This is a genomic window from Exiguobacterium sp. FSL W8-0210 (assembly GCF_038006045.1).
GTDB lineage: Bacteria > Bacillota > Bacilli > Exiguobacteriales > Exiguobacteriaceae > Exiguobacterium_A.
In genome coordinates, this window is sequence record NZ_JBBOUK010000001.1 from 2,600,487 (window position 1) to 2,657,168 (window position 56,682).

58 protein-coding genes and 1 riboswitch (2 of these 59 running past the window's edge) are annotated in these 56,682 nt (G+C 48.8%); of the genes, 13 read left to right on the forward strand and 45 right to left on the reverse strand.

Annotated elements, in window-relative coordinates; translation table 11 throughout:
- From MKY22_RS13520 to MKY22_RS13540, 6 genes are all read right to left on the reverse strand, one after another.
- Positions 1–275, reverse strand: the 5' portion of a protein-coding gene (locus MKY22_RS13520; RefSeq protein WP_341089211.1) for a universal stress protein. It extends 814 nt beyond the left edge of the window; 275 of the gene's 1,089 nt are visible here — the first part of the coding sequence; it begins with the start codon at positions 273–275; its stop codon lies beyond the left edge, outside the window.
- On the reverse strand, positions 272–793 hold the full coding sequence (kdpC, locus tag MKY22_RS13525; RefSeq protein WP_341089213.1) for a K(+)-transporting ATPase subunit C: 522 nt from the start codon (positions 791–793) through the stop codon (positions 272–274). Before kdpC ends, MKY22_RS13520 begins: the two co-directional genes overlap by 4 nt.
- A 14-nt stretch (positions 794–807) precedes the next feature.
- Positions 808–2,874 carry a potassium-transporting ATPase subunit KdpB gene (kdpB, locus tag MKY22_RS13530; RefSeq protein WP_445298382.1) on the reverse strand — a complete coding sequence of 689 codons (2,067 nt, stop codon included), beginning with the start codon at positions 2,872–2,874 and terminating at the stop codon, positions 808–810.
- A gap of 20 nt (positions 2,875–2,894) precedes the next feature.
- Complete coding sequence (gene kdpA, locus MKY22_RS13535; RefSeq protein WP_341089217.1) at positions 2,895–4,535, reverse strand: potassium-transporting ATPase subunit KdpA; 1,641 nt, start codon at positions 4,533–4,535, stop codon at positions 2,895–2,897.
- A 23-nt stretch (positions 4,536–4,558) separates the two neighbouring features.
- On the reverse strand, positions 4,559–4,639 hold the full coding sequence (locus MKY22_RS17380) for a potassium-transporting ATPase subunit F (protein ID WP_071908832.1): 81 nt from the start codon (positions 4,637–4,639) through the stop codon (positions 4,559–4,561).
- A gap of 221 nt (positions 4,640–4,860) precedes the next feature.
- Positions 4,861–5,014, reverse strand: a riboswitch (cyclic di-AMP (ydaO/yuaA leader).
- 240 nt (positions 5,015–5,254) lie between these two features.
- On the reverse strand, positions 5,255–5,416 hold the full coding sequence (locus tag MKY22_RS13540; protein ID WP_341089219.1) for a hypothetical protein: 162 nt from the start codon (positions 5,414–5,416) through the stop codon (positions 5,255–5,257).
- Positions 5,417–5,514: 98 nt separating this feature from the next.
- Here MKY22_RS13540 and MKY22_RS13545 point away from each other — a divergent pair, with 98 nt between their 5' ends.
- Positions 5,515–5,994, forward strand: coding sequence for a glutathione peroxidase (locus tag MKY22_RS13545; RefSeq protein ID WP_341089221.1), 480 nt, complete (start codon positions 5,515–5,517; stop codon positions 5,992–5,994).
- A 46-nt stretch (positions 5,995–6,040) separates the two neighbouring features.
- Here the strand turns inward: MKY22_RS13545 and MKY22_RS13550 are convergent, their stop codons facing one another.
- Together MKY22_RS13550 and MKY22_RS13555 are read right to left on the reverse strand one after the other, a co-directional pair.
- Positions 6,041–6,610 carry a hypothetical protein gene (locus MKY22_RS13550; RefSeq protein ID WP_290784492.1) on the reverse strand — a complete coding sequence of 190 codons (570 nt, stop codon included), beginning with the start codon at positions 6,608–6,610 and terminating at the stop codon, positions 6,041–6,043.
- A 63-nt stretch (positions 6,611–6,673) separates the two neighbouring features.
- Entirely contained in the window at positions 6,674–7,747 is a 1,074-nt protein-coding gene (locus tag MKY22_RS13555) for a glycerate kinase (RefSeq protein WP_341089224.1), read from the reverse strand.
- A 133-nt stretch (positions 7,748–7,880) separates the two neighbouring features.
- Here MKY22_RS13555 and MKY22_RS13560 point away from each other — a divergent pair, with 133 nt between their 5' ends.
- Positions 7,881–8,570 carry a hypothetical protein gene (locus tag MKY22_RS13560; protein WP_341089226.1) on the forward strand — a complete coding sequence of 230 codons (690 nt, stop codon included), beginning with the start codon at positions 7,881–7,883 and terminating at the stop codon, positions 8,568–8,570.
- Positions 8,567–9,187, forward strand: a complete 621-nt coding sequence (locus MKY22_RS13565; RefSeq protein ID WP_312085556.1) for a hypothetical protein — start codon at positions 8,567–8,569, stop codon at positions 9,185–9,187. Before MKY22_RS13560 ends, MKY22_RS13565 begins: the two co-directional genes overlap by 4 nt.
- Positions 9,188–9,262: 75 nt before the next feature.
- Here the strand turns inward: MKY22_RS13565 and MKY22_RS13570 are convergent.
- Together MKY22_RS13570 and MKY22_RS13575 are read right to left on the reverse strand one after the other, a co-directional pair.
- A protein-coding gene (locus MKY22_RS13570; protein ID WP_341086024.1) for an IS3 family transposase occupies positions 9,263–10,824 on the reverse strand; the annotation gives its coding sequence in 2 pieces (ribosomal slippage) (positions 9,263–10,194 and positions 10,194–10,824; 1,563 coding nt in all).
- Between the two features lie 109 nt (positions 10,825–10,933).
- Positions 10,934–11,845 carry a Gfo/Idh/MocA family protein gene (locus MKY22_RS13575; protein WP_341089234.1) on the reverse strand — a complete coding sequence of 304 codons (912 nt, stop codon included), beginning with the start codon at positions 11,843–11,845 and terminating at the stop codon, positions 10,934–10,936.
- Positions 11,846–12,017: 172 nt separating this feature from the next.
- On the opposite strand from MKY22_RS13575, the gene MKY22_RS13580 reads away from it, so the two are divergent.
- Both MKY22_RS13580 and MKY22_RS13585 read left to right on the forward strand, forming a co-directional pair.
- On the forward strand, positions 12,018–13,271 hold the full coding sequence (locus MKY22_RS13580; protein ID WP_290756660.1) for an SH3 domain-containing protein: 1,254 nt from the start codon (positions 12,018–12,020) through the stop codon (positions 13,269–13,271).
- 145 nt (positions 13,272–13,416) lie between these two features.
- Positions 13,417–14,022 (forward strand): AmiS/UreI family transporter, encoded by a 606-nt coding sequence (locus MKY22_RS13585; protein ID WP_290756657.1) that lies wholly within the window; start codon positions 13,417–13,419, stop codon positions 14,020–14,022.
- Positions 14,023–14,298: 276 nt separating this feature from the next.
- On the opposite strand, the gene MKY22_RS13590 is transcribed toward MKY22_RS13585, so the two are convergent.
- Genes MKY22_RS13590 through MKY22_RS13650 form a run of 13 tightly spaced genes read right to left on the reverse strand, consistent with a single transcriptional unit; the run spans position 14,299 to position 28,733 of the window.
- Positions 14,299–15,189 (reverse strand): LCP family glycopolymer transferase, encoded by an 891-nt coding sequence (locus tag MKY22_RS13590; protein ID WP_341089240.1) that lies wholly within the window; start codon positions 15,187–15,189, stop codon positions 14,299–14,301.
- A 29-nt stretch (positions 15,190–15,218) separates the two neighbouring features.
- Positions 15,219–15,989, reverse strand: a complete 771-nt coding sequence (locus tag MKY22_RS13595; RefSeq protein WP_341089242.1) for a hypothetical protein — start codon at positions 15,987–15,989, stop codon at positions 15,219–15,221.
- Positions 15,986–17,137, reverse strand: coding sequence for an aminotransferase class I/II-fold pyridoxal phosphate-dependent enzyme (locus MKY22_RS13600; RefSeq protein ID WP_312085502.1), 1,152 nt, complete (start codon positions 17,135–17,137; stop codon positions 15,986–15,988). The genes MKY22_RS13595 and MKY22_RS13600 overlap by 4 nt, the downstream gene beginning before the upstream one ends.
- On the reverse strand, positions 17,134–18,204 hold the full coding sequence (locus tag MKY22_RS13605) for a lipid II:glycine glycyltransferase FemX (RefSeq protein WP_312450616.1): 1,071 nt from the start codon (positions 18,202–18,204) through the stop codon (positions 17,134–17,136). The genes MKY22_RS13600 and MKY22_RS13605 overlap by 4 nt, the downstream gene beginning before the upstream one ends.
- Positions 18,185–18,805, reverse strand: a complete 621-nt coding sequence (locus tag MKY22_RS13610) for a sugar transferase (protein ID WP_290752713.1) — start codon at positions 18,803–18,805, stop codon at positions 18,185–18,187. Before MKY22_RS13610 ends, MKY22_RS13605 begins: the two co-directional genes overlap by 20 nt.
- 15 nt (positions 18,806–18,820) lie before the next feature.
- On the reverse strand, positions 18,821–19,930 hold the full coding sequence (locus MKY22_RS13615) for a glycosyltransferase family 4 protein (RefSeq protein WP_312450613.1): 1,110 nt from the start codon (positions 19,928–19,930) through the stop codon (positions 18,821–18,823).
- A complete protein-coding gene (locus MKY22_RS13620; protein ID WP_035410385.1) occupies positions 19,918–21,261 on the reverse strand; it encodes a nucleotide sugar dehydrogenase in 1,344 nt (447 codons plus the stop codon). Before MKY22_RS13620 ends, MKY22_RS13615 begins: the two co-directional genes overlap by 13 nt.
- 12 nt (positions 21,262–21,273) lie before the next feature.
- The gene (locus tag MKY22_RS13625; RefSeq protein ID WP_341089257.1) at positions 21,274–22,623 is read right to left on the reverse strand and encodes a phenylacetate--CoA ligase family protein; all 1,350 of its coding nucleotides are present in this window, start codon (positions 22,621–22,623) and stop codon (positions 21,274–21,276) included.
- The gene (locus MKY22_RS13630; protein WP_341089259.1) at positions 22,613–23,647 is read right to left on the reverse strand and encodes an NAD-dependent epimerase; all 1,035 of its coding nucleotides are present in this window, start codon (positions 23,645–23,647) and stop codon (positions 22,613–22,615) included. Before MKY22_RS13630 ends, MKY22_RS13625 begins: the two co-directional genes overlap by 11 nt.
- Positions 23,637–24,923 carry a hypothetical protein gene (locus MKY22_RS13635; RefSeq protein WP_312066932.1) on the reverse strand — a complete coding sequence of 429 codons (1,287 nt, stop codon included), beginning with the start codon at positions 24,921–24,923 and terminating at the stop codon, positions 23,637–23,639. The genes MKY22_RS13630 and MKY22_RS13635 overlap by 11 nt, the downstream gene beginning before the upstream one ends.
- A 12-nt stretch (positions 24,924–24,935) precedes the next feature.
- Positions 24,936–26,195, reverse strand: coding sequence for an oligosaccharide flippase family protein (locus tag MKY22_RS13640; protein WP_341089263.1), 1,260 nt, complete (start codon positions 26,193–26,195; stop codon positions 24,936–24,938).
- A gap of 15 nt (positions 26,196–26,210) precedes the next feature.
- The gene (locus MKY22_RS13645) at positions 26,211–28,076 is read right to left on the reverse strand and encodes a polysaccharide biosynthesis protein (RefSeq protein WP_341089266.1); all 1,866 of its coding nucleotides are present in this window, start codon (positions 28,074–28,076) and stop codon (positions 26,211–26,213) included.
- 21 nt (positions 28,077–28,097) lie between these two features.
- Positions 28,098–28,733 carry a YveK family protein gene (locus tag MKY22_RS13650; RefSeq protein WP_231496901.1) on the reverse strand — a complete coding sequence of 212 codons (636 nt, stop codon included), beginning with the start codon at positions 28,731–28,733 and terminating at the stop codon, positions 28,098–28,100.
- 338 nt (positions 28,734–29,071) lie between these two features.
- Here MKY22_RS13650 and MKY22_RS13655 point away from each other — a divergent pair, with 338 nt between their 5' ends.
- Both MKY22_RS13655 and MKY22_RS13660 read left to right on the forward strand, forming a co-directional pair.
- Positions 29,072–30,340: an O-antigen ligase family protein gene (locus tag MKY22_RS13655; protein WP_341089271.1), complete on the forward strand. Its 1,269-nt coding sequence runs from the start codon at positions 29,072–29,074 to the stop codon at positions 30,338–30,340.
- A 29-nt stretch (positions 30,341–30,369) separates the two neighbouring features.
- Positions 30,370–31,128: a homing endonuclease associated repeat-containing protein gene (locus MKY22_RS13660; RefSeq protein ID WP_290774633.1), complete on the forward strand. Its 759-nt coding sequence runs from the start codon at positions 30,370–30,372 to the stop codon at positions 31,126–31,128.
- A gap of 65 nt (positions 31,129–31,193) precedes the next feature.
- Here the strand turns inward: MKY22_RS13660 and MKY22_RS13665 are convergent, their stop codons facing one another.
- Together MKY22_RS13665 and MKY22_RS13670 are read right to left on the reverse strand one after the other, a co-directional pair.
- Complete coding sequence (locus tag MKY22_RS13665; RefSeq protein ID WP_290752742.1) at positions 31,194–32,189, reverse strand: ATP-grasp domain-containing protein; 996 nt, start codon at positions 32,187–32,189, stop codon at positions 31,194–31,196.
- A 16-nt stretch (positions 32,190–32,205) separates the two neighbouring features.
- Positions 32,206–32,730, reverse strand: a complete 525-nt coding sequence (locus tag MKY22_RS13670) for a VanZ family protein (RefSeq protein WP_056063286.1) — start codon at positions 32,728–32,730, stop codon at positions 32,206–32,208.
- A gap of 207 nt (positions 32,731–32,937) precedes the next feature.
- Here MKY22_RS13670 and MKY22_RS13675 point away from each other — a divergent pair, with 207 nt between their 5' ends.
- On the forward strand, positions 32,938–33,357 hold the full coding sequence (locus MKY22_RS13675; RefSeq protein WP_035410414.1) for a helix-turn-helix domain-containing protein: 420 nt from the start codon (positions 32,938–32,940) through the stop codon (positions 33,355–33,357).
- A 36-nt stretch (positions 33,358–33,393) separates the two neighbouring features.
- Here the strand turns inward: MKY22_RS13675 and MKY22_RS13680 are convergent, their stop codons facing one another.
- The 4 genes from MKY22_RS13680 to MKY22_RS13695 all read right to left on the reverse strand — a co-directional run bounded on the left by MKY22_RS13680 (position 33,394) and on the right by MKY22_RS13695 (position 36,008).
- Complete coding sequence (locus tag MKY22_RS13680; RefSeq protein ID WP_341089285.1) at positions 33,394–33,705, reverse strand: hypothetical protein; 312 nt, start codon at positions 33,703–33,705, stop codon at positions 33,394–33,396.
- A gap of 141 nt (positions 33,706–33,846) precedes the next feature.
- Complete coding sequence (locus MKY22_RS13685) at positions 33,847–34,584, reverse strand: hypothetical protein (RefSeq protein WP_312193226.1); 738 nt, start codon at positions 34,582–34,584, stop codon at positions 33,847–33,849.
- Positions 34,577–35,782 (reverse strand): hypothetical protein, encoded by a 1,206-nt coding sequence (locus MKY22_RS13690; RefSeq protein WP_341089289.1) that lies wholly within the window; start codon positions 35,780–35,782, stop codon positions 34,577–34,579. Before MKY22_RS13690 ends, MKY22_RS13685 begins: the two co-directional genes overlap by 8 nt.
- 79 nt (positions 35,783–35,861) lie before the next feature.
- Positions 35,862–36,008: a hypothetical protein gene (locus MKY22_RS13695; RefSeq protein ID WP_313122264.1), complete on the reverse strand. Its 147-nt coding sequence runs from the start codon at positions 36,006–36,008 to the stop codon at positions 35,862–35,864.
- Between the two features lie 147 nt (positions 36,009–36,155).
- Between MKY22_RS13695 and MKY22_RS13700 the strand changes: the two genes are divergently transcribed.
- Positions 36,156–37,031, forward strand: coding sequence for a helix-turn-helix domain-containing protein (locus tag MKY22_RS13700; RefSeq protein WP_341089294.1), 876 nt, complete (start codon positions 36,156–36,158; stop codon positions 37,029–37,031).
- A 23-nt stretch (positions 37,032–37,054) separates the two neighbouring features.
- Here MKY22_RS13700 and MKY22_RS13705 read toward each other — a convergent pair whose 3' ends face one another.
- Positions 37,055–37,375 carry a hypothetical protein gene (locus tag MKY22_RS13705; RefSeq protein WP_056063305.1) on the reverse strand — a complete coding sequence of 107 codons (321 nt, stop codon included), beginning with the start codon at positions 37,373–37,375 and terminating at the stop codon, positions 37,055–37,057.
- 293 nt (positions 37,376–37,668) lie between these two features.
- Positions 37,669–37,842: a hypothetical protein gene (locus MKY22_RS13710; RefSeq protein WP_200934380.1), complete on the reverse strand. Its 174-nt coding sequence runs from the start codon at positions 37,840–37,842 to the stop codon at positions 37,669–37,671.
- Positions 37,843–37,920: 78 nt separating this feature from the next.
- On the opposite strand from MKY22_RS13710, the gene MKY22_RS13715 reads away from it, so the two are divergent.
- A complete protein-coding gene (locus MKY22_RS13715) occupies positions 37,921–38,502 on the forward strand; it encodes an LOG family protein (protein ID WP_341089301.1) in 582 nt (193 codons plus the stop codon).
- Positions 38,503–38,654: 152 nt separating this feature from the next.
- Here the strand turns inward: MKY22_RS13715 and MKY22_RS13720 are convergent, their stop codons facing one another.
- The 3 genes from MKY22_RS13720 to MKY22_RS13730 all read right to left on the reverse strand — a co-directional run bounded on the left by MKY22_RS13720 (position 38,655) and on the right by MKY22_RS13730 (position 40,878).
- A complete protein-coding gene (locus MKY22_RS13720; protein WP_035410435.1) occupies positions 38,655–39,608 on the reverse strand; it encodes an ABC transporter ATP-binding protein in 954 nt (317 codons plus the stop codon).
- A gap of 15 nt (positions 39,609–39,623) precedes the next feature.
- A complete protein-coding gene (locus tag MKY22_RS13725) occupies positions 39,624–40,421 on the reverse strand; it encodes an ABC transporter permease (protein WP_290784557.1) in 798 nt (265 codons plus the stop codon).
- A 334-nt stretch (positions 40,422–40,755) separates the two neighbouring features.
- Positions 40,756–40,878, reverse strand: coding sequence for a hypothetical protein (locus tag MKY22_RS13730; protein WP_255359374.1), 123 nt, complete (start codon positions 40,876–40,878; stop codon positions 40,756–40,758).
- A gap of 371 nt (positions 40,879–41,249) precedes the next feature.
- Between MKY22_RS13730 and MKY22_RS13735 the strand changes: the two genes are divergently transcribed.
- Complete coding sequence (locus tag MKY22_RS13735) at positions 41,250–43,346, forward strand: bifunctional metallophosphatase/5'-nucleotidase (protein ID WP_341089305.1); 2,097 nt, start codon at positions 41,250–41,252, stop codon at positions 43,344–43,346.
- Positions 43,347–43,408: 62 nt separating this feature from the next.
- Here the strand turns inward: MKY22_RS13735 and MKY22_RS13740 are convergent, their stop codons facing one another.
- Positions 43,409–44,842, reverse strand: coding sequence for an ankyrin repeat domain-containing protein (locus MKY22_RS13740; protein WP_341089307.1), 1,434 nt, complete (start codon positions 44,840–44,842; stop codon positions 43,409–43,411).
- Positions 44,843–45,225: 383 nt separating this feature from the next.
- Here MKY22_RS13740 and MKY22_RS13745 point away from each other — a divergent pair, with 383 nt between their 5' ends.
- Positions 45,226–45,420 carry a hypothetical protein gene (locus MKY22_RS13745; protein WP_341089309.1) on the forward strand — a complete coding sequence of 65 codons (195 nt, stop codon included), beginning with the start codon at positions 45,226–45,228 and terminating at the stop codon, positions 45,418–45,420.
- Positions 45,421–45,473: 53 nt separating this feature from the next.
- On the opposite strand, the gene MKY22_RS13750 is transcribed toward MKY22_RS13745, so the two are convergent.
- The 3 genes from MKY22_RS13750 to MKY22_RS13760 all read right to left on the reverse strand — a co-directional run bounded on the left by MKY22_RS13750 (position 45,474) and on the right by MKY22_RS13760 (position 48,922).
- Positions 45,474–45,986: a VanZ family protein gene (locus MKY22_RS13750; protein WP_214730032.1), complete on the reverse strand. Its 513-nt coding sequence runs from the start codon at positions 45,984–45,986 to the stop codon at positions 45,474–45,476.
- Positions 45,987–46,141: 155 nt separating this feature from the next.
- Complete coding sequence (locus tag MKY22_RS13755) at positions 46,142–47,161, reverse strand: fatty acid desaturase (protein ID WP_214730031.1); 1,020 nt, start codon at positions 47,159–47,161, stop codon at positions 46,142–46,144.
- Between the two features lie 234 nt (positions 47,162–47,395).
- The gene (locus MKY22_RS13760; protein WP_341089311.1) at positions 47,396–48,922 is read right to left on the reverse strand and encodes an FAD-dependent oxidoreductase; all 1,527 of its coding nucleotides are present in this window, start codon (positions 48,920–48,922) and stop codon (positions 47,396–47,398) included.
- A 202-nt stretch (positions 48,923–49,124) separates the two neighbouring features.
- Here MKY22_RS13760 and MKY22_RS13765 point away from each other — a divergent pair, with 202 nt between their 5' ends.
- On the forward strand, positions 49,125–49,571 hold the full coding sequence (locus tag MKY22_RS13765) for a hypothetical protein (protein ID WP_214730029.1): 447 nt from the start codon (positions 49,125–49,127) through the stop codon (positions 49,569–49,571).
- Positions 49,572–49,613: 42 nt separating this feature from the next.
- Here the strand turns inward: MKY22_RS13765 and uhpT are convergent, their stop codons facing one another.
- The 7 genes from uhpT to MKY22_RS13800 form a co-directional block, all read right to left on the reverse strand.
- On the reverse strand, positions 49,614–51,023 hold the full coding sequence (gene uhpT, locus MKY22_RS13770) for a hexose-6-phosphate:phosphate antiporter (protein ID WP_023469436.1): 1,410 nt from the start codon (positions 51,021–51,023) through the stop codon (positions 49,614–49,616).
- Between the two features lie 35 nt (positions 51,024–51,058).
- A complete protein-coding gene (locus tag MKY22_RS13775) occupies positions 51,059–52,048 on the reverse strand; it encodes an ABC transporter substrate-binding protein (protein ID WP_341089315.1) in 990 nt (329 codons plus the stop codon).
- Complete coding sequence (locus MKY22_RS13780) at positions 52,045–52,821, reverse strand: DUF3919 family protein (protein WP_341089317.1); 777 nt, start codon at positions 52,819–52,821, stop codon at positions 52,045–52,047. Before MKY22_RS13780 ends, MKY22_RS13775 begins: the two co-directional genes overlap by 4 nt.
- Positions 52,822–52,916: 95 nt before the next feature.
- Positions 52,917–54,302, reverse strand: a complete 1,386-nt coding sequence (locus tag MKY22_RS13785) for a HAMP domain-containing sensor histidine kinase (RefSeq protein WP_341089319.1) — start codon at positions 54,300–54,302, stop codon at positions 52,917–52,919.
- Positions 54,299–54,970, reverse strand: coding sequence for a response regulator transcription factor (locus MKY22_RS13790; protein ID WP_312193202.1), 672 nt, complete (start codon positions 54,968–54,970; stop codon positions 54,299–54,301). Before MKY22_RS13790 ends, MKY22_RS13785 begins: the two co-directional genes overlap by 4 nt.
- Positions 54,971–55,092: 122 nt before the next feature.
- Positions 55,093–55,998: a hypothetical protein gene (locus MKY22_RS13795; RefSeq protein ID WP_312193200.1), complete on the reverse strand. Its 906-nt coding sequence runs from the start codon at positions 55,996–55,998 to the stop codon at positions 55,093–55,095.
- Positions 55,999–56,018: 20 nt separating this feature from the next.
- Positions 56,019–56,682, reverse strand: partial view of a hypothetical protein gene (locus tag MKY22_RS13800; RefSeq protein ID WP_312193198.1) — the 3' portion only. 560 nt of this gene lie beyond the right edge of the window; the window shows 664 of its 1,224 coding nt (coding positions 561–1,224); the start codon falls outside the window, past its right edge — the gene reads right to left on this strand; it ends in the stop codon at positions 56,019–56,021.

Below are 56,682 nucleotides of genomic sequence, written 5' to 3' on the forward strand. Positions count from 1 at the left end.
AGTTCATCGATCAGTACGATATCCGGGCGACGGGCAATGATCGCGTCCACGTTCACCTCAGGGAATGTCTTGTCCTTATAGACGACTTCAAGTAGCGGAACTTGTTCGAGTTGCCCGACCATCTCCGCCGTCTCTTTTCGACCGTGTGTCTCAATTAGACCGATGACGACATCCTTACCTTCAAGCGTCAACGTTCGTGCATCGGCAAGCATCTTATACGTCTTTCCGACACCAGGAGCTGAGCCGATATACAGCTTCAGCTTTCCTCGTGTCATGACTTACTCCGATCAAGGGCTAAGTTCAAGCGCAGGACGTTGACGTAATCATGTGTTCCTGCTTCCTTCGTGATCAACTTCCGCACTTCTTCACGCGACAGGTCGCGCGCGATTGCGATACGCTTCGCCTGAACCAAAGCATAGTCGACTGAGATGTGCGGATCGAAGCCAGAACCGGATGTCACGAGGGCATCGTCCGGAAGCGAAGCGCCGTCCACTTGGTTCTGTTTCTGTAATTCCGTCATCTTCGTGCCAAGCTCCGGGTTCGATGCTGCTAGGTTATCCCCAGCAGACGCTCCCGCTAATTGATCGACCGCTGATGGACGTCCATGAAAATACTGTTTCGACGTGAACGGCTGGGCAATCAATTCCGATCCGATGAATTTTCCGTTTTCTTGTACTAAAGAACCTTCAGCTTTATCCGGTACGAGTAGTTGACCGAACAGGGTCAATAAAGCGGGAAAGACGATCCCGCATAACGCCGTGACGAAGACCGTCACACGAATGGCTTGTTTCATGATTCGTTTTCTCCTTAGAGGATGCTCGCAAGCAAGACATCGATGATTTTAATCCCAATGAATGGAACGACGACACCGCCAAGACCATAGATCAGTAAGTTACGACTGAGTAATTGATCCGCCGTCATCGGTTTGTAGGTAACTCCTCGCATCGCAAGCGGAATCAACATCGGAATGATGATCGCATTGAAGATCAAGGCAGACAAGATCGCGCTCGTCGGGGAATCAAGACGCATGATATTGAGTACTTCCATCTGCGGGATTGCGACCATGAACATTGCCGGGATGATCGCAAAATATTTCGCGATATCGTTTGCGATCGAGAACGTCGTCAAGGCACCCCGTGTCATCAAGAGCTGTTTCCCGATTTCGACGACTTCGATGATTTTCGTCGGGTTCGAATCAAGATCGATCATGTTCGCCGCTTCTTTTGCGGCTTGCGTTCCGCTGTTCATCGCGAGTCCGACATCGGCTTGAGCGAGTGCTGGTGCATCATTCGTTCCGTCTCCTGTCATGGCGACGAGGTGACCGGCTGCTTGTTCCTGCTGGATGACACGAATCTTGTCTTCCGGTTTACATTCCGCGACGAAATCATCGACGCCTGCTTCGCGGGCGATCGTTGCTGCCGTCAATGGGTTGTCTCCCGTACACATGACCGTCTTGATACCCATCTCACGCAACCGATCGAATCGTTCGCGCATGCCCGGTTTCACCGTATCTTTCAAATAGATGACGCCAAGGATCGTTGCGTCGATCGCAACGACGAGTGGTGTGCCACCAAGACGAGAGACCGCATCTACTTTTTCTTGCAAATCATTTGGAATGGTGCCGCCTTGTTCCTTGACCCATTCTTGAATCGCTTGCCCCGCCCCTTTACGCACACGGCGTCCATCTCTTAAGTCGAGTCCGGACATCCGTGTCTCTGCTCGAAACGGTACGATTTCCGCGCCATCTAACCAATGTTGTTCAACCGTCATCGCACGAAGTTCCGCGAGCTCTAAGACCGATCGTCCTTCAGGTGTCTCATCAGCGAGTGAGGCGAGGATCGCCCCCTCGAACGCCTGCTCGGCAGTACGTCCGCCGACTGGCGTGATCTCTGACGCCATCCGGTTTCCGAACGTGATCGTTCCCGTTTTATCTAAGATGATCGTTTGGATATCCCCTGCTGCTTCGACCGCCTTCCCGCTCATCGCGATGACGTTGAAGCGGGTAACGCGGTCCATCCCGGCGATGCCGATCGCGGACAGCAAACCACCGATCGTCGTCGGAATCAAACAGACGAGCAAAGCGATCAAGATTGGACCAGAAAGATTGAATCCAAGATAGTTCGTAAAGACGGGTAACGTCATGACGACGAGTAAGAAAATCAATGTCAAGCTCGTCAACAGTGTTGATAAAGCGAGCTCGTTCGGTGTCTTTTGACGGCTTGCGCCTTCGACAAGCGCAATCATCTGATCGAGGAACGATTCCCCTGGATTACTCGTGATCCGGACTTCGATTTCGTCACTAACGACGAGTGTGCCGCCGATGACCGAGGAGAAATCACCCCCCGCTTCCTTGATGACGGGTGCCGATTCCCCTGTGATCGCCGATTCATCAATCGAAGCAAGACCTTTGATGATCTCACCGTCACCTGGTACATATTCACCGGCCCGGACGAAGACGATGTCGCCTTTCCGGAGTGTCGCGGACGAGACGCTCTCAATCAATTGTCCGACACGTTTACGAGCCATGACGTCCGCTTTCGATGCTTTTAGCGAGTCTGCTTGTGCTTTCCCTCGTCCTTCGGCGATCGATTCCGCGAAGTTCGCGAACAAGACCGTCAAGAAGAGAATGATACTGACCTTCAAGTTAAAGCCTCGCATCTCGTCAATGAAAATCGTGTAACCGATCGCGAGCAAGCAGCCGATCCAGACGACGAACATGATCGGTTGTTTGACCATGTTGACGGGATTAAATTTTTTAAAGGCATCGATTGTCGCTTGACGCGCGATCGAGCCATTGATTGCTGATTTGGATTGGTGTTCCGGCTCCCCGTTCGGTTGGTGTTCCTCGGGCGTCGGATGCATGATTCGTTCCATCATATGCTTTTATCTCCTGTTCACATCGTCAGCCAATCCGCGACTGGTCCAAGTACGAGCACTGGCAAGAATGTCAATGCACCGACAAGTACGACCGTACCGAGGAAGACTGTTCCGAAGAGTGGTGTGTCTGTCTTAAACGAAAATTCATCTTGCGGGACGGATGGCTTCGCTTTAAGCGAACCAACGATTGCAAGCATCAAGATCAATGGGATGTAGCGTCCGAAGAACAACGCGAATGACGTCGAGACGTTCCAGTAGACGTTTGCGTCGCCGAGTCCTTCAAAACCTGATCCGTTGTTCGCCGTCGCGGACGTGAACTCATACAAGACTTGCGACAGTCCGTGATAGCCTGGGTTCGAGATGCCAGCGACGCCTGGTGCAGCGTACATCGAGATCGCCGTTCCGACGAGAATCAGGAATGGCGGCACGAGTAGCGCGATCGCGATCATCTTCACTTCGAACGTCTCGATTTTCTTCCCGAGGAACGTCGGTGTCCGACCAATCAAGAGACCTGTCAGGAAGACGGCGACGAAGGCATAAAGCAAGACGTTCAAGAATCCTGCACCTGCTCCACCGTAAACGACGTTAAGCATCATATTGCCGAGCTGGATCAATCCAGCGAGCGGATGCAGTGAGTCGTGCATCGCGTTGACCGCACCGGTTTCAGCTGCCGTCGTGATTGAACTGTAGAGCGCCGTTCCGATTTGACCGAACCGTAGTTCCTGACCGTGTGCCGTTGGATTCGCAAACAAGCTCCCTGCCATCCCGACCGTCATCATGATGAAGAGAAGCGTCATGACACCAAGGAACAGTCGTCCTTGTTTCGCGGAACCGATGATTTTTCCGTAAGCGATTGGAAGTGACATCGGAATCAGCAACATCAAGAACATCTGGATGAAGTTGACGAACTGGTTCGGGTTCTCGAATGGGTGCGCTCCGTTGGCACCAAAGAAACCACCACCGTTGTTACCAAGCAGTTTAATGACTTCGAATGCAGCGACCGGTCCGCGGTAGATCAACTGTTTCGCTCCTTCGAGCGTCGTGACGCTGACCGCACTACCAAATGTCTGCGGTACGCCGAGTAAAATCATCAACATCCCGAACAAGAGTGAAATCGGAATCAGGATCCGGAAGATGAAACGAACGAAGTCGGCGTAGAAGTTACCGAGTGGTTTGTTCGCAAGACCACGAATGACAGCGATACAGACCGTGAACGCCATCGTCGGAGCGACGAATAACATCGTTCCGAGGACGAACGTTTGCGAGAGATACGAGAGTGCCTCACCCGAATAGTGCTGCTGATCGGTATTCGTCATGAAGCTGATCGTCGTATGCAGCGCCGTCGACCAGTCGAGATTCACAGCACCGTTCGGATTCAAGGGTAGACTGCCTTGGAAGCGAAGTAACAAATATCCACCGATGAAAAATAGCAAATTGACGAGCAAGAGGCTCTTCGAATAGCCGACCCACGATTGATCGTGTTTCTTTTCATCGACGCCGAGTAACGACAGGAGTCGTCGTTCGACCTTACCGATTTTATCGACCCGACGTTCTGCGACAGGTGCGAAGTATATCCCGATGTAGCGACCAAGCAAGACCGCCGCGCAAAGTGCGATGACGAGTAGGATCCAAAATTGGATCATGAATTGAGTCCACATGTTTTTCTTTTCTCCCTATGCGATTAGAATTTTTCTGGATACATCAGACAATAACCGAGATACAAGAAGACGAGGCAGCCCGTCGCCAGTAAAAACCACGTCATTTACGGTCACCTGCTCTCCACTGGACACGCTCGATCAGATGAATCATCCCGAACGTCGTACCGAAGAAGAAGGCAAGCAATACGATACTCCACAGTTCTCCCATTATGAAAATACCCCCATATTATTCAATATTTTTACAATTAAACACGACAAAAAGACGATGTGAGGCAATAAACGGCCCCAGCATCGCCTTTATACTTTGGCATACTGAAAAAGAGTCGTTCCCTCCTAAAAACGCCTGCGAGGTTAGCTGTCGGATTCGGGCATACCTAGGAATTCGCCCTACCTTTCCCGTTCGGAAAGGATTCACCCCGTGTCACGTGTTGTGACGGTTGGGTCCCCCGCTTCAATCATGAATTCGGCGTACTTTGAGATCGAAGCATTAACATGTTAGTGTTCGTTGATGAGATGGATATTACTCCGATTTTTTCGGGTTGTAAATAGAAAAGTTGAAAAAAAATAGTCTGATTTTTTAATGACTTACTTTCAAAAAATAGCGTTTTTCCGCCCTATGCTATAGAAGAAAAAAAACCGCAGAAATCGATTCCTTCATTTAAAATGGAGGAGCTCCATTTTAGCGAGAATCGTTCCGCGGTTTCATGAACGAACAATGATTATGATTGCTGATTCATTTTGGCATGTACCGTCAAAGGAGCTAGCATCGTCACCCATAGGGCAACCACTCCAGAAACAAGAATCACAATATCGCGTTCGAATCCAAGCGTCAGTAATGTAATACAACTTCCGACGAGGACGAGACAAAGCGTCGCTGACACCCGATTGTGATGTTTCTGTCATCTCGCAAGTAGCGATAGAAGACGACGGGAAAACGGATTTGTTACACTGGAGAAGTACTTAAAAAGGGGGAATCGATATGTTACAAGATCATTCATTTCAACGCGTCGACGGAACGTCGGCATCTTTAAGTGACTACCCAGCTCAAGCATGGATGATCGTCAATACAGCCAGCAAATGAGGCTTGACGCCACAGTTCGAAGGACTCGAGCAATTGCATCAAGACTATCGTTCGCAAGGATTGACCGTACTTGGTTTCCCATGTAATCAGTTCGCGAATCAAGATCCGGGAACGGACGAGGAGATTCAGTCGTTCTGCCAAATCAACTACGGCGTGACATTCCCCGTCTTCTCAAAAATCGATGTCAACGGTGAGCAAGCACACCCGTTATTCGAAGAACTGAAAGCACAAGCACCAACGACGGACGGTACAACAGACATCGAATGGAACTTCACGAAATTCCTCGTGACCCGTGATGGTGAAGTGACGCGGTTCTCACCAAAAACGAATCCAACTGATTTGACGGCAGCGATCGAACGATTGCTCGTTCAAGTCTAAAAAATAAGCTTCCCTCCTTCTCTCTTGAAGGAACGGAAGCTTATTTTCATGTTGTCCCCGGCTCGAGATGACGGCTAATCATCTCTTCCGCCAATCGTTTGACGTCATCGATATCGCGCATTTCCGTGAACGGATGCCCCCAGACGATCAGCTCTTCGATTTCCTCGATCGGTTGCGTCGTGTATCGTGTACCATCGGCGACGAACTCTTGCGCAATCGTCGATTCAAAGGCAGCATACTTTAGGAGCCACGGTTTCTCACTCAAGATTTTGTGGGCATGCTTCACCTGCTTGAACGTCACATCGCCGACGAGGACGACGGGATCGAATCGTTCATGGAGCGGATGCGTATATTGAACAGAGATCAGCAATCCATGTTGGTTCGTTTTTTCCTGTTGTCGGACATACGTCCGCGTTAAGAAATGTGGAACGAGTGACTCCGCACTCTCTTTCGTCTGATGGATGCTCAAACCATGTTCCGTTTGGACGACATCCGGTAGGACCGGTTCGTATCCACGATTCGCTAATTGTTGATCGAGCTCTTTAAATAACAGCAAAGTATGTTCGACAAGCGCTCGAACTTGGCGAAACGATAATTGGATCGATTGATTGATCATAGGATGACCTACTTTCTCTAAAAGTATGGCAATATACAGTTATTTACCCAAACTTTTCCGACTTCATCCCTGTTTCAGCGAAAGTTCCTCGAGCCACTTACGTGTTTGCTCCTGTAGGCGCGTTTTCGTCTGTTCCGGATCGAGGGTGATCTTCTGATCGACATGAATCGATCGACAATCAAGTGCCTGCGGGATGTTTTCTTCGACGATTCCTGCAAGGATCAGACAAGGGACGCCAGCTGTTCTCGCCATCCGCGTGACCTCACTTGGCAATTTACCGATTTGGCTTTGACGGTCGATCCGTCCTTCCCCTGTCCAGACATAATCCGCTTGTTGCATCCGCTTTGCTACACGAAGGTGTTGCAGGATCGTCGATGCGCCCGGAACGATCCGTCCACCAAGCGCATACACGGCTCCACCGAGTCCGCCGGCTGCCCCTGCTCCTTTGACGCCCTCTAATCCAAGTAACTTTCCGATTTGTTCGAGTTGTTGATCGAGTTTTGTGATGTCATCCGGAAGTAGTCCTTTTTGTGGACCAAACAGATAAGCCGGACCATCTAGACCATGATAAGGAGCTGTCACATCTACGAGGGCTTCTAGCTGAACCGGATACGTTGAACAATGAATGGTCTGCGTCTCAAGTAACGGATTCGTATGGAACAAAATCGGCTTACCCGAGGCATCTTGAATACGACAACCGACTTCCGCGAGTAAACCAAGTCCCCCATCCGTCGTACCTGTCCCCCCTAACGCCAGTCGGATACGTGTTATTCCTTGATCGCGTAACTGTTCCATCAAACGCCCGACACCACGCGTATTCACTCGAACAGGATCATCTCCGCTTTGACGCATGGGCAGTCCACAAATACGCGCGACTTCGATGACGGCGTCTGAATCTTTTACGGCATACTGTACTTCACACGGACGACCAGCCAGATCAATCGTCACGGCCGTCTTTTCCTTATATCCAAGCGCGAGGTAGACTTCAAGCGTTCCTTCCCCACCGTCCGCGACAGGCGAAGAATCAATGATCGCTGTCGGATCATACGCTCGAATCCCGGAGGCGACAGCTTCTGCTGCCTCCTTCGAAGAAATACTCCCTTTGAACGCATCCATTAAAATCAAGTGACGTGCCATCTGTAAGTTCCCCCTTCAAAAATCTCATATCAAGTTTTGATTGCGTTTCCAATTAATGTTACGATGATACTAATTTCAAATTACCATTACCTTATCTGACATTTCATTTTACATACACAGGAGGTCTTATTTCATGGAACGCTGTTCGTTATGTGGAACACCACTTCGTCAATTCGATACGACTTGTTCGCATTGCCAACATCCTGTTATCAAAAAAGAACAACCAGCTGAACCACCTGTTCCGTCTTCTTCACGGACTTGGCTCATCAGCACCTGTCTTTTGCTCTTTCTCGTCGGAGGAGCCGGTTTCCTGTGGTATTCGCTACAAGATCCCGTTTCCCCTGAAGCCGGTCAGACGCCTAGTGTCGAAGCACTCGCGCTTTCGGAATGGTCCGATGACCAAACAGCGTACAATCAAACGTATTCGAAAGACCGTCCTCCAACGTCCTATGATGTCCTTCGTTTCGTCCGCCAATACACTCGGACGATTCCAGAGCTTGCGACGTATTCAAAGAAATACGATTCCATCGAAACGTTTTCCGCCATCCAGTTTACGACCTTGAAGGTGTTCGAATCCGAGTTCGACCATCTCGAGCAGTTGACGAATGCCGTTGATGCTCCTGTCGCTCCAAGTGTTCTTGCCGTGACATTCCAAAAATTCACGTCAAAAGGTACCACATATCACTTGCGTACACAGGAAACGTACCAAATCACGACAGCAACGGGTTCAAAGCCTGTGACCTACCGTGTCCATTATCGTTTGAAAGTGCATACGGATCATCTGCAAATCATTGATGTCAATCGAACGGAGGTGACCTCATGAAACGAGTGCTCCTCTGTCTGCCCCTTTGTCTCCTGATAGCGTGTTCGCCCGAAACATCCAAGATTCAAGATCAACTCGAACAGCAAACTTACACCCGCGCCGTCGAACAATCGAAACAAGACATTGACGAACCGGCTGCTCGGCTGATGGTTCAGCTTGAGCGACAGCTTGCCGGTTATCAACTGCGTGATGTCTTAAAAACGGCGGAGGCGATCGAACGTCTTCAACTCGCAACGGATCATCCTGTCCGAAAACGAGCAGAAGCCATTGCCCTCAGTGCAAGAGAGACGTTGCAACAAGTCAAACAGTTTGAAGGAACATACGAAGTCGAACGAAGCACACTTGAAGATGAGCCGTTCGACGGAACCGGACGCATCCATGTCTCTTTTGACGAGCAAGATACATTCATCGTGACGCTTCGCTTTGATCAGTTCGGTCTCCCGGACGCGCTCCGAAACGATGAAGAGATCGTCCGTTTCGAACCCGATTTCTCCGCTCGTGTCAGTTTATCCGGAGGACAAGTCAGCTACCGTTTCGTTCGTTCGACGCTCCGCGTGACGTTCGAAGGACCAGGCGGTAAGCGAATCTATCAACTCAAACAACTGTCAGATAAATAACCAGTAAAACGCCGCTTTACTTGAGACGATTGAACTGCTCCCTGTCAAGTAGACAGGACAAATAATAAAAATCCTTTAAACGGCTTGCGCTCTGTATTCTAATGGAGCCAAGCCGTTTAATCGTTGTTGATATCGTTCTTCATTGTAGAAGTAAATATATTTCTGGATTGCGAGTCGGAGTTCGTCGAACTCCGCAAACTTATGTAGATAATAACTTTCGCACTTCAACGCTCCCCAAAAGGACTCCATCGGTCCGTTATCAATACATCTTCCAACCCGAGACATACTTTGTGTAATGCCTGCCACGCGTGTCATATGACGAAACGCATGAGAAGTATATTGAAATCCTCGATCACTATGAAGCAAGGGACGACTTCCGGATGCGCCCTGTAGGGCGTGTTCAAGAGTATCGAACACAAGCTGATTATTATTGGAATGCCCAAGAACGAAGGCACGGATGGATCCATCATATAGGTCCAGAATGGCGCTCAAATACGCCTTCTGAGAGGCGCCATACTTCAGTTCCGTGACATCCGTCACCCATTTTTGGTTCGGTCCTGCGGCGTTGAAATCACGGTTCAGAATGTTCTCTGCAGTCTGTTGAGGGCGATTACGAATATACAAAGGACGTTTCCGGCGTATGACGCAATGAATACCGGCGACATGCATCAGGCGACGGACACGCTTCGCGTTGACGTTTCTTCCGAAACGACGTTTCAGGTTCAATGTCATCCGTCGGTAGCCATAGATTCCGTTCACCGTAAGGTGGATCTCGTTCATCTCTTCGATGATTTTCATGTTCTCCGTCTCACGAGTCTGTGGTATACCAATCCGGCGTAACCACTTGTAGTAGGCAGCGCGCGAGACTCCAGCGAGGTGACACAGGGCGATGATCGGGTAACCAAATTGCTCTACCGATGATTGAATGGCTTCATATTTATCTTGAAGACGAATTTGACTTAACGTGACCTCCTCTCGATCTCCTCTAACTTTTTTAAGAAATCGTTCTCCATGCGTAGACGCTCATTTTCTTTCTCGAGTCGTTTCAGATCCAACGCCAAACGGTCTGTATCCGTCAATTCTTCTACTGGCTTCTGACGTCCGCGACGGTCCATCAGTGCGTCGATTCCGTCCTTCTCGAACTTTCTTACCCAGCTATAAATTTGTTGGTACGAGACCCGATGGGTCTTCATGATGCTTTGATAGTCTTTTCTGTTCTGTATACAGTCCATGACTGCCTGGACACGCTCTTCGAATGTAGTGGTTCTACCTTTAGTCATAGTGGATCGCTCCTTCAATGGTTTCCCTTGAGTACTATGACTAGTATACCTCTCTATCCACTTCGCAAGTAGGCTTCTATCCGAGATATCAAACCGTGCCGTAGCGCTAATAAGCGATTCCTTTTGGTCGAGTACTGCACGTATAGCCTTCATCTTCAGTTCTTCCGGATAACGCGTCCACTCTGTTCGATTACGAAGTGCCATGGAGCCGCCCGTACGATATTTTGTCCTCCATCTATTTAAGGTGGTGACTGAAAGCTCGAAGAGCGAGGCAATCGATTTGATCGAGTCGATTCGGTCTTCACACATCTTAATAATTCGTAGTTTTTCATCTGACGAAAACTTAGATTTAGTCATAGAAAAAGCTCCCTTCAAAAAGTAGACAGTTTTTGTTATTTCAACTGTCTACTTTTTGGGGAGCATATCAGATTCCCGAGTGAAGCAGCGTTTTTTTTATGATTTTAATTTAACGTGTTGCTTGAACGTTCTCATACACCTGCTGACATAATTCATGTGTCGCCAGGCTATCAGAAGCTACGACCGACTCGGACGGTTCCCCTTTGACCGTCCGAAGGAATGCATCCAGCATATCGACGAATCCACGGCGCTTTAGCGTCGCTTCCCAGTTATCGAGCGGATACCGAAGCGTGCCTTGTTTCGTCAATTGATCGAGTGTCGTCACGTCCGTTGCGATTCGTTTTTCTTCCGGCCCCATCACTTCGACGCGTTCTTCCGTGATGCCGTTATTGCGGTTCATGACACCAATCGCCGTAATGCCGTTTGAGACGAATTGAATCGTCACGTGATGCAACCCGCTTGCGTCCTGCTTACTCTTAACGTGCAAATCTTCAATCTCACCGCGTCCTGTCAAGAAACGCAGCGTATCCGCGACATGAATGAAGTCGTCGAACAGAAACGGCTTGGCATCTTCGATGAACGACGTCCGATTCTTTTGCATGAGGACGAGATTCGGATCGTTGACCTCCAGCAAGCGCTGATGCGCTGAAGCGAAGCGACGGTTGAATCCCGTGATGAACGGTAACTGTTTCTCCTCTGACAGACGTGTCAGTTCACGAATCTCTTCGATTTCCATCGAGACCGGCTTATCAACGTAGACGGCGATTCCTGCTTCAAGCGCTTGCCGTGCCTGCTCGGCATGGACGACAGTCGCTGAATGGATCATGACCGCATCGATCCCCTCCTTTACGGCGTCAGCAAACGTCGCGTATGTTCCTGCAAAGCGATAGTCTGCTCGCAATCGTTTTGCTTTCTCTTCATCTCGCGAGATCAGATACACCTCGATATCAGATCTTTCAGCATAGACCGGTAAATAGGCTTTTTGAGCGATATCACCTAGACCAATGACGGCTAATTTCATATGAACTCCTCCTTTTCCACTGTTGCTTACATTCCCTATGATACGTTAATTGACACGAAAAGATGAGAAACAGCCCTTTACAGGCATCAAATTCCTTTTTTTGAAAAGAAGTGAATTTCCTTTTTTTGTTTTATGATAAAACCATATTTGAACAAGGAGGGAATGAGTTTTTATGAAGCGCTTGCTCCGTACTAGTCTTACGCTCTTATTATTGTTCGCTTTGTGTCTTCCCGCCATTCCGGCTCAGGCAGCTAGTTACCAAGTTGTCGTCACTTCGACGATTGGAGCGAACATCCGCTCGAAGCCGAGTACAGCCTCGTCTGCGACGATCGTCCGACGCGCTGCGTACAAGGCAAAATTCACAGCCGTCTCGTATACGAATGGCTGGTATAAGATCAAGGACGGAGGTACATATCGTTATCTATCGAACCAAGTCGCTAAAAAAGTGTCGAGTAGCTCCGTAAAAACGTACAAAATCGTCGTCTACTCGAAAGCTGGAGCGAACGTCCGGACATCACCAAGCACGGCCTCATCAAAGAACATCAAACGACTCGCATCCTACAACTCGAAGTTCAATGCAGTCTCGTACTCGAACGGTTGGTATAAGGTCAAAGGGAAAGTCAATTATTATTACGTCTCTAGCCAAGTTGCCCGAAAAGTGACGACGAGCAGCCCTAAACCATCGAGTGGCAGTTATCCGGTTGCATCGATGCGGTATTTCAAGCTTGGATCGTCAAGTTATCAATTGACGAAAGAAAGCTTCGTCCGCCGTTATCCAGCGAGTACGACGAAACTGTTGACGGGAATCGTCGCGTATGACGAAGCAGCACGTAAAGGCACGCTTGATCAAACGTTCACCCTGACGTCTTCGATGTTATCTGTCCCTGCTGGCAGTAGCGTAGCGGGTTTCCGTGTTGGCGATAAAGTCACGATGCGTCAACTCTTGAACGGGATGCTGATCCGCTCTGGTAATGATGCAGCAAAAGCGATCGCTGTCCGGACAGCAGGTTCTGAATCGAAGTTCGTCTCGTACATGAATAACCGCGCCCGTTCAATCGGAATGAGTGCGAGTCATTTCATGAACCCACACGGTTTCTATCATCCAAGTCATTACACGACAGCTGCTGATATGCAAAAACTCGCGAATACATATGCGAAGTACAGCACGCTCATGACGATCAGTGGACGCAAGTCGTATCAGACGACCGTTAAAGGACCGTATGCACGGACATTGACGTGGTATCATACGAATACGTCGCTTCCAGGAGATACACGTGTTTATGCGAGCAAGACTGGTTACACACCGGAATCTGGCTACACACGCGTCTTCTTCATCAAAAAAGGATCGACACGATATGGTCTCGTCACACTGAAAGGAACGTTGTCCCAAACCGAGACGACACTTCGCTCCGTCTTAAATAAATAATCAACTCATCAACAGTCTGGTTTTCCGTTTCGGGATCCAGACTGTTTTCTTTTTCCTTCAAATTATACTTGCGCTGAAAGCGAATTCATCTTAGAGTTAACTTTAGAATCAGACGTCTGACGTCTTAATGAAGGAGAGTTTTTACGTGGGAAATGTCAGTTTGTTATTTGGGGGCGTTGCGCTCTTTTTAAATAGTTTGACCTTGTTTGGAAAAGTCGATCTCCGTAGTGCTGGTGTCTTCAGTCTCATCACGGGTCTACTGCAAACGTTCATCGCAACGTATCTTGTCATCGGTGCTGTCGGTGATCCGGCGTTAACGTTCGGTTACGCGAGCATTTACTTGTTTGCCTTTACGTATGTGTATGTCGGCATCACATTTCTGTTCAATCTTGACGGAAGCGGTGTCGGTTGGTTTTCCTTGTTCGTTGCGATCGCCGCTTTGTTTTATGCATTTGTCAGCTTCACGACAGCAGACATCATCGGTGGGATGACATGGTTGTTCTGGGTATTGCTCTGGAGCCTGTTTTTCCTTGGGATGGGAATGAATCGTCCGATTGACGCGATCACTGCCCGCGTCGCCCTCGTATTAAGCTGGTTGACGTTGATCGTCCCGGCACTGATCGGTCTTCGGTTTGGCTACTTCAGTACGGCATACCAATGGTTATGGAGCGGTGCTGCCATTCTGACTGTCGTCTATTTCCTCTATACGATGATGAAATTCTCGATGCTTCGGACGATCCGCTCGTCGTGACATGCTAATCGATTCATCAAAAAAAGATGTCTATTTCCGGTCATGAATCGGAGATGGACATCTTTTTACTTGATAGAAAACGCTATTGTTCATCTGCGACTCCTACAGGAAAAGAAAGTGCCATAGGTACTTTCGTCAGGGATGAATCAGACCCGGCAAACTGCATGAAATGTTGGTTGCCGCGGCTGATTTCCCGCCTGAGGAAAGCGCGGATGAGAGGAGCGTTCGTTTCGTTATCAATCAGTCCTGCTAGCGCATTTTTTCTCTCCATGCCAATCACTTCAATGCATTCTGCAGCTGTGCTTGAACCTCTTTCAACGACTTGTTCGTCGGATGCCAGTAATAGATGCCGTCCGATTCGATGCCACCTTTTCCGTCGAGTGATAAGGTCTCGACATTTCGTAAGGCATCCCGGTAGTCCGTCACGACCGTCCGGGCAACGGAAAATGGTACGTTCGTCTTGACGTTTTTCCCGAGGGCGTCGAGGACAGCATTGAAGCGACGAATCGAGAAGTCCTCTGTCATTTTATCGGCGACTGCCTGAACGACTTGCCGTTGGCGGATTTGTCGTCCGAAGTCCCCACGTGGATCATCGTGCCGCATACGAGCATAGGCGAGTGCTTCCTTCCCGTTCAGTAATAGTTCTCCTTTTGGGAACTGCATCTCATAGTACGAAAAATTGATATCGTTCTTGACTCTGACCCCATCCACCGCATTGACGAGATCCGTAAAGCCCGCTAGATTGATCTCAGCGAAATAGTCGATTCGAATCTTTAACAGATGACTGACCGTATCAAGCGCCATCTGTGGACCACCGAAGGCATAGGCATGGTTGATCTTATCATTTGAACCATTGCCGATGATGTCTGTCTTTAAGTCGCGCGGGATGCTGATCATCTGACTGGTATTCGTTTTCGGATCAATCGTCACGACGATGATCGTATCACTCCGTCCTGTCTCATTTTTTCGTTGATCGACGCCGAGTAAGAGAAACGAGAGTCTTTTTTTCTGCTCGACGGTTTTTTCCGTCTCAACGCTTGCTTTGACCGGTACCTGGACTTCTTTGAGCGTCTGACTCGCTTTATGATACACATATCCGCCTGAACGAAAGAGAAGGAGCAGGCAAATCCCCGTAAGTGTCAGTACGATCCATTTCCATTTCTTCATCACCCATTCTCCTTTTCTTCAATTCGAATTCAAGACGGTCGTTTTGCTTCGAGTACCAGTAAAGCATTGCGCCAGCTACCGAACAAGGCAGTGATGACTCCGATGCTTGGCGCATCACGTCCGATACTGAACCGTTGATAACTTGCGATCGTCAGATGCTCTGTTTCCCGAGCGGCTTCAGCAAGTACGTCGAGCACTTCTTCTTCCCGCCAGCGTTTGCGCGGGAATTCGATCCCAATGATTTCAAGTGCGTTTGACCAAGAGCCGTACCGGCGGGCAATCGTTGCGACGGTCGGACGATTTTGACCAGCCGCCCACTTCGTGTAGGTCTGACTCGTCAAGACCGGCAAGACCCCTTGCGCTTCCAGTAATGACTCGATGATCCGTTGTTCCATTTCCTGGACGCGTTCCTTTAAGATATCCGCTTCTGACAATGCCTGCTGCCACGAGTTGAATTGATGGACGATATCCGTCAGGCTTGGTGCTTGTTTCTGTTGTGCCCATTCGCGGTACGTCGCACTCGTGAAAGGATGGAGTTCCTCACGTGCCTGACGCAAGGCGTCAATGATTTCCGATTTCGTGAACGTCAAGCGGGCATGCCCGATGCCTGCTCGTTCCAAAGCGATTTGCCACGATCCAAACAGCATCAGGATTTCCGCGACGCTTGGATGAGTAGTGTGGAGTTGCCAGCGGAAATAGGTATTGGCCGTCAATTCATTCTTCCCGTCCGCAGCGAGACGGAGTGCGTGGATCGCTTCCTCCATATCGCGCATGACGATGTCCCCTTCCCATATATTCATGACTGGACGTTCCGGCGTACGGTCGTCTGTAAAGCATGACGAACGTTTCGGATGACGACGGCTTGTTCAGTGAACGTCATTTGTGAAGCAGACGGAAGGCAGATACCGTCTTCAAACAAACGACGGCTGACGTCAACCCCTTCTGCTGTGACGAATGGTACGTCGCGATAGACGGGTTGTAAGTGCATCGGTTTCCAGACCGGGCGAGACTCGGCATTCGCTTGTTGCAGTGTCTGAATCATCGCATCGCGTTGCGCTTGACCACCCGGTAAAAGAAAGGCACTGAGCCAGCGGTTGGCGAATGTTCCAGGCTGCTCGGCTTGCGACGTGACGCCGTCCGGGGCAAAGGCACGGTCGTAGCGATCAAAGATTTTCCGCCGTGCGTCGACGCGTTGATCGAGGACTTCGAGCTGTCCCCGTCCGATCCCGGCAGCGACATTACTCATTCGGTAATTGTAGCCGACTTCCGTATGCTCATAATGCAAGACCTGCTGTCGCGCCTGTGTTCCGAGATAAAAGGCACGTTCGATCAGAGCCGGATCATTGGCGACAAGCATCCCGCCGCCTGACGTCGTGATGATTTTGTTGCCATTGAATGAATAGATTCCGAACGTTCCGAACGTTCCGGTCATCCGCCCGTTGACACGAGTCCCGAGTGATTCTGCAGCATCCTCGATCAACGGAACATCGTACTCTTCACAGATCGCAGCAATCTCCTCGATTTGCGCGGCGACACCGTACAGATGAACGACGATGACAGCCTTCGGAAGTCGACCACGTGTTGCCGCCTGGATCAACGCCCGCCGGAGTGCGACAGGCGACATGTTCCAGGTCTCTTCTTCCGAGTCGATCAATACAGGTCGCGCTCCGACATACCGAATCGGATTCGTCGAGGCAATGAACGTCAAGGACTGACAGAAGACATCATCCCCCGTCGTGACACCAAGTGTCGCGAGCGCCAGATGGATCGCTGCTGTCCCACTGCTCGTCGCAAGCGTTGCACCAGCTCCTGTGTACGCTTGCATATCTCGTTCAAAGGCATCGACATTTGGTCCAAGAGGGGCGACCCAGTTCGTCTCGAGTGCCTCGGTGACATAACGGGCTTCTTGACCACTTAAATGCGGGATGGAGAGTGGGATGTGTTTCATGATGTTTCCTCCCTTCGAGGTGACAGATGACGAATCGGTGTCCGGTAGAGCGGGAACCAGTGACCCATTTGAGTTTCCGGATGTTGTCGTTCGAATTGTCGCGTTAGACGCTCATAGATCGTGGCATCCAGAATCGACGTGCCGAGTCCAAAAAACGTTTGATTCGCACTAAAGGATCGTTTGTAGGCAAGCAAGCTATCCGTATTCGATCGTGTCGTGCCTCCACCGAGATGAAGCGCTTGAAAACCGGCTTGTTTTGCCCAACGAATCATCTCCGCGAATAACAGATGGTTGGGTCGAAGGACTAAGGATGCGGGATCAGACGCACCGAGGTGATAATGCGCGAACTGGCGACCAGTCAAGACGATACATCCGGCGATGATCCGTCCGTCATGTTCAGCAAGCAACAGGACATTTTTGATTCGTCCGTCCGCGAAGTGATCGAAGTAGGTCTGATCAAAGTAATACCGGGCATCGGCTTGATGTTTGTCCATCGTCATCTGATAGAGACGCGCGAAGTCCCGGTATTCTTCCGGGCGTCCCAGACGAATCGTGACGCCTTCGCGACGCGCCTTCCGGATGTTGCGTCGCGTCATTTGCGAAAAGTCGCTTTCGATCATCTCGAACGGGTCCGTTAGTTCCAGTGTCACGGTCGGCTGCAGGATCTCCGTTTGATGGCACCAGTATTGACCCAGTTCTTGATTGTGCAAGAGTGGATGGAAGCGAACCGTCTCTGTGACGATTCCCGTCTCATTGCAATAGCGTTCGAATCGCTCGCGCGCTTCGCGAATCTGATCGAGTGACCAGATGCCTTTGAAGGAAGGACCCCCATAGCCGTAAGGTGTCGTGATGTCCTCAAAGAGTGTGCCTGGAATCCGTCGCCGCAAGTACGGATAGATCAACGTCCCAAACTCCGTCGGATAATAAAATAACTCAGGAATCTCGTCGTGTTCCTTCGCGAGTTCGAAGTAAGCATGTTCGTAATAACAATCGAGCTGATAGGTCGCGACGAGTGCATCCCATTCGCGCGGATCCCGGATCAACCGTTCATCGCTTAACGACATCATGGGGAACACCTCCGTCGAGACCCTTGAACTCACCCATCCCAGTCTGATGAGCTGTCGAGTTCCCTTCTGACGAGATGACCATCTTGAACGTCTTGAACAAGATATAGAGATCGAGTCGGAATGTCTGATTCGCTGCGTACCATTGATCTTGCTCGAGTCGTTGTTGCCACGTCGTCGCGTTCCGTCCATGAATCTGCGCCCAGCCCGTCAGACCAGGAAGGACATCATGCCGTGTCATCTGCTCCTTCGTATAGTGGTTCAAGTAACTGACGAGTAACGGACGCGGCCCGACGAAGCTCATCTGTCCGCGGAGAATGTTAAAGAACTGCGGAATCTCATCAAGGCTTAAGCGACGAATCCACTCGAGTGATGCGGGAATCCGGTCTGCATCCGGGAGAAGTTTTCCCTCAGCATCCGTTTCGTTCGTCATCGTGCGGAACTTGTAGATTTTGAATAACTCCCCCTTGTAACCCGGGCGGACTTGATTGAAGAAAATCGGACGACCGAGCTTCGTATAGATGACTAAGGCGACGAGGGCGTAGACGGGAATCAGGATCAAGATAGCGATAAGACTAACCGTGAAGTCGAATGTGCGTTTCATGATGACGTCCTCCTTTTACATGGCTGAAAAGAGATCAAGTTGTCGTTTGATGACGTCGGCTTCGTTGAAATGTTTCATGGCACGGTCAAATCCGTTCCGTCCCATCTCGTTGGCACGGTCAGGATGTTCGACGAGTGTGTTCATCCGTTTGGCAAGCTTCGTGATATCGCGGACTTCGATGAGATAGCCTGTCTTCCCCTCGACGACTTCCTCACGACAGCCGCGGATGTTTGTCGCGATGACTGGTTTTGCGCTCGCCATCGCTTCGATGATTGATCGTGGTACGCCTTCGCGATGCGACGGTAAGACGAAGGCATCGACTTGTTGGAACAAACCCGGTACGTCTTCGACGAATCCAAGGTAGTCGACGTTTGGAATCTCGCGGATCCGCCGTAAGAATAAGTGTTTCGTCTTCTGATCGCGCTCGCTTGCCATCATCTCACCGGCAATGACGAGACGGGCTTCCGGGTGACGATAGACGACATCCTCGAATGCATCGAGCAGTTCGAGAATTCCTTTCTCTTCGACGATCCGACCGATGAATAAGAACGTAAACGGCGCTCCGGCTTCACGTGGTCGTGGGTAGAAGCGGGTCAAGTCGATGCCATTTCCGAGATGCATCAGCCGGGTATTCGCTTTAAAGCGTTTGCGCTGGGCGAGTTGATAATCTTCCTCGCTTTGAAGGAGCAGATAATCGGTCGCGAGACGTGCCAACCACTTTTCGACTGAATACGTTAGCTGATACGTCATCCGCCCCATCTTCTCGTGAAAGTAAAAACCGTGTGCCGTATAGACGATATGCTTCGTCCCGGCACGTTTGGCGGCGACCCGTCCAAGGGCAGCGGCGACTGGTGTGTGGACATGGACGGCGTCGTAACCATCCTCTTTCAAGATTCGCGTGATTTCACGGATCGTCCGCCAGTTACTCGTCCAGTCGATTCGCCGCTCGATCGGAATGTCATGCATCCGGAATCCCTTTGCTGCCAGTTTCACCGAGGCACCCGTGTCGGCACAGGCGATGCCGACGTCGTGCCCCGCATTTTGTAAAGCGAGTAAGAGCGGCTGCAACATCGTCTCTGCCGTCGTATCGAGAGCACAGACTTGAAGGATTTTTAGAGGCGCCATACGTGGACCCCCTCCGGTTGTTCTGCTCGTGGCAACATGCCTTTGATGTCGACGACGATGCCGCGACCGACCTTCAGTAAGTGTTGTGCCAGATTCCAACCACCTTCAACGTATTCTTCGTGTGAGACGGCAAAGATGACGACGTCGGCTGGTTTGAGTTCACTCATCTCGAGTAAGTCGATCCCGTACTCACGTTTTGCCTCACTCTTTTCGACGAGTCGGTCCGTCACTTGGACGTCGATTCCGAACTCTTCGATTTCATGAACGAGGTTCGCAACTTTCGAGTTGCGGATGTCGCTGACGTTTTCTTTGAACGATAATCCAAGAATGGTGACCCGGGCGCCGAGCACCGGCATGTTCTGTTTGATCAGGTTCTTGACGAGCGCTGTGGCGATGAAACGCCCCATCGTATCGTTGATCCGGCGACCGGCAAGGATGACTTCCGGATGGTAGCCGAGTGACTCCGCCTTCATCGTCAGATAGAACGGATCGACACCGATACAGTGACCGCCGACGAGACCCGGACGGAACGGGAGGAAGTTCCATTTCGTACCGGCTGCTTCGAGGACTTCGAGCGTATCGATGTTCATCCGGTCGAAGATGATTGCGAGTTCGTTCATCAAGGCGATGTTGAGGTCGCGTTGTGTGTTTTCGATGATTTTTGCTGCTTCCGCGACCTTGATCGATGAGGCACGGTGGACACCGGCTTCGACGACAGCTTCATAAACTTCCGCGACGATATCCAGTGTTTGTTCATCTTGGGCGGAGACGATTTTTTTAATCGTCTTGAACGTGTGCTCATGGTCACCCGGGTTGATCCGCTCCGGTGAGTAGCCGACGAAGAAGTCGACACCAGCGCATAAGCCGGACGCTTCTTCAAGAACCGGGATACAATCTTCTTCCGTAGCTCCTGGGTAGACGGTCGACTCGTAGACGACGATGTCGCCTTTATTGAGCTGGCGACCCACGAGGTGCGACGCCCGTAAGAGTGGTGTCAGGTCCGGCTGGTTCTGTGCATTGATCGGGGTCGGAACGGCGATGATGATGAAGTCGCTCGCCTGCAGTGCCGATGGATCTGAGACATAATCGACGGTTGCGTTCTTCAACGTGAAGGGACTCAGTTCGAGTGTCGCGTCGATGCCTTCTTGAAGTTCTTGGATTCGTTGTTCCTTGATGTCAAAGCCGATCACGCCCGTCTTTTCACCGAACGCAACGGCAACGGGAAGTCCGACGTAGCCGAGTCCGACGACGGCAATCGAACGGTTGGCAATGGGAAGTGCACCCGTATGGGCTGCTGTCGTATCTACGATGTGTTTGACTGCCTTGTTCATGTTGGGTTCCTCCTATTTCATCGACTGTTTGACGATCAATGTTTTTCCGTTCGGTTCTTGTTTGACGTGTTCGACGGGTTCGAGGACGATTTTCATCTCGGAGCCGAGTAACTTGCGCATTTCGTTCAAGAGAATCTGTTCGTGCTTCGGTTGGAAACGTTTCGCATCCGGAATATAGCGGAGTGTCACGTGATTGAGCGCATGCTGCTCGACTTGGAGCCGTAAGACTGAGTTCGGCAGTTCCCGGGCAATCGTCGTGATGTCTCCTTCGAAGACTTTGCCGCGCTTCTCACTGACGATGTAGCTCGTTCCCCGTCCGTCGATCGAAGCGATGACAGGACCATTCAAACCGCAATTGCATGTCTCGTCACTAAGTGTCATCCGGTCACCGATCCGGTAACGAATCAGCGGTGTGCCGCGTGTCGTAAAACAGGTGACGACGACTTCTCCGTCCTCTCCATACGGTTCGATGATGCCAGTTTCGTGGTGCAGATGCAGTTTATGATGGCGACACTCTGAGATGATTGGTGCCCCTTCCGAGGAACCGTATTGATCAAAGACCGGGACGCCGAACGCTTCCTCAAGGATGGAGCGCATCTCCTCCGTCACCGTTTCTGATGTCGGGAAGATGGCAATCAGCGGGATATCCAGTTTAATGTGGTGTTTCAGCATATAACGGGCGATTTCGACCATCGCCGTCGGTGTTCCGTCGAGTGCGCGTGGTTGAAAACGATTCAGCTCCTCGATATAAGCTGGGAAGTTCTCTTCCTTCATGTGAAAGATCGAGACGAGCAACTGATTGAGTGGCCGGTTCATCCGCCAGAAGATCGGTTTCGTTTGATCGACGGCTGTCAGCGTCCGACCGGTGAAGCTTGCCCGGCGCATTCCGGCCTTGAAACCGTGGAGTTCCTTGAAGTAATCAAGATGGGCCATCCGTTCCTGGACATCCTCGCGCATGAACGCGACTTGGAGCGACTTTCCGCTCGTTCCTCCTGTCCGTCCGCGGACCGGCGCATCGACACGGGACATGAACGCATCATTGTTTTGGCGAAGCGTCTCTTTTTCAAGGATCGGAATCGTCTTCAGCTGCTCGAGTGACGTAAACGGTAACTGGATGTCATGTTCGTGAAAGAGTTGTCTGTAATACGGTGTATGCGCCACAACAAACGCGAGAAAGGCATTCAGACGTTCGAGTTGTTCCGCTTGGTAATCCCGCGTCCGGTCCTTCATCCGGAGCTCCTTCATCTTTTGCTCATAGAAGTGACCGTAGCGTTCTTGCATCAACTTCCGACCGTATAACGAGGTCAGCCAATTTTGGATGAAAATTGGAGAGCGATAGTAGATATTCTCTTTAAGCGCCATCTTGGATTTCCTCCTTCATCAAGTAATGGCTCTCGTACCAGTCGATGAATGCATTGACACCAGCTTCGACCGTCGTCTGTGGTCGGTAGCCGATTGTCTCAAATAGTGAGGAGACATCGGCGAAACTTTCCGGGACGTCACCCGGCTGTAACGGCATCCCGTTCTTGATCGCCGTCTTACCGAGCCGTCGTTCAATCAAGGCGACGAATTCACTTAAGCGAATCGGGCTATGACTACCGATGTTGTAGACGCGATACGGGACGTTACTACGATCCGGTAAGGGATTTGACGCGTCAAACGTCGCGTCGACTTCCGGTTCAGTCTGGAACAGACGATAGATGCTTTCGATGATATCGTCGACGTAGGTGAAGTCCCGTCCCATCTCGCCGTAGTTGTAGAGATCGATTGGTTCGCCCTTCGCAATTGCCTCCGTGAATTTGAACAGTGCCATATCCGGGCGCCCCCATGGACCGTAGACGCTGAAGAAGCGAAGCCCTGTCGTCTTGATGCCGTAAAGGCTGCTATACGTATGCGCCATCAGTTCGTTCGCTTTCTTTGAAGCGGCATAAAGACTTAGCGGATGATCGACGGCATCCGTCGTCGCGAACGGCATCTTCGTATTCGATCCATAGACGGAACTTGAGGAAGCGTAAATCAATTGTTCGACGGGATGATGGCGACACGCTTCTAGAATCGAGAGAAAACCGACGATGTTTGATGTCATGTAGACGTCTGGTCGGTCGATGCTGTAGCGTACGCCTGCCTGTGCTGCCAAGTGGAGAACGAGATCAATTGATTCCTGTTCAAAGATTCGCGCGACGTCTCCCGTCTCTTCGAGCGAGACCCGGTAAAACGTGTAGTTCGTGCCGAGTTCAGCAAGTCGGGCTTCTTTTAACGTCGGGTCGTAATAGTCGTTTACTTCATCGAGTCCGATGACCCGGTAACCCTCCCGGATAAAACGACGTGCGGCATGAAATCCAATGAAGCCAGCGATACCAGTGATTAAGATCGTTTTATTCGGCACGGTGTTCGACCTCCTCGAAGTAGTGGCGCGCTTGCAGGCGCATGTAGTGAACGGATGTATAGACGATGAGTAACATCGGGAACAACTTATACCGGTGTCGAATGGCCGTTCCGACGTTGCCGGTTCCAAGACCGAAGATCAACGCGTTGAGTGCAAAAAGAAGGAAAAAGAAGAAGAGGACGCTGACGAACGGATGCTGACGAATCAGTTTGAACGACCGAATGATGGCAAAACAACCGATGAAATAGAAGACGGCGTCAAGGAAGAAAATCAGGATGTTCATGACACTCGACCACTGCCACGGGAATGGTGAGAACAGGAAGTAGATCATCCGGATCGGTGAGTAGAGAATCATGTCGCCTGGACCTGTCACCGTCAATCCGTTCAAGTAAGCGGAGCCGCCACGATCGTAACTCATCCCGCTGAACAGCTGTCCGTTTTCCGAGACGTGGGTGAACTTCGCGAACAAGACGTCTTGGAAGCTGTAGACGATGAAGCCGACGACGAGTACTTGGAAAATTAGTCGCTGTACCTTGGTCGGTTCAAAGTCCATGCGTCGTGTCTCATGGCTATAAAACGAGAAGTAGACGAGTAAGACGACGATTCCAACGGCAAGACCGGAGTGGAACATCGTACTGACGAAGTAGCCGAGATACGCGAGAATCATGTACCTGCCGGACTTCTCTTCCGTCCAATGCACCATGTAATAAAGCGTGTAGACGATACCAAGAGCGACGATCTGATCCCGTAAGAGAATCGGTGAGAGCAACAATCCTTGCGGGAAGAACGCGAAGATGAGTGTTGCACCGAAGACGTATCGTTCCGGTAAACGTAATCGCTGTAACGTCTTTGCTAGAATGACGACGGCGACGACGCCAAGGATGACGTTGAAGAACTGAGCTAGGATTCGTTCCGGTCCGAACATCAGATAGAAGATTCCGAGAAACTTGGAATAGGTGCCGCGGACGACATCATTGAAGGTCGACGGGTCGGTGAAGATTTGGACACCTTCGAGATGAAAGGCTTCCGTATCGTCCCCACTGTGCGGTGGTAAGCGGAACAGTTCGAGATCGATGAACATCAAAACCAATCGGACGAAGAAAGCGGTGATGAAGACAAGATAGAGCGGCGTCGTCTCGGCTTGGCGGAGTAGGTAATAGAGAAACAACACCGAGTTGATGAGCAGCAAGGCGGTCACGTACGTGTCCGGGAAGAGCGACCGGGCGAATTGACAAACGAGCGCTTCAATGACGATGAGTAAGAGAATGGGTCGCATCTTCTTCCCTCCTTAACTGCTTTGTTCGACGACGAGGGCGACGTTTCGTGGATACAAGGAGCGATAGAGCGCGGGTAACAGTAGGACGATTTGAGTGACCGCGCAAAGTGTGTATGAAATCGTCGCCCCGTATAGTCCGTACAACGGAATCAAGAGGCTACAAGCGACGAGATTGACGACGACACTGCCGAAGATCGAGAGTGTCTGGATTCGAAACTGCTGGAAGCCGGTCAGTAGTGCTTGAATGACGGTCGAATTATAGAAGAACAACGACGCGACCATCATCAAGACGAAAATCAGATGATATTTGACGAACGACGCATTGTAGAAAATCGTCAAACCCCACTTTCCGAAGAAGATTGCTCCAAGAATCAGGAGGATCCCGACGACGTTCGTCATCAGTAACATCGACCGTGTCAGCTTGCGCAGTTCCGGTAAACTTTGGCGTTCTCCAGTCTCTGACGAGAAGTTCGGCAATAAGACAGCAATCAAAGAGTGGATGAACAGACTACCAAGTACGAGTAGATAGGCGATGCTGGCATAATATCCGAGCTCTTCGGTGCCGATCGCATGTCCAACGAATAACCGTGGGATGTTCGCGTTCAAGGCGATCAGTAGAGCGACGAACCCGAGTGGCATCGCTTTAAGGAACAGCTCCTTACCGGATCGATATCGTAAGTCGAGCGCTTGATTGTCAAAACCACGACCGACCCGGCGAATCGTCGGGAGATCGTAGACGAGTAACATGATCAAGTTCCCAGTGATCAAGGCGATGACGAATCCCTGGATCGAATGGGTCGTAAAGAGGACGAGTGCTGCGCCTGAGACGTTCAGGAGACTGCGAAAAATCTTCGAGATGGCGACTTCCTTGAAGGCAGTGTGTCCCTGTAAGAAGCCGTATCCGAGATCAGCGAACGACTCCATGTATTTATTGAGATAGACGAGTAACGTCAGCAGTAAGATGTTCGCTTCACCGAAGAAATAATAGACACCAAGGAGGACGAACACACCTGCCGAGAGGAGCGAAAAACGGGTCTTGATGAAGAGCCAGAAGTTCGTCAGTCCAGCCCTCTCTGCCGTCAGGATCGTACTGGCATTCAACCAACAGAACATGACGATTGGTGCGGTGATGGCAAGGGCGTAATTGAAGTAGCCGATATTGAGCGGTGTACTCCATTTGATCAGGAGCGTCAAAATCATCCATTGATGCAATGAATATGCTGTATCCGCAATGAAAATGAGATTGAAGCGAGACAGCCGGACCGTTTTCATCGTTCTCCCCCCTCTCTATTTACGAGCGATCCGCATCGTCGGCGCGACTGGGTCGGCATCAGTCTCGTTCGTCACTTCTAATAAATACTGGCGAAGTGTCTCGTCCCGATCGAGCGCTTGGGCGATCTCACGCAAGTACGGATCGACGGAGCCGAACGGGCGTGTCTTTCCGACGAGGATCTTCTCGAAGACGAGTTCGTCATGCACCTCATCACGAGCGAGCAGTTCCTCGTAAAGTTTCTCCCCTTTTCGAATCCCGCTATAGACGATCGGGATCTGTTCTTCTGTAAATCCACTCAAGTGAATCAAGTTTTTCGCAAGTGTCGTGATGTGGACCGGTTCACCCATATCAAGGACGAACACTTCGCCACCTTTTGCGAGGACACTCGCTTGAATGACGAGACGACTCGCTTCCGGAATCGTCATGAAGTAACGTGTCATCCGGGGATCGGTGATCGTGATCGGTCCACCTTTCGCGATTTGTTCCTTGAAAAGTGGGATGACGGAACCGCGGCTTCCGAGGACGTTGCCGAACCGGACGACGGCGAACGTCGTTTCGCTATTTCTTGCCATCTGCTGGATGACCATCTCAGCGATTCGTTTCGTCGCGCCCATCACGCTCGTCGGGTTGACTGCCTTATCGGTCGAGATCATGACGAAGCGTTTGACTCCAGCCGCTTCTGCTGCTCGGGCGACGTTACGTGTTCCGTAGATATTATTCTTGACGGCTTCGCTCGGATTATCCTCCATCAGCGGGACGTGCTTATGGGCTGCCGCATGATAGACAAGGTCCGGTTCGAAGCGTCGCATGACTTCAAGCATCCGGTCACTGTCCTGTACATCGGCGATGACGGATTCGAACTGGATGTCCTGGCTGAGACACTCGAGTTCCCGGCGAATCAGGTAGATACTGTTTTCACCGTGTCCAAGAAGAACAAGTCGTTCAGGACGAAAACGAATCAGTTGCCGGCAAATCTCGGAACCGATTGATCCACCGGCACCGGTGACGAGGACCGTCGCTCCATGCACGCTTCGTTCGATTTCCGTGATATCAAGCTCGACTGGTTCCCGTCCGAGTAAATCAGCGATTGAGACTTCACGGATTTGTTGAATCGAGACCTTACCGGAAGCGAGTTCGACGAGCATCGGTAACGTATGCGCCTCGACTTGCGTCTGTTTAATTCGATTCAACAGTTCGATTCGTCGCGGATACGATAAGGACGGGATCGCGAGGACGACCGCTTCAATCTTTTGTTCCTCGATGATGCATTCAAGTTGCTCGATCGCTCCGATGACAGGAACACCGTGAATTCGCATCCCGCGTAGTTCAAGCGAGTCATCGAGTAATCCGACGACGTTTAAGATATGCGATTTCTTTTGTTTCAGTTCTTTCGTGATCATCTGTCCGGAAGCTCCGGCACCGATGATTAGCGTTCGTTTGCCGAGCGTCTTATGCTCCGGAACGAGTCTGAGACTACGGCCACGAATCAACAACCGGACGAATAAGATACCGTTCAAGACAAGTCCTGTCTGCAAGAAGATCGCCCGTTCGACCGCAAAGTCGAACAACGCATATTCAAGACCAAGTAAAACGAAACTGCTGGCAAGGACGACGACGAGGAGAACGGCGAGATCACGTAAACTCGCGTAGCGCCAGATGATTTGATAGAAACGCATCCAATGAGCGACGAAGGTGAGGGCAATCCACTGGATGAGTGCGATTTCGAGCGCATCCTGTAACTCGAAATTGACGGTGAGATGGAGCGGATTAAAGAAGTAGAACGTTACTACGGTTGCGAGTGCGATGACTCCGGCGTCGATCAGGCGAAGGAGTCCAATCTTCAACTGCCGACGATACGGGGTAAGCGGGGAATGCTGCATGATGGTGTCTCCTCTCCTCTCTCATGAGTGCGTCCGGGGAATGACTTTCGGATAACTGTCGGTCGCTTCACGTGTCACTTCTTTTTTGCTTAACGAGCGCGAATAGACGATCAGGAGTCCGAGCATTAAACCAAGGACACCACCGATTCCCGTATTCATCAAAATGTTCGGGGATACGGGCTTCGTTGGAATTCGTGCACTGGAGAAGACTTCCGTCTTACTCGTGTTAATCAGTTGCGGGAGATAATCCTGGAAGACTTCCGTCATCGTATTTGCCTGAATGGCTGCCTGCTCCGCTGAACGATCCGTGATGGATAAGGCGATGACTTGCGAATCGAGATTGCTCGAGACCGTCAGACGATCCGTCAAATCGAATAATCGCTTGTCGGTGACGTTCATCTTTTGGGCGACCTGATCGACGACCTCTGGGCTTCGCAAGATATCTTGATAGGTACTGACGAGTGTCGGCGTCGATGTCGCCTCTGCGTTTGCTTGAGGAACGACGAGGATGTAGGCCGTCGCTTCATATGTCTTCGGAATGACATACGTGCTGAGTGCATATCCGGCACCTGCGAAGAGCATCGTGAAGAGTGCCAGTAGCCACCAGCCGCGTCGGAGTGTCGTCAGATGATCTCCAAAGGTTTTTCTTTGATGCATCGAGCTCACTGTTGTTCACCTCTTTCTAGCTTGACCGAATGGATGGACATTGGTTATGTCTACACCTTATTTCCAATCGAATTCCAAAACAATTAGAGCTTGGTGAAAATGATTATATTTTTTTCGGTAGCTATCTCGTTTGCGTGACGCGAGTTCACAGCAGGAATTCATGTCACAAAAAAAACGCGATTCACGAAAAAATGATTGCGTTTTTCTTAATATTTTTTCATTGGTATGCATGATTTTTTAAAATATGAGGGTAAATACAAATTTGACGATTAAAAAGTATTTGAATCGGTAATAAGTCCTATATGAAGGGTGGATAGTCTTTAGAAATCATGTTAAAATCAGTCAATATACCCACATCGTTTGCCTTATCCATCCTAGTCATTTGGATCATGCTCGATGTTTGGATTCGTCCTCTATCCTTTACGGACGAAGTGTTACCTAAACAGTGGTCACTTTGGTTGCTTCCTGCCTACATCGTTCTGTTCAGCGTCTGTTGGTTCATCTTACGACCGTTCTATCGCGTCAATCGAACAACTGGACATCAAATCGGATTTATTTTTCTGATTTATCTGACATTTCATATTGTATTTTTCTTTTTTAACGCGAATACGGATCGTGTCCTTGCTTCGCTTTACCTCATTTCGACTTGGCTTTTCGTCGGCATCGTCTCTTCGCTCTCACGTACATCGATCGATCAATGGCATCGTCTTCTGTATTACTTCCTTTACGGACAAGCCGTCTTTCTCGCTTCCTACGCACTCATCGTCTCGTTTGGCACAGAGTATGTTCCGGTCGAAAACCTACAATGGCTTCGAATCGGTCCTTTGTCGTTTCCTCAGCTGTATGTCGGAGAGCAAGGTTCATTCCTTCGCCTTGCTGGACTGATGAACAATCCGAATACGTTCGCAGCGTGGCTCGTTCCGGGAGGACTGCTTGCTTGGGTCTATCTACTGCGACAGTTTCCACGTTGGCAAAGTCTTCTGCACGCTGTTTTCTTACTCCTGATCGTCATTGCTTTGCTAAGGAGCGGTTCGCAGACAGGAATCTACTCCTTCGTCCTCCTGGCACTCTTGACGAGTATTCGAATGGTTCCGGGAACGAGACGCCGGATGCAGGTAGCTGCCTGTTATGTGACAGGAAGCCTGATCTTATGTGCCGTCTTCGCATTTCAAGGTCTGCTTCCTCGTCTGCTCAGTCTTAACGGACGATTTACGCTTTGGCAAGCAGGATGGCACGCTTCCGCTGACGCGCTCTGGTTCGGTCACGGGATCGGAAGTGCCCCGCGTGGAATGCAGGAACAACTCGGGGAACGGATTCTTTATACATTTCACAGCACACCGATCACGTTTCTCTACGAATTCGGTCTCATCGGTTGTCTGTTGTACGGTGCAGTCTTTCTGTATCTGTTTTATCGACTGCTTCGCATTCAGACGACGGATCTCGCTTTCCTCGCGCTCTTGCTAGCCAGCTGGCTCGGGTTACTCCAATTCACGGAAAGTGTTCTCGTCAGACCGAGTGGATTTTATTTCATTTGGCTCAGCCTTCTCGCTTATGCGTCGCTTCGTCGACCTCCACCTCACGACAGTACCCACACCTAGACGCACCTACACGAAAGGGGTATGACATCATGAAGAAATGGACAGAACAACAAGTCATCGATAGCCTGATCGAAGCTAGTATCGAATATCCCTCTCTCGACGCAAAGACATATGCGCGCTGGTCGGTCGGAAAAGACATTCCATCGATCACGACGATCATCAATGTATTCGGCTCTTGGCGTGAAGCACTCCAAGCCGCTGGTCTCTCATCGATCCGTCCGTATTTTTCAGATGAAGAGATTCTTACTTTCATCAAGGAAGCATCGACACGTTTACATCCCTTCCATAGTAATAGCTACCGGGAGTGGGCAAAGGCCAAACACGGTCCATCCTTGACGCTGATCAACTTACGTTTCGGCTCTTGGTCACGTGCGCTTGAAGAAGCACAGATCGAGATGACACGCTCCATCTCGATGACGGAAGAACGGATCATCACTGCTTTACTTGAAGCTTCCGATGTCCTTCCGCGTCTGACAACACAGACGTATGCGATTTGGGCACAGGAAAATGGACATCCGACAGTCGCGACGATTGCCCGTAAATATGGTTCGTGGGCAGATGCTCTCGCTTGCCTTGACATCGCTCCACCTCGCCGGAAATGGGTCGAAGAAGACGTCCTTGAAGCACTGCGGCAGGCACAAGAAGAATTACCTTCTCTCAGCATCATCCATTACCGAAAATGGGCAGAAGGTCGCTCGGTTCCGAGCACCTCGACAATCAACGCCCTCTTCGGCAGCTGGACCTCCGCCGTGCAATGCCTCAAGCGTGCACGCGTTTCTCTTTCCTAATCCTTTTCTTCCATCTAAAAAAGAGTGACCCGGTACGTTACCGGATCACTCCTTTTTCGTGCGTATCATGATTTTTCGATCTGCTCAAGTAAAGATGCCGGCAATAGTGTCACCGTATCGTGCTTCAACAAATAGATGTCTTCCGTATACGCCCCGATCCGTCGAGGATTGCGTTGCCCGTGGAGATTGTTTCGGATCGCTTTCGGAAAATTGACCCCACACTCATAGGCATGAAGATACCCCCCACCAAATCGTGGATTGATTTCCGACAAGTAGAGCGTTCCGTCCACATCGAACAGATCAAAATCTAGTGGACCGACGAGACGAGTTCCCGCTAAGACCTGCTCAATCAATTCAAAGACGTCGTCGCGTTTGACCGAGCGACTCTTATCCGTTTCTCCTGCGCGCATGACGAGTTTCTCCTTAATGAAAATATCCGTCACTTCATGCGTCAGCCAATCGACATACACATCAACGCCAAGCTCTTGTCCTCTTAAGTATTCCTGAATCAATAAATTCGGATGGACAGCGAACAATCCTTCGACGACCTGAAGGGAGGAGACAACCTGGACATGAAGACTAGCACTGCCGTTACGTGGTTTTACGAAGACTGGAAATGCGACTTCCCCTTGCGCGAGCGCATTTTTAAATGCGTCGAGCGTCGCATATGTCCGTGCATGGGCAATCCCTTCCGTGACACAATACGTATACATAGCGTATTTATCAAAGCATAACTGGCACGCATCCATCGGTGAGACAAGGACCGTGACACCGATCGCTTCAAATCGTTCCGTTGCCGCTGCGAGCAACTCCAGTTCGGGATCGATCAATGACAACAGCGCCGTTACGCCTTCCCGCTGACACAACTCTAGTAGATGATCGATATACCCCGGTGCGTCGATGCGCGGGACAAGATGATGACGCTCCGTCATATAAAGACCCGGTGCAAGTGGATTACAATCCGCAGTACTGACGTGACCGTCCGGCATCTCACGAACGAAGTACTCGACCAGTTTCGTCCGGCGACCGACGCTTGTCATCAACAAATGGGCAGTCTTCATAGGGCCATCTCCTTCGTTAAAAGTGATGCCTTTTCTTTTCGTGCCAGAAAGAAAGACTTCCTGCTTGGCGCTGTACTTTTTTCCTACGAACGAGCAGATAGCATCCGATTCCGATCAATGCTCCGGTTCCGTCGAGTAACACATCTTGGACGAGACCAGTCCGGTCACCCGTTAAAATTTGATGAAACTCATCAAACACAGCGATGGTGATTGCTAATGAGTAAGCGAACAAGACGGCAAGACCCGGTGTCAAACGACGACGCGTCAAATCAATCAAACCGATACCTAATACGAGAAACGTCGAGACGTGCGCTGCTTTACGAATGAAAAATTCAATGAATCCACTGCGTCCGAGCGCCGCTACACTGACTTCTCCATGATACGAGAAGGAGATGAATCGTAGATGATCGACGAATCCTAATGGGATATAGCGAGATAGACCAGGTTTGATCGATTGCTCCTGATAGGGCATCGAACTTGAGATGAAGAGGATCAATAGGACGGCAAAGACGACATAGCCGGACCAGGTGATTTTTTTCATGAAGACACTCCCTTATGTGATATCACTTTAGAATAGCACGGACAGAAACGATAGGCGATTATCTCCGAAAATCAATTTCTATTTTAACCCAGTTCATTTTTTTAGTTTCCTTGAAAAACGATATTTTACATTTATCAGGTTTCTTTTATACTGAAAGTGGTTAATTAGTACTATAAAGAATGAGCTGAAGAATAGGAGTGGAGTGCCATGAATCGTGCACTAGGTAAAAAAATCATGCAATTGCGCAAACAACACAAGTATACTCAAAAATTTTTAGGTGAACGGTGTGGTGAATCAGCAACGGACATTTCCGCTTACGAACGTGGTCAGCGCATTCCCTCTGCTCAAGTTTTGGAACGATTGGCTCTTGCTTTAGACACGACGATCATTGATCTCATCGATCCGAAGTATGTACAGCATCCTTCATTGAGTGAATTCATGCAACAAGCGCTTGAACCATCGCAACCGCTTGATCTAAAGCTCATTCTTGAAGATTTACTGGTTCATCTCAGTCTATCGAAGGAAATCTATTTTGATGGTCGACTCGTCTCATCACCTGTCCGGGATGAGATGGCAACGTCCATTGATCAAGCATTAAAGCGGGGTCTTTCTTCTATCGAAGCGTAAAAAGAGATCAAAATCAGCTGATTTTGATCTCTTTTTTTATTCTGTTTGGACGATATGATCGATGTATAATTGATTGTCGTCATATGTTGCTTCTAATAACTGACGAAAAAACGTATTTTCGCTTGTTTTCTCGGATACGAATACACGTGTGTAATGCTTATGCGCCTGCTCGAGTACAGTGAATTTCAAAGTACGGGCAGGTGAAGCGAAAAACAATTGACGACCGGGATAACCAAAGGCGTCCATCGCTTTCGATTCTTCTAAGAAATGAAAAGGTTCGTCTGGAAACAAGGTCTCAATGAACGATAGACAACTTTGTTGAAAGGTACTTCCGCTCTGATTTTCCATGATACATCCGGCTCCTCTTTCTTATGATGTACTTTGAATCGTGCAAAGGAAACTACTGTATCTCATTACCCAGTCTTTAGACCTATTCAAACCAATATATTACATATATTTTTTATTTTATTATTACATTATATTTTGCATTTATTGTTTTTCGAACTCCAATACCATCATTGTCTTTCCTTCATATAGAAATTGTCCATGATAACGCGATAACGTCGCAAATTCAAACAGCGTTTTTGGTTCGTATAGATATTCGACCGCATAACTGACTTTTTCCTCTTGTCCGGATTTGAGATAAGCGTTGAACAAGAGACGTTCCCCATCGATATGATAGCCATAGAAAAGTAATGTCTTTTGAAAGCGTCGTGTCGCAATCGGATGGACAATTGATTTTAGGTGATCGATGTGATGCAAGGACACGAGCAAGCGTCCACCCTGTCGTAGCAACTGACGGATGTTGCGGAAGAACAACAGCAGTTCTCCGCGTGTATAACGTAAAATCGTCGTTCCCGGTAAGATGATCCGGTCAAAATACTCAGGTCCGACGACGTCCGTCACGTCATGACTCCAGCCGTAGATCTTATGTTGATAGCGCTCCGCGATCTGTTTCGTCCGCGCAGCTTCCGGTTCGATCAGATAAAGGTCATACCCCTCGTCCGACAAAAGATTAAACAGGGATGGATCAAACGTTCCGTAAAATAGGATCCGCTCTCCTTTTTGTAGATAACGTCGATAGAGCATCAACTCATCGACTTCATTTAACTGTTGTGCTTCTTGGTACAATCGACCAATTCGTTCATCTGCCTGTACATGATCGAGCACTTGGACACGGGAGTAGCTACCTTTACGCAAAAACGGACCAAATAAGACCTCACCCATGATACATCAACTCCTTGTAATGCTGAATCGCTTCCGCATAATCTGCGCCGAGTCGCTCTGGCAACACGTCGAATTGTTCCTTTTGATCCGCTTCTAAAATCCAGAGGAACGCTTCGTTCGTCTCGAACAGACGTAACGTCGTTCGATCGAACGCAAAACACCCTTCCTCATTTTGAATGCCGATCAATGTTAACGGTCCAATCCGTCCAGACGTCCGGGGTAATTCAAGATCCGAGTAAGGGGTGATGAAACGGCTCGTCCCTTGAAACGACCCTGCCAGTTGATACAACAACGGAAACAACTCCAGTTCCGTTTGCGACGCGAGCGCCTCCGGTTGCGGTTGCTGTTCTCGAAGACATTCAATATCGCTTGAAATATCCGCACTCAACTGAATCGTTTTTTGTCGATCAGCGTAAATCCCGTCCGCAAAAAAGAACAGGCGATGCGAGACGCGTAATCCGCTTACTGTCGCATAATCGAGAATCCCCATCGATTGATCGTTTTGAATGCACCCCGTTTGCTGCCAGTCTTGTAACCGCTCGGCAAGTGCATCGCGAGATAACACTGTCAGCTGTGACGCAAGTGACGGAGATAAACCATCTGAGAACGTCAACAAAATCGGGGTCCTGCTCATCAGTTCGATGATCGGCAGATCGTGCCGCATCGGATGGTCAAAATAGATGACACTATTGATTGTCATCAATTGAAAACTGTCTACTGGAATCCGGTCCAACAATGAGCTGTCCTCGATATAGACATGACGCAGCGGTTGCGGATGGTGCGGCACGGATGCCGGATAGACACCCGTCATCAACGAAAGGAGAGCATGATGAACAGCCGGAACGGATGCCGAAACCGGTATCTCTTCCTGCGGTAAGAAGAGACCGTTCAGGAAATCCGGTTGACCGAACAGAACCTCCCCGTTCTGCCGGATCAAATGAAACTGGACGTGTAGCATCTCGTGTTGCAAATAGGCAACGAGACGCAACGTACGCTCCCCTTCTCCTTGGAGGACGAAGACGTAGTGCTCATATTCCTGAAAATCCATGTAATCGAGTAAATCATGAAACGTATGCGTATCATAATCAAAGGCATCGATTGAAATACGATGTCTCTCACAAAAAGTCTGCATCGCGGTAGATGGCAAGGAACGTTGCAGCCAGCCGTCTTGTTCCGATAAAAGTGATAATCCGATCATGTCCTCTCTCCTTTCTCGTCAAGTGATTGAAAAAAGGGCTTCATTCTCTACGATCCGAATGAAGTCCTTTTTGTGTGTATTAAGCCGATTTAACAGTTGCTTTTGGTTTCGTATTAGTCCGGTCCATTTCCCGATGAGCGAGGGGGGCGACGGAGACGGTAGCAGGATTGAGACACCAAGCGCATGAAGTCATGTTACGTCGCGTTTCTTTTAAGATGAGTGTCATGGTTGTACCCCTTTCTGAATCAAGTGAGATGGTCGTTGAAACATTGATACGAAATCTAGTAAATCAGTGGTATCCCGTTCAGTTCGCTTCTATAATAGAAATTGGTACCCTGTACCAGTTCAATCTTTACGAAAGGACGAGGAGCCGATGGATCAATTCATGTCACCGCAAATCGGCTTAGCATTACGCCGACTGCGAAAGAAACATAATCTGACACAAAAAGATTTATCAAACGGAATTTGCAGTCAAGCAGAGATCAGTAAGATCGAGAGTGATACGCATTCGCCGACAGTCGAATTATTGTATGCTTTATCAAAGCGATTACAAGTTCCATTGTCAGCGTTCTTAGACCCTACAAATCAACAAACGAATTTACGAACGATTGACGAAGAATTACTTTATAAATTTAGAAATCAGGACTTTGAAGGCATTTATAAACAAAGTAAAGTCGCACTATCTAACGCTAATACTTCATTTGAACATTCATTATTATATAAATATTATTTCTTCATTTGCTCGTATAGACTAGGAAAAATCGATTACCGTACATGTATAGTAGAGCTCCAAAATCTATCTAATGAATACTCCACTTCATATTATTCACCGAATATGCTAATTCGAATTAAATCTGCGATTGCGAATCTGTATTCTGAAAATAGAAGTTTTCAATACAGTATCAATGTTTATGAAGAAATATTAAATCTCAACTTTGACAATGATGATTTAATCGTCGATCGAATTAGAATTTCGTATAATTTTTCAAAGATTCTTTTAGAATTTCAAAAACATAATCGAGCACTTACTATAATTGATGAAGCAATTGAAACAAGCTTAAAATTTAAAGATATGTCGTTACTCGGACAATTGTACTCTCAAAGAGCTGCTTGTTTAGATAAATTAGGTGCTCCATCACAAGAAATTATTAGAACTTTTGATAAATCATATTTTTTGTTTGAATTATTAGGAATGAAAGAGTATCAAAAAATTATTAAAACGATGAAAGAAGAATATCTAGCCAAATAGCTGTATCAATATACGAATTTCAATTAAGCTCGTTTTACTGCGTACTCAAGTGGAATTCCATCAATAGCCACATCTGTTTTTTGTGAATACTCTAAAGGCAATCCTTTGATCGCTACATCGAAAGCTGGAGCATACTCAAGTGGTAATCCTTTGATCGCTAAGTCTGTTCTTTCTGAATACTCGAGTGGCAGTCCTTTAATCGCTAGGTCTGTTCTTTCTGAGTACTCGAGTGGCAATCCTTTGATCGCTACATTAGTTTCAAGCTGACTAGCAACGCCAGCACCAACAGTAACAGACAATGATAAAGCTGCAATCGCTAAACCTAATTTCTTTTTCAAGTTCATTTAAATAACCTCCTATTATTTTTCGTATGGCTTCGTAACAACATCATATAACCTTAGACCCCCTCTAAATATTCGAATACGAATATTTATGGTATTTTACACATTATTTTCACTTTCTATTACTTTTGGCGCGGGTCATATGTCCCGAATACTGCATTTTTTTTACAAATCATCCATCAATATGTCGAACTTGTGTATGAAAATAGATTTTTTTGAATATTCCATCATGATGAAATTTCGTAACAAACAAAAAAGAGAGCTGGTTCAACTCACACGAGTCGAACCAGCTCTCTTTATTTTGATGATTGTCGTAACGCGATGACATAAAATATACCGAGTATGAGAATCACACCTAGTAGTATCGAACTAATTGTTGTCCGAGTCGACGTATCCGGCATCCATATCCCAAGTCCCAAATTGATTGCTGCGATAATTAGGACGAGCCAAACGATCGTACGTGGTCGCATACCGATCTCCTTCCTGGTCTCCTCTGCCGTTCGCTCACCGAATATGCTATGGTGACAATAACAAAGGAGGTTCTGTTCATGAATAGACTTGCAGTATTTTGTGGTTCTAAAGATGGTGCGCATCCAGTCTTTCGCGAGGCTGCTGAGAAGCTTGGTCTAGCGCTCGCCGCTCACGGCATTGGACTCGTATACGGCGGTTCCCGCGTTGGGACGATGGGAGCTGTCGCGGATGCTACGCTTACGGCTCAAGGTCAAGCGATCGGTGTCCTCCCCCACTTTCTACAAGAAAAGGAATTAGCACACCCGGAACTGACTGAATTGCACCTCGTCCACTCGATGCACGAGCGGAAAGCAAAGATGTCAGAGCTGGCCGATGGCTTCATTATTCTTCCAGGCGGACCCGGAACGATGGAAGAGTTTTTCGAAGTCTTCACGTGGGCACAACTCGGTCTGCATGAAAAACCGTGCGGTGTACTCAACATTGACGGGTACTATGACCCCTTGATTGCCCTGTTCGACACGATGGAACGTCAAGGATTCTTGATTCCCGAACACCGAGCGATGCTGGTCGTCGAGTCGGATCCGGATCGTCTCTTAGAACGCTTCGCCACATATGAAGCACCACGAGTCAAAACGTATATGGATCGCTCACAAACCTGATGAAAGCGGAGTCCTCGACTCCGTTTTTTTTGATGCATTCGCATACTCTTCCGATATTTCTTCTCTCACTTACTAGTTTTCTCCACTCCTTTTCAGGATTCCTACTCTTTGGGCACAAAAAAACCAGATGCACAGAGGCATCTGGTAAAACGTTAGAAGAACTTCATGATTGCGTCGCTAAGATTCGTCAAAGATGGTGTCTCATCAATGACCATCAAACTACCTGCCGCAATCGCGAGTAATCCGAGACCTGATAAAATCCAGCCAGGATGTTTTACGTTGACGTCAGCATCGACGTTTTCTTTTCCGGACCGCGCATTTGCTGCTTGTTCCTTCAAGCGATCGCGACGGTATTGATGTTGTTCCTCTTTTGACCATTTCTTATATTCTGCGAGGAACTTCTTATATTCCGGTAAGACATCCTTCGTCGTCCCGTCGAGTCGAACTTGACCGTATTCGAGCCAGACGACACGCTCACAGAAACTCTTGATTTGTGAGAGCGAGTGACTGACGAAGATGATCGTCTTGCCTTCGTCCTTGAATTCGTTCATCTTATCGATACAACGGTTATAGAAGGTTTGGTCACCGACCGATAATGCTTCATCGACGATCAAGATGTCGGCATCGACATTGACGGCGATTGCGAAACCAAGTCGTGACTTCATCCCACTCGAGTATTTCTTGATTGGCTGATCAATGAAGTCACCGATATCCGCGAAATCGATGATTCCAGGCATCCGACGTTCGATTTCCGCATCGTCCATCCCAAGCAGGAGACATTTCAAGCGAATGTTCTCGCGTCCTGTCAGCACGTTCTTCAATCCTTGGGACACGGCGATGATTGCGACTTCTCCGTTGATCGCGACGTTTCCTTCGTTCGCGTAGATGATTCCTGAAATCAGATTCGAGAGCGTCGATTTACCCGAACCGTTGATTCCGACGAGACCGACGACTTCTCCTTTTCCGATCTCAAGTGAGATATCGCGTAAAGCTGTAAAGGTTTTAACGCTCTTGCTTTGATTTTTGAACAAGAGCTTGAATTTTTCTTTCGTAGTCGTGACCATGTCGAAGCGTTTCGTGACATGGTCGAGTTTAATCATAGACATGGCGATTTCCTTCCCTTAAACGAGCTCAGTGAATGATTTACGGAACTTGATGTGCAAGAACGTTCCGGCTGAGAATAAGAGGAGCGTGACACTCCAGAAGTACAGACCCGTTGGCCATTCTTGCCAGACCCAATGTCCGCCGAGCAAGCTCGCCCGGTATCCCTCGACGAGGTAGTAGACTGGATTCAAGCGTAGGACACCATGCAAGACGTCCGGGAACCGCTCGATGTTCCAAAGGATCGGTGTCATATAAAAGAGCATCCGCATCATTGATTGCAAGAAGAGCTGGATGTCCTTGACGAGTGTGACGAGCGTTGAAAAACAAAGCGAAAAGGCATAGACGAAAATGTAGGTGGCAATCATATAATACGGCAATTGAAGCAGTTTCCACGTGATCGGAATACCGTTCGCAATGATGACGACGATGACGATCGCAAGCATCGCGAAATGTTGATACATCCGTGACAAGATGACATACGATGGAATCGCACTCATCGGGAAACGCATCTTCGTTACCATCGCGAGACGGCTGTTGATCGAATTCGAACCCCGAAGCAAGGCATCGTTGATGAAGAACCAGACGACGATCCCGCAAAGGAGCCAGACGATGAATGGAATGTTTCCATCGACGTCTTTATTTCCGCGCAGACCGACCCCGAAGACGAACCAGTAGATGAAGATTTGGAGACCCGGATTGAGGAGCTCCCATAAAAGGCCAAGGCGCTGCTCTGCATGCGCTGATTTGATTTCATATCGCGCCAACCGGCGAATCAGGGGGAAATTATCGACCTGTTCCCGGATGATACTTCTCATTTCTTTCAGCATAAGTGTAAGTTCCTTCCGATTCATGATACATGTATTTTATTTTCATATTCGTTGATTCCACTCAAAAAAGACGGATGCCGTCCGCGATTGCTCAAACGAACGCTCCCTCCGCGTGAACGGGACCATGCCCGGTCGATTCTGACTCGCCTCCTTCTTCGTTTACTCGTGCATGATAGAAGCAATACTTCCTATATACACTTAATCAATTCTAGCCATCGGGAAAAAGCGTGTCAATGTATTGGACGAACCGACACCAAACTGTAGTTTTTCAGACACGAAAAAACCGGCGGGTAACCACCGGTCATCTCCTAGTTTGCTTCCTTCATGCGTGATTAAAATGTGGAAATTCGATCGTCGTCGGTGGCGAAGCAAGCCCCCATACGAGGAGGACCGTAATCACACAAATAATGCCGACAAGAACGCCTCCTCGAATCGTATCATTCATCCAGCGTTGCCCCTTTTCATCCAAACTGCTTGTATACTGATATCATACAATATTTAGCAATTTTCGACCACTAAAAAATCGACATTTAATGGAAATGTTTAACGATTGTTCATATTCTTTCGTTTCATTTTTATCCAAGACAAGATATAATGAAAGCGCTATCATTTAAGCGAGAAAGCGAACGTTCGGATTTGAATCCTATCAAACGAACGACTCCCATGGGTTGTCATGTTGTCGGACCTAAGAATTTACGTTATTTACAAAAGGTTCATCCCACGAAGCTTTCCAAACCCTTTATAGTAGAAGAAGAGGTCAACGATCGCAGCTCGACCTTGCATTCATACCCCACTCTTGAAGGAGGATTTTTACGTATGTACAAATCAAAACCGCTTTACGCGGCAGCTGTGGCTGTCGCCCTGACGACATCGGCAATCGTGCCGGTTGCCCAAACGACAGTTTCGGCTGCAACGCATGTCAAAGTCAAAACGGTCAAACTCAAGTCACTCGTCTTCACGAAAGGTGCTCCGGTCAAACTCCCTGCTACATATAAAGGTGAGAAGATCACATGGAAATCGTACGATCGCCATGCGTTCAACCGTTACCAAACGGTCAAAGGCACATACGGTAAGAAAAAGAATCCGATTGAGATTAAAATCTACATTCAGAACTATGCTGTAAAGATCATTGAAAAAGTGGAAGCTCAAACAATCTATGTCGATCAAAAACCAGAATTGCCAAAAACATTAGGTATTCTTTATGCTACAGGTCGTATACATGACAAACCAGTCCGTTGGTCGAAGGTCGATACGAGCGAAGCGGGTGTGAAATATGCGGTCGCAAGTTATACACGCCTCGGAAAGACAATTACATTAAAAGCAAAAATCACAGTTCTCGACGTCAACACGGATGACTTCTCGATCGGTTTGATGCATACGAACGATACGCACGCGAACCTCGATAAGACACCAAAACGTGCGACAGTCATCAAAGAACTTCGCGCAGCTTACCGTGCAGAAGGTAAACCATCGCTTCTATTAGATGCAGGTGATGTCTTCTCTGGAACACTCTACTTCAACAAGTTCCTCGGTCAAGCGGATCTTGAACTGATGAACTATATGAAATACGATATGATGACGTTCGGTAACCATGAGTTCGATCTTGGGGATACAGACAATAACATCGCCTTGAAGAACTTCGTCACTAAGGCGAAATTCCCGTTCATCACGGCGAACGTCGATTTCAGCAAAAATAAGTCGTTCAAGGGTCTACAAAAGAAAACAATCACTGCAGGGCCGGAGCGCGGCAAGATTTATCAAGGCATCATTAAGGAATACAAAGGTCAAAAAATCGGTTTCTTCGGTCTGACGACAGAAGAGACGAAAGATATCGCAAGCCCAGGTACGGTTGCGTTTGCAAACTATATTGCTAGCGCTAAAGCTGCTGTCAAAAAGCTTGAAGATCGTGGCGTCAATAAAATCGTAGCGTTGACACACATCGGTTTTGATGACAACGAAGCAATCGATAACGATCAATTGCTTGCACGTAATGTCGACGGGATTGATGTCATCGTCGGCGGTCACTCGCACACGAAACTTGAAAAACCGGTCGTCGTTGATGAGACGGTCGTTCCAGGCAAAGCAGAACCGACAATCATCGCTCAAGCCTACCAATACGGTGATTTCCTCGGAAATCTTGATTTGACGTTCGACTACAAAGGAAAATTGACTGAGTATAACGGTTCATTGATTGATGTTTCTACAGCAAAAGAAGATGTGCGTGCGGCTGAAATCCTTAAGCCATATGCAGATCAAATCGCTGAGTTGAAAAACGAAGAAGTCGGTGCGAATATCGTTAATGCCCTTCCAAACCCACGCGGCGAAATCAGTGTCCGCAACAGTGAAACGGCTCTCGGAAACTTGATCACGGATGGTATGCTCAAAAAAGCGAAAGAATACAATAAGGATACAGTCATCGCGATGCAAAACGGTGGAGGGATCCGTGCTGCCATTGATGCCGGACCACTTACTGTCGGTGAAGTCTTAACGACGCTTCCATTCGGTAACACGCTCGCGACAGCGAAGATGACCGGTGAAGAAATCAAGAATCTTCTTGAAATCAGTGTTGGGGTTGCGCCAAAAGAAAACGGTGGTTTCCTCCACGTCTCGGGTATGAAGTTCGAATACGACAGCACGAAAACAGCTGGAGAGCGCGTCACGAAGATCGAAGTCAAAAATGGTGACACGTACGATCTTATTGATCCAGCGAAGACTTATGTTCTCGCAACGAATGCCTTCACAGCTAAAGGCGGCGATGGTCTCACACCATTCGCAACGGCTTATAAAGAAGGCCGTGTCACGGACCTCGGTCTCTCTGACTGGGAAAACCTACGTGATTTCACGAAATCACTCGGTGAAGTCAATTACAACATCGAAGGTCGTATCGTCGACACATCAAAATTATCAAACTAATTCAATACAACAAACAACCGCAGGTCTTCTCGATCCATTCGAGAGAGCCTGCGGTTGTTGTTTTATAACGTTTGCGCGGAGTGCTGTTTCAACAGATCAATGATTTCATCGAGTTCATACTCCTGTGCCATCATCAGCGGCGTGAAGCCATCCGCATTTTTGATCGACGGGTCGGCACCGCGCTCGAGCAATAGCTTGACTGTCTGTTTCCCCTCACCCTCGACAGCATGATGAAGCGGCGTGAACTGATCGTCATCTTGTTGGTTGATTTTCTCGCCTCGTTTCAAATACAGATCGACGAGTTCATCGTTATTGCTGAAGACAGCTGTAATGAATGGTCGCTCGCCAAAGTCATTGACGGCATCGACATCACTCCCTGCTTCTAGCAGTTCCTTAAAGATCGATTCAAGCCCCTTACTCGACTTCCGGTAACCGAGATAATGCAGTGCTGTATCCCCATCTGCATCGACTGCTGTCATATCACTTTCCGGAATCAAGCGATGGATATCTTCAAGCTTTCCTTTTTGAATCGCTGCCATCAATTCCGTCTCATTTAAATTCTGATCGTTCGTTTTTGCCGTCGCCGTATCGTTACTGGCTGCCGTTTGCGTTCCCGCTTCGTTCAGCAAGATCCCTGCCCCTGCACTGACGAAGAACATGACCGTCAGAACACTAAGCGTGATGATGATTCCTTGACTATAACGTAGGAAAGGACGGGGTTGATCGAGCGGTTCACCCGTCAAGCGAAGCCGTTCCAGCATGGATAGATTGGTCTGTAGCTTCTCATACAATAAGACAGAAAACGTCCGTTGCTGACGCTTCTCCGCCGTATAGGAAACGATATCCGTCGTCGCAAGAAGTGTTGGTCCGAGAATATCCTCAAAGATCGCTTGCCGGGCACACTGGTTGGATACAAGCGGTAGAACCATCTGATAACGAGTCCGTTCGCATGCCCGCGTGTAAGCCGGACGTAAAAATGGAACCCAGCTCCCGATCCAAAGCAACACCTGCTTTTCTTGATGATTTCGTTTAATGCGTGCAAGTTCAAGCAGTAACTGGAATCGCCGTACCTCTGTCAATTCCAAATATGACGTCGGAAGAACGATCAAATACTTTTGAAATAATCCGATGACATGCGGTCGTTTCACGTCATCTTGGAAATAGATTTCTGGCATCCGCCATAGTTGCAACTGTTCTGTATGTATACGGATTTGCTCGAACAACTCTGGGAACTGCTCGGCACTCAAGCGAACCCCTTCACTTCGAATCCGGGACACTCGTTGCCACTGTCGTAGCCAGAGTATCAACAATAGGATCACAAGACCCACCATCACATAAATACCGGCCTGCCCTGTTTCAAACACTAATCCAATAATGGCACCGACCGTCACGATGGCGATGCCTAACAACAAACTAAAGTAGACGGTTTCTTTGCGGGTCACCGCTTGCCTGATCCGGTGCGCGGGATCGATTCGTTCATGCATCTCCTGCTCCATGTGTCATCTCCCTCATCTGTCACGTAATTCATCGTTTTCTCTTCCTTCTTATCTTAACGGTTATTCCATCAAAGTTCCAAGGGAATCCTTTCCTGACATACCAAAAGAATATTCAGATAAATTATATTTTCAGACACATCTTGATATCGTAACTTTTTTCCTGAATATTCATTATATATGTAATAAAATTTCTAAAATTCTATTTTAGAGCGTTTTTTGTTGATTTTTTAGCGTTTATACGCAATTCGAACAATAAAGCAATCTGCTATTTGAACCACTAACTTTTTATTGACAGGTGGGACAATAGTCACTCTTTTATATTGAAGAAAAATCTGGAATCCCATATAATAACTAACAGGAAGAAGAATATGGGAGTGATAAATTTGGGATTATTTAATTTAACAAAAAAGGACTACACCGTCCAGTATCACGTATTACGCGGAGATGAGATCATCGACACGGATCGATTGAATGTTCGAACAGGCGATCATACGACAGCACGAAAAAAAGCCGACAACATGTTAAGAAGAGAATACGGACGCACTCAGTACAAAATCGAGTGGGTACAACGGTTCTAATCGCTAAAATAACCCATCGCCTCAGTCATGATGATTGAGACGATGGGTTATTTTCATGCATGCTTTTGTTCTTGCTCCCGTACGATTCGATCAGCTTTTAAGTAAAGACGAATCGCTGTGTACAATACGATGCCAATCAATGCACCACTTCCATCGATCAATACATCACCGACGAGTGGTGTTCGTCCGCCCGTCAACAATTGATGGAACTCATCCAACACACCGATTGTCATCGCTGTCGTGAAGGCAAAGAAAGCAGCTGGTAACGCTGCGTACCCTCGACCGCGCAAAAAATGAACGAGACTGACCCCGAGGACGAAGAACAGACTGGCATGCATGCCTTTCCGAATGAAGAATTCAAGGAAGGCTGCAGGTCCGAGTGACGCGACGCTGATTGGAACTTCATAATGGAACGACACGAATGAAAACGCATAGACCCAGTCGAGCGGCATATGTTGTGTCAAAAATGGAATCAGGGATTGTTGCTGATAGGTCATCGAACTGAAGACGAATAAGGAAAGTAAGATGGCTCCTCCTACATAAGCAGCAATGGGTATACGGCGCATCATGCACGCTCCTTTCTCTTTGTACATCCTACCATGGATGCTTATCGTGAACATACGCCAAAAGACGGACATACACTGCTCTCATTTACTCTTCATTCCCTCTTTTACAACTGATACAACAAAAACACCCCATCCATATGGATGAGGTGAAAAGCTTACAACGATGACGTCTTTGGTTCGCGTAAGAGGTGTTTGATGTCATGGAACGTCACAAACGTTCTATTCTTCGCATCGTATAGTTTATAGCGAAGCGACTTCAGACTCGAGAATAAACCAATCTTCGTCGCCTTCTGAAGCGGAGGTGTCGAGACGTGTGCTTTTTCGAGATGATAGTTCGGAACACGTGGGCTGAGATGGTGGACGTGGTGGAAGCCGATGTTTCCTGTCACCCATTGCAACACCTTCGGCAACTCGTAATACGAACTACCTTCGATTGCCGCCTTAACGTAATCCCATTCACTTTCATCCTCGAAGTACGAGTCTTCGAACGTGTGTTGAACGTAGAATAACCAGATTCCAAGTACGCCTGCTGTGAACATCGTCGTTCCTTGGATGATCAAGAAGGCTTGCCAACCAATGAAGTAGATCAAAATACCGTACAGGACGATAAGCGACGCATTGATGACATGTGTGTTGATTCGTTCTTTTTTGCGCGCATCCTTCCGGTTGAAGCGGCTCGAGACGAGAATCAATAAGAGCGGTCCAAGACCAAACATGACGAGTGGGTTCCGGTACAGACGATACTTGAGACGTGTAAAGCGTGATGCTTCGATATACTCCTCAATCGTCATGACCCAGATGTCACCGACACCGCGCTTATCGAGATTCCCACTTGATGCGTGGTGGATCGAGTGCTCCCGTTTCCATTTCTCATACGGGAATAACGTCAAAATCCCAGTGATCGTTCCGACGATGGCGTTCGCCTTCTTATTTTTAAAGAATGAACCATGGGTACAATCATGGAAGATGATGAACATCCGGACGACGAATCCTGCAGCGAGGATCGCCAACGGGATCGCGAGAAACACAGATAGTTTCAGGGCCTCATATGCCAGAAACCATAGGACGAGAAATGGCAGGATCGTGTTGATCATCTGCCGGACGCTGGCTTTGATGTCCGCCTTCTCAAACGGCGATACATGTTTGCGCAGCTGGGCAATCTTTTCTTTACTCATAGTGGTGCTTCCTCCTCGGGTTGTTTCAGCGTTCACGACGCTAAGTAAAATAGTGAAACTAAAGTATGAAACCAGTGAGCGGTGGTCGTGACGGTGCCTCTACAACACGATTCAAAAGCGGCACTCTAATTGTTTAGCGCTAAAATATTTTTGTTACCAGGTAATTATATCACATATCATAAATCGTCCACGGTTTATTTTTAAAATTAAAAAAGCAGAGACAAGCGTCTCTGCTTACTCGATCGATTTGAGTGGGTTGACGGCTGGTCCTTCTAGCACCTCTCCTGTCGGACCGAATCGTGAACCATGACACGGACAATCCCATGATCGTTCCGCCTCATTCCATTTCGTATCGCATCCCATATGGGTACAGGTCGTCGAGACGAGATGAAGGTTCCCTTCCGAATCCCGGTAACCACCGACCGTCTTGCCGTGATGGGTGACGAGTCCACCTTCGTCCGGTTGTAACTCGTCGGCACTGCGACGCGCTTTCGTCAGCTTTCCTTTGACCAGTTCGATCGCGACGTCCGCATTGTTCTTGACGAACTGCGTCGCATCCTTTGTTTTTAGCTTCGAACGATTCGGATCGAACAGATGCCGAAAACGGTTTGGTGTTCCCGTCAATAAGTCGCTGAGTAACAGTCCGGCCGCGATACCATTCGTCATCCCCCACTTCGCAAAACCGGTCGCGACGAACACGTTCGGATCATTTGGCGTCATCTGTCCGATGTAGGGAATCTTATCGAGCGTGATCAAGTCTTGTGCTGACCAGAACTGTCCGAACGATTCGACGTGAAATTCATGCTTTGCAAAATCCGCAAGATGCTGATACCGCTGCATCGTCTCTGTCTCGTGACCAGATAGATGATTCTCACCGCCGAAGAGACCAAGCAGACGACCGTCTTCAGTCCGTGTGTGACGCAGAGAACGACTCGGTTGATCGGCACTCATAAACATCCCGTCCGGAAACGTCTCATCGACATGACCTGACACGATATAAGACCGCTGGACTTCAAGTTTTGAGAAGTACAAGCCTTTGAAGTCATGAAACGGAAAATGGGTCGCGATGACGACCTTCTTCGCCTCAATCCGGTGACCGTTCTCTAGGATGACTGTCGGCGTCCGGTTCGATTCGAGCGATACGGCACGTGTCCGTTCGTATAAGGCACCCCCTTGGTGGACGATTTGTCGGGCGAGTCCTTGAAGATATTTGACGGGATGGAACTGCGCTTGATCGCGCAAGACGACAGCACGTTTGACATCGTACGGCAACTTATCCCGAACTTCTTGCGTCGCTTCTCCACCGTTCAGTCCCAATCGTTCATAGGCTTTTACTTCTCGTTCCATCGCTTGCTCTTTTGATGTCGAAGCGTAGAGATACGCGTCCTGCGTTTCAAGTTCACAAGCTATGTCGAGTCGTTCTACCTGATGACGTAAAAATATGATGGCTTCCTCGTTCGCTTCATAATACAGTCGCGCTGACTCCTCGCCGACGGTGCGAATCAGCGTGTCATAGATCAAACCGTGCTGTGAGGAAACTTTAGCCGTCGTATAACCCGTCGTGCCGGCAGCAACGTCACCTGCTTCGATTACGGCGACATCATATCCTCGTTCCGTCAATTGCATTGCCGTGACAAGTCCAGCAATACCAGCCCCAATGACGACGACATCATGCTTAGCATCTTGATTCAAAGCGGGATAAGAAGTAGCAGGGGCACTTTGTTTCCAATAAGATGATGGAAATCCAGATAAGTAAGGCATCAAAAACTCCTTTCGAAAAATACGACAGATCGACATGGTTAATCGTTCCCTGAACGACGCAAAAACATGCATGAATCATATTGTTTTAAAAAGAAGCTCTAATTTATAGGAATTAATTTACTTTAATAAAAAATAATATGGAATAATTAGGTTTATCATTGTTTATACTACAGTTAACAAGCATAAGAGAGGAGTTTACTTCATGAAATTGGGGCGCCATATAATTGAGACCTTTCGTCGTTTTGCGCTTGCAGCAAGTATTGATGAATACAACCTTGCAAGTGTGCTGACAAAGGAAATTCCAGAGCTGACAGATATCTGCGTTACGATTCGCCCGACACACCTTCACCTTCAAGCCGCTGTACCGTTGACACGTTATGGTCTAGAGCGTGACTTACCAGTTGAATTAACGCTCCAATTACGGGCAGTCGATAAACGCACCATCACATTCGAAGTCTTTGATGTTTGTCCTCACGATACCGAATCCTTTAATGAAACCTATCTCATTCGTCCACCTTATCTGCGTTATGAAAACCGACTTCTGACCGTCGATTTTTCCTTCTATTTTCCTTTTCGTCATGCCCGTTACCGCTCGATTCGTCACGTTAAACTGGAAGAAGGTTTTCTGTTTGCTTATTTGTCTCATTAAAAGAGCACCCTCTCCTAAATTAGGCGAAGGTGCTCGTGCTTGTTAAGAACTCAACTTATCCGCTTGACGCTCTAGCAGTCCGAGGCGACGAATCTTTTTCTCCTCGACGACGGCAACGATCGCGAGGGCGATCAAACCGAACAGTAACGCCGCATTGAAGATGACAAATGTATCACTCCAGCCGTGTAACGTAACCGAACCAATTGTTAGACCGTTCGTTTCCGGATCAGCGATTTTCGCTAGACCGACTTTTGCGATTGAATCACCGAACAAGTAACCGAACGTACCGACCATCCCGTTCGTGACCGTCGTCGCTTGTTTTGGTGCGAAGCTGATGACCGAGACACCGATCAAGAGCTGTGGTCCGTAGATGAGCGCACCGAGTGCAAATAGTGACGCGTAAATCATAAGTTCACTCGTCCCGTAACGATAACCGAGGACCGCGACGGCCGTCAGTAAGAGACAGATCGCTGCGACGAGCGCCCGCCGTCCTTTCAGTAAATCGGACACGTAACCCCAAATCATACTGCCGCATAATGCGCCGATCTCAAAGAAGAAGATCGTATTGACAGCACTCTCCGTACTGAAGTGTAAGTGTTCCGTGACATAGAGCGGCGCCCAGTTATCAATCCCGATTCGGACGATGTAAACGAAGACGTTCGCGATACAGAGCGTCCAGATCCAGGGGTTCGAGATGACGTACGTTTTGAAGATTTGCCATTTCGTCATACTTTCAGCAGCAATGTTTTCCGGTTCGATCGGTTCCTCGAAGATTTCTTCACTCCGATTCCACCCGAGTTCCTCCGGATCATCCTTCCCGATGAACAGACCGACGATTCCGATGACGAGCGCGATCGCAGCTGGGAAGATGAACATCCCGACGACACTTCCGTTGAAGAAGACGTTCGCTCCCCACAGTGCGAGACCACCGGCAATCGCTCCACCGATGTTGTGCGAGACATTCCAGAAGCCGAGGTAGCGCCCACGTTTTTCAAACGGTGTCCAGCGGGCGATCGTCGAATATGACGATGGTCCCCCGACCGATTGGAAGAACCCACTGAGTCCCCATAAAACCATCAAGAGACCGACCGGACTTCCGCCGGCACTCATCAAGAGCCCCATCGCGGTGACGATCAAGGACGAGAGAATTAATAAGAACGAGATGACGCGTTTCGTATTTTTCCCGTCAACGAAGTAGCCGAGCAACGTTTTCCCGATTCCGTATGTAATCGAGAAGGCGAAGCCGATATAACCAAGTTCCGTCGTCGTAAAGCCAAGTTCCTCTTTCAAGAGCGGTTGCGCTGCTTTGAAGTTGTTTCGGATGAGATACATCGCCATATATGAGAAGAAGACGACTAAGAATGCCTTTAAGAATTGCTGTAACCATTGTTTCCGTTGTACTTCGATTGGTATGCCGGCATTCGGCAATTTTTTGATGCTGAAGAAGCCCATCTTCCATTTCCCCTATCTGAATCAGAGTCTTCGCATCATTTGTCCTGGAGCTGATTGAATCGACGGAGATAGTCGCGGTAATCGGCGACGATATCCTGTCCGACATTTTGCTGGATCGGTTGTGTCTTCGCGATCGCATAGGTCGGCGTACCGAACGAGACTTTCCGCAGGATCGCCTGACCGTCCGCTGAGAGTACGAAACGCATGAAGGCGTTCGCCTGCTTTTGTTGCGTCCGTCCTTTCAACTTTGAAATCGCGTTGATCGAGTACGTATCGAGTGGAATGCTTTTGACCGGATAATACTTTTCACGCAGCGATTGTTGATCCCCGATGAAATTGACCCCAAGCATCGCTTCCCCACTGGCGACGTACGACGTCGGTGCAAAGCCGTTCGCCGTGAATAGTCGCGTTCGCTCGATTAGCTCGCGTAAGACATTTTCCGCTTTCGTCCCGTATCCGTCAAAGACCGCTTGCAGGATCGTCGCACCGGTACCGGAATGGTTCGGATCCGGCAAAATCAACTCGTCCTGATACCGCTTCGCTGTCAAGTCAGCGAGCGTCTTCGGATACGGTGCTGCCCCGAATCGGTTGTTCCAGACGTCCGTATTGATGACGATCGCGAGGCGTTCGACTTCGTAGCCGATCCAGTAGCGATCCGGATCCTGCAGTTCCGCTTGATCCATGTCGTTCGGGAACGGTGTCGACAACCCGCGTTGCTTGAGCGTCTGGTGAGCGTCCCACGTTCCGCCGATAATGACGTCGGCGCGCGGATGATCTGCTTCCTTCGTCACGCGCCGGACGAGTTCTTCTGTCGACAGGCGGACGAACTCATACGTACAACCTGCTTGTTCGCAATACGATGACAGTAAGGCACGCCCGATATCCTCTTTCGCAGAGACATACGCCGTCAAATGCGGAACGGTTTCCCGCGCGGCTGTCCCTTGCTTCGTCTGTTCATTGTTGCGGACGATCCAAATGCTCATGAGACAAATGATACTCAGCAAGAAGAGCATTCCTTTTCTCATCGATTCGCCTCCTTCCCGATCGGCAGGAGTTGTCCTTTTAAATAGAAGGTGTTTCCATTGTCATCATCCATGTACTGGACGCTGAACAATGTCTCATAAACGGCAATATTCATTAAGGTGGCACGCGTGTTCTGCTCATTCTTGAACCGCTGAAGCTTGAGAATGCGCGGCTGTCCCTGACTGGTATCGAGTGCCTGACCGACTTCTTCATAGTCCGTCATCGGCTCCGCCTGCGTCAGGCGACGCTTGACGTCTTCTCGCTCACGTGCCGTCAAAGAACGAGACCGTCCTGCTGCATACACGGTCACGACTTCCGCCTCGGCGAACTGACGCGCGAGCTGTTCTGGTTCGTGATAGGCGTTTAAGAATCGTGCTTTCAGTGTCGTCGTCTGAGTGCTAGGACGTTGCGCGACACATTTTCCATTTAGCGTCATGCTTTCCCCGAGCGAGAACGTCCATGTCGTTCCGTTCAAGAAACGGAGCGTTCCGGTAAACGTCGCCGTTCCCTCCGGACAGGTCCCGTTTGCCACCGTCTTCATTTGCTTCAATAGCGTCGTGATGCGCTGGACTTCCGTTCCGTCTTCTACCGTCTGCTCCCCCCATGCCCGGTGACGTAACGTCAACTCGGTCGGGAGCGAGTCATCGGAAGCATTCAGCCGTTTTGGTCCATCGAGGACATGTAAGCGTCCGAAGACCGTCTGCTGAAGCAAAAGAAGACCGAGGGCAAACAAGATACCCATCAGGAAGAGATAAGCGATAGTCGATGCTTTCATGATTCCTCTCCTTGCTTGATTCTTAGATTACGGGGCAATTGTTTCGTAAATCCGGTCGAATTGTTTCGTAAATGTATCATTTGTAAGCGATTACATCATGTCTGATTCGCTAACCGGAAGGTCAATGTGATACGTGTTCCGCTTACATCGCTTTCAAGTGCAAAATCGCCACCTTGTTCCTGCATCAGCCGTCGGCAGAGCGGTAGACCGAGTCCATTTCCACTCGCCGTCGTCAGACTATGTTGCTCCTTCTCCCATTCGGCAAGCACCGCTGGATCAACGCCGATTCCGTCATCCGCCATGATAAGTCGGAGGGTCGTATCCGTACTGACGCCCGAAAACGTCACTGTCATCGCGTCACTGTATTTGACGGCATTCTCGAGAAGATTCAACAAGATTTGTTTCGTCTGGTCCGGTTGCCCGAGCACGTAGATCGACGGAACATCCTGCTTAACTTGAATTCCTTGTCCATCGAGACGCAACTGCATGATGAATAAGGTATCTTCGAGCAAGGTATCGAGCGCGAACATCGTCGACGTCACGTGACGTTCGTTCCGTTGTTGTTTCGCCTGTTCGAGATTATGCGAGACGAGTCGCAATAAGCGCTGGCTCTCGACCTCGATGTAGTGATAACAATGTGCCGCTTCGTCTGGCGGCAGCTTCGGAATCAACTCGACATAGCCCATGATGGCCGTCATCGGTGTCCGAAGTTCATGGGTGATGTGATTGATGAACGTTTGTTGGTCGCTTCGCTGTTGTTCGAGCTGCCCGATGTTGTGCTGGATCGCGTCTGCAAGCGTCGAGAAGTCTGCCGCTAGTCTGTTCAGTTCCTCGTATGGATAGGCCGGTAACGCGTGCGCATAGTGCCCTTTCGTCAAGGCATGCGAGACACTCCGTAAATCATCGATTGGCCCGATCAACGTCTTTGCCATCCGACGCGCCGTCCAGACGACGATTACGATCAACATCAGAAACACGCCCGTGAAGACATAGGTGAATTGCCGCAGCAGTTCGGCTTCCGTCCGTAGATCGACGAGAAAACGGACCGAACCGATGACGTCTGTCTTACCGTACAGCGGGCTTGAGAAGAACAGCACCGGGACATCGGTCTCCTTCAGGAACAGATAACTCGATTTTCCTTTTAGGGCTTGATCGATATCTCCCGCGAGGAGCGGTAATTGATCGCGTTCGGAATCGGCGAGCAGTTCCGCGTTTGGTCCAAACAGTTGAACGCGCGCGTCGAAGCGGTCCGCGAGATAGGAAGCGATCGGAACTGCCGTATCGGCGAGCGAGTCCGTCTCTTCACTTGCAAGGTAGTTCATCGTGTAGAGTTCCGCTTCCCGACTCAGTTTTTGGACGGACTCGACGGCGTTCTCATATAGGTTCGATTGGATGAAGGCATAAAGAATCAAGAAGAGGACGAGCAGTGCCGGAACGAGGAGCAAGACGAAGTTTTCCGTAATGACTTGGCGTAGCTTCATGCGTCGATCCACTTGTAGCCGACACCGTAAATCGTCTTGATCCGTTCGCCTTGCGCTCCGAGTTTCTTCCGCAAGCGTTGGACCATGATATCAACAGCACGAGTCTGACCGGAGAAGTCAAAACCCCAGACCTGTTCGAGCAGTTCATCTCGCTCGAAGACCCGTTTCGGATGCGTCAGGAAGAGTGCGAGCAACGCATACTCCCGGTACGTCAGTGGTAACGGGTGACCGTCGAGCCGAATGACTCGTTCTTCGGGATCAACCGATAAGAATGGATCGGTCACGACAGGTACGGGTGGCGCGACCGTCTTCGTGCGTTTCAATAAGTTTTTGACACGCAAGACGAGCTCCGTTCCATTGAACGGTTTAGTCATATAGTCATCCGCTCCGAGCTGCAGCCCGATGATTTTATCGTTCATCTGATCACGCGCGGTCAGCATCAAGATTGGTAAGTCAGGCGTCGTCTTTCGCAGCTTAGGAATCAAATCGAAACCGGTCGTATCCGGTAGCATCAAATCGAGGACGATCAAATCAAAGGGTTGTGTTGCCTGCAAGGCGAGTGCTGCTGCTCCGTCGGCTGCCGTCTCGACCGTCTGACCATCGAGCTCGAGTTGCAGTTTGACGAGATGCCGGATGCTCGCCTCATCATCGATGACAAGAATATGCATGGGAATTCCTTCTTTCTGGACAGGTTTTTCTGTCCCCTAGCGTATCATGAAATCGTTTGCAATCACACCAGCAGGACAAATGAAAAAACCAGCTCCCGAAGTAATCAGGAACTAGCTTTTACTTATTTCACCGTAAATTTCACCGTGACAGAGTTGTCATATGCGTCTGGTTCGAACATCCATTTTTCAACACCCGTCTTCACCGCTTTAAATCCGTACCCATCAAGTTGTAACTTCCCTTCTCCTGATGACAGTGCCCGGTAGACATATGGATTCGTATCCTTCGTCGACTTACGAACGATTCCGAAACGTTGCCCTTTTTTGAGTGTCATTGACTTGCTACTCGTCAGATGTGTACGACCACCATAATAATCGAGCGTCATGTATTTCGATACTTTCCCAGCAACTGTCCGATCATCTGCTCCCGTACCGACACGATGCTTTAACGTCTTCCCTTTATAGGAGTAGACATCATGAACGATCGTCATCGAACCAAGATAAAGTTTTTTGTCTTTAATCAACGCGCGACCGAACGGATACGCTTCTTTTGCTTCGAACATCTTTTTGATCGCCTTACCATCCGTTGATCCGATGAGAATCGGTGTTACATAACCACCACTCCCACCAGCGGGTCCAATGACAAGTTGTTCTTTTTTCGTATCAAGGAGTTTTCCTTTCGCCCGAACATCATAGTAGTCCGTATCTCGATCCGTATACGTGTAAATCGTCGTCCATTTTTTCTTTTTCGCATCATACTTCTGCGCTTTACCGATGACATCATTCATATACGTCTTCGAGTTGAAACGTTCATACAGCGTAAACGTCTCAGGATACTTGCCACCAAGTAGATAAACGGACCGGACATCGATCGGTTTATAGCCACCAGATAGTTTACTTTTCTTTAACGCCGCGATTTGACGATCAACGATCGATTTTTCTGTCTTACTGAGTGCTGCTACTGAATCATTCGCTACTGGTAAAGTACTGATGATGAGACCAAGCGCTGTTGCAATGACTACTTTTTTCATCTAAACTACCTCCTTAAATTTTAATATGTCGTCGTATCGTTATGACTGAAGCTTTTCAATGGTTGCGAATCAGTAATGTACCAGCGTTCGTCATTTAGATTGTATTTCAAGAAATACTTGAACGGTACGTCTTTTCCCGGATTAGACTCTTCGAGTGAATCGTCGTCCTCTTTATAATAATCGCCTTCGTAATAACAAAGTGCTTCAACTGTCGCGGTCAAATCAGTCGCGACTTCGCTGACAGTAATTGACGCTGGGGAATATTCGACTTCATCCAGATATCCATCCCAGTAGACCCCTCTTTTATTCATACTATCGTAATAACTTTGTTGTTTACTCAAGTACGCAGACGACGTGAACAACGTGAAGGCTGACGTGTCTTTATCCATGTACGCCTGTTCCCACTCCTTCGCATGCTGATGTACGGTATCGATGATGTCCCCTTTGACCGATTCTCGGACTTCCATGCCTCTACCTGTCGCTGAATCCGAGAGCGACTTCCGTTGATCGACGAGCCAGTCTTGACCCGATTTCACAAGATTTAGTTCCCATACGATCGTGCTGCCATCCGGACGTTCGTGTAGATACGGCTGATAAGACCGCGAGGAATAGTCGACCTTTACTTTGACCGTCGCCTTATCTCCTTTAATCGTAATATCGTTTTGAGGAATATCGTTGACCGTC

Excerpts from the sequence above, each read along its gene's own strand:
- MKY22_RS13695 (WP_313122264.1), bottom strand. The coding sequence starts at position 36,008 with ATGACACTCATCTTAAAAGAAACGCGACGTAACATGACTTCATGCGCT.
- MKY22_RS13655 (WP_341089271.1), top strand. The coding sequence starts at position 29,072 with ATGTTAAAATCAGTCAATATACCCACATCGTTTGCCTTATCCATCCTA.
- MKY22_RS13780 (WP_341089317.1), bottom strand. The coding sequence starts at position 52,821 with ATGAAAGCATCGACTATCGCTTATCTCTTCCTGATGGGTATCTTGTTT.
- MKY22_RS13635 (WP_312066932.1), bottom strand. The coding sequence starts at position 24,923 with ATGCGACCCATTCTCTTACTCATCGTCATTGAAGCGCTCGTTTGTCAA.
- MKY22_RS13590 (WP_341089240.1), bottom strand. The coding sequence starts at position 15,189 with ATGAAGAAATGGAAATGGATCGTACTGACACTTACGGGGATTTGCCTG.
- MKY22_RS17380 (WP_071908832.1), bottom strand. The coding sequence starts at position 4,639 with ATGACGTGGTTTTTACTGGCGACGGGCTGCCTCGTCTTCTTGTATCTC.
- MKY22_RS13690 (WP_341089289.1), bottom strand. The coding sequence starts at position 35,782 with ATGATCGGATTATCACTTTTATCGGAACAAGACGGCTGGCTGCAACGT.
- MKY22_RS13650 (WP_231496901.1), bottom strand. The coding sequence starts at position 28,733 with ATGCATCAAAGAAAAACCTTTGGAGATCATCTGACGACACTCCGACGC.
- MKY22_RS13670 (WP_056063286.1), bottom strand. The coding sequence starts at position 32,730 with ATGAAAAAAATCACCTGGTCCGGCTATGTCGTCTTTGCCGTCCTATTG.
- MKY22_RS13685 (WP_312193226.1), bottom strand. The coding sequence starts at position 34,584 with ATGGGTGAGGTCTTATTTGGTCCGTTTTTGCGTAAAGGTAGCTACTCC.
- MKY22_RS13615 (WP_312450613.1), bottom strand. The coding sequence starts at position 19,930 with ATGGCGCCTCTAAAAATCCTTCAAGTCTGTGCTCTCGATACGACGGCA.
- MKY22_RS13725 (WP_290784557.1), bottom strand. The coding sequence starts at position 40,421 with ATGAGAAGTATCATCCGGGAACAGGTCGATAATTTCCCCCTGATTCGC.
- MKY22_RS13565 (WP_312085556.1), top strand. The coding sequence starts at position 8,567 with ATGAAACGAGTGCTCCTCTGTCTGCCCCTTTGTCTCCTGATAGCGTGT.
- MKY22_RS13680 (WP_341089285.1), bottom strand. The coding sequence starts at position 33,705 with ATGGAAAATCAGAGCGGAAGTACCTTTCAACAAAGTTGTCTATCGTTC.
- MKY22_RS13660 (WP_290774633.1), top strand. The coding sequence starts at position 30,370 with ATGAAGAAATGGACAGAACAACAAGTCATCGATAGCCTGATCGAAGCT.
- MKY22_RS13765 (WP_214730029.1), top strand. The coding sequence starts at position 49,125 with ATGAAATTGGGGCGCCATATAATTGAGACCTTTCGTCGTTTTGCGCTT.
- MKY22_RS13605 (WP_312450616.1), bottom strand. The coding sequence starts at position 18,204 with ATGATGTCGTTAAGCGATGAACGGTTGATCCGGGATCCGCGCGAATGG.
- MKY22_RS13700 (WP_341089294.1), top strand. The coding sequence starts at position 36,156 with ATGGATCAATTCATGTCACCGCAAATCGGCTTAGCATTACGCCGACTG.
- MKY22_RS13550 (WP_290784492.1), bottom strand. The coding sequence starts at position 6,610 with ATGATCAATCAATCGATCCAATTATCGTTTCGCCAAGTTCGAGCGCTT.
- MKY22_RS13750 (WP_214730032.1), bottom strand. The coding sequence starts at position 45,986 with ATGCGCCGTATACCCATTGCTGCTTATGTAGGAGGAGCCATCTTACTT.
- MKY22_RS13665 (WP_290752742.1), bottom strand. The coding sequence starts at position 32,189 with ATGAAGACTGCCCATTTGTTGATGACAAGCGTCGGTCGCCGGACGAAA.
- MKY22_RS13705 (WP_056063305.1), bottom strand. The coding sequence starts at position 37,375 with ATGAACTTGAAAAAGAAATTAGGTTTAGCGATTGCAGCTTTATCATTG.
- MKY22_RS13625 (WP_341089257.1), bottom strand. The coding sequence starts at position 22,623 with ATGGCGCTTAAAGAGAATATCTACTATCGCTCTCCAATTTTCATCCAA.
- MKY22_RS13560 (WP_341089226.1), top strand. The coding sequence starts at position 7,881 with ATGGAACGCTGTTCGTTATGTGGAACACCACTTCGTCAATTCGATACG.
- MKY22_RS13600 (WP_312085502.1), bottom strand. The coding sequence starts at position 17,137 with ATGAAACACATCCCACTCTCCATCCCGCATTTAAGTGGTCAAGAAGCC.
- MKY22_RS13645 (WP_341089266.1), bottom strand. The coding sequence starts at position 28,076 with ATGCAGCATTCCCCGCTTACCCCGTATCGTCGGCAGTTGAAGATTGGA.
- MKY22_RS13735 (WP_341089305.1), top strand. The coding sequence starts at position 41,250 with ATGTACAAATCAAAACCGCTTTACGCGGCAGCTGTGGCTGTCGCCCTG.
- kdpA (WP_341089217.1), bottom strand. The coding sequence starts at position 4,535 with ATGTGGACTCAATTCATGATCCAATTTTGGATCCTACTCGTCATCGCA.
- MKY22_RS13795 (WP_312193200.1), bottom strand. The coding sequence starts at position 55,998 with ATGAAAAAAGTAGTCATTGCAACAGCGCTTGGTCTCATCATCAGTACT.
- MKY22_RS13640 (WP_341089263.1), bottom strand. The coding sequence starts at position 26,195 with ATGAAAACGGTCCGGCTGTCTCGCTTCAATCTCATTTTCATTGCGGAT.
- MKY22_RS13710 (WP_200934380.1), bottom strand. The coding sequence starts at position 37,842 with ATGCGACCACGTACGATCGTTTGGCTCGTCCTAATTATCGCAGCAATC.
- MKY22_RS13760 (WP_341089311.1), bottom strand. The coding sequence starts at position 48,922 with ATGCCTTACTTATCTGGATTTCCATCATCTTATTGGAAACAAAGTGCC.
- MKY22_RS13775 (WP_341089315.1), bottom strand. The coding sequence starts at position 52,048 with ATGAGAAAAGGAATGCTCTTCTTGCTGAGTATCATTTGTCTCATGAGC.
- MKY22_RS13790 (WP_312193202.1), bottom strand. The coding sequence starts at position 54,970 with ATGCATATTCTTGTCATCGATGATGAGGCGAGCATCCGGCATCTCGTC.
- MKY22_RS13675 (WP_035410414.1), top strand. The coding sequence starts at position 32,938 with ATGAATCGTGCACTAGGTAAAAAAATCATGCAATTGCGCAAACAACAC.
- kdpC (WP_341089213.1), bottom strand. The coding sequence starts at position 793 with ATGAAACAAGCCATTCGTGTGACGGTCTTCGTCACGGCGTTATGCGGG.
- MKY22_RS13575 (WP_341089234.1), bottom strand. The coding sequence starts at position 11,845 with ATGAAATTAGCCGTCATTGGTCTAGGTGATATCGCTCAAAAAGCCTAT.
- MKY22_RS13755 (WP_214730031.1), bottom strand. The coding sequence starts at position 47,161 with ATGAGTAAAGAAAAGATTGCCCAGCTGCGCAAACATGTATCGCCGTTT.
- MKY22_RS13595 (WP_341089242.1), bottom strand. The coding sequence starts at position 15,989 with ATGAATATATGGGAAGGGGACATCGTCATGCGCGATATGGAGGAAGCG.
- kdpB (WP_445298382.1), bottom strand. The coding sequence starts at position 2,874 with ATGGAACGAATCATGCATCCGACGCCCGAGGAACACCAACCGAACGGG.
- MKY22_RS13720 (WP_035410435.1), bottom strand. The coding sequence starts at position 39,608 with ATGTCTATGATTAAACTCGACCATGTCACGAAACGCTTCGACATGGTC.
- MKY22_RS13580 (WP_290756660.1), top strand. The coding sequence starts at position 12,018 with ATGAAGCGCTTGCTCCGTACTAGTCTTACGCTCTTATTATTGTTCGCT.
- MKY22_RS13785 (WP_341089319.1), bottom strand. The coding sequence starts at position 54,302 with ATGAAGCTACGCCAAGTCATTACGGAAAACTTCGTCTTGCTCCTCGTT.
- MKY22_RS13555 (WP_341089224.1), bottom strand. The coding sequence starts at position 7,747 with ATGGCACGTCACTTGATTTTAATGGATGCGTTCAAAGGGAGTATTTCT.
- uhpT (WP_023469436.1), bottom strand. The coding sequence starts at position 51,023 with ATGGGCTTCTTCAGCATCAAAAAATTGCCGAATGCCGGCATACCAATC.
- MKY22_RS13715 (WP_341089301.1), top strand. The coding sequence starts at position 37,921 with ATGAATAGACTTGCAGTATTTTGTGGTTCTAAAGATGGTGCGCATCCA.
- MKY22_RS13740 (WP_341089307.1), bottom strand. The coding sequence starts at position 44,842 with ATGGAGCAGGAGATGCATGAACGAATCGATCCCGCGCACCGGATCAGG.
- MKY22_RS13610 (WP_290752713.1), bottom strand. The coding sequence starts at position 18,805 with ATGAAACGCACATTCGACTTCACGGTTAGTCTTATCGCTATCTTGATC.
- MKY22_RS13620 (WP_035410385.1), bottom strand. The coding sequence starts at position 21,261 with ATGAACAAGGCAGTCAAACACATCGTAGATACGACAGCAGCCCATACG.
- MKY22_RS13730 (WP_255359374.1), bottom strand. The coding sequence starts at position 40,878 with ATGAATGATACGATTCGAGGAGGCGTTCTTGTCGGCATTATTTGTGTG.